At 39.2% G+C, this 55,136-nt stretch carries 77 protein-coding genes; 73 read left to right on the top strand and 4 right to left on the bottom strand.

The features are described from left to right. The 9 genes from CP352_RS03520 to pepT form a co-directional block, all read left to right on the top strand. On the top strand, window positions 1-780 hold a 780-nt coding region (locus CP352_RS03520), incomplete at its 5' end, for an IS256 family transposase (protein WP_098034852.1). Between the two features lie 110 nt (window positions 781-890). Further along, entirely contained in the window at window positions 891-1,340 is a 450-nt protein-coding gene (locus tag CP352_RS03515; RefSeq protein WP_089143511.1) for a GNAT family N-acetyltransferase, read from the top strand. A gap of 16 nt (window positions 1,341-1,356) precedes the next feature. Continuing rightward, window positions 1,357-1,971: a sugar O-acetyltransferase gene (locus tag CP352_RS03510; protein ID WP_023488828.1), complete on the top strand. Its 615-nt coding sequence runs from the start codon at window positions 1,357-1,359 to the stop codon at window positions 1,969-1,971. A 181-nt stretch (window positions 1,972-2,152) separates the two neighbouring features. Beyond that, window positions 2,153-3,223: a serine hydrolase gene (locus CP352_RS03505; protein WP_005722311.1), complete on the top strand. Its 1,071-nt coding sequence runs from the start codon at window positions 2,153-2,155 to the stop codon at window positions 3,221-3,223. 65 nt (window positions 3,224-3,288) lie between these two features. Beyond that, window positions 3,289-4,119: a pyridoxamine kinase gene (locus CP352_RS03500; RefSeq protein WP_089143512.1), complete on the top strand. Its 831-nt coding sequence runs from the start codon at window positions 3,289-3,291 to the stop codon at window positions 4,117-4,119. A 2-nt stretch (window positions 4,120-4,121) separates the two neighbouring features. Continuing rightward, on the top strand, window positions 4,122-4,688 hold the full coding sequence (locus tag CP352_RS03495) for an ECF transporter S component (protein WP_005719583.1): 567 nt from the start codon (window positions 4,122-4,124) through the stop codon (window positions 4,686-4,688). A 74-nt stretch (window positions 4,689-4,762) separates the two neighbouring features. Continuing rightward, on the top strand, window positions 4,763-5,965 hold the full coding sequence (locus CP352_RS03490; protein ID WP_089143510.1) for a L,D-transpeptidase family protein: 1,203 nt from the start codon (window positions 4,763-4,765) through the stop codon (window positions 5,963-5,965). Window positions 5,966-6,413: 448 nt separating this feature from the next. Beyond that, window positions 6,414-6,869, top strand: a complete 456-nt coding sequence (locus CP352_RS03485; protein WP_089143509.1) for a GNAT family N-acetyltransferase — start codon at window positions 6,414-6,416, stop codon at window positions 6,867-6,869. A 12-nt stretch (window positions 6,870-6,881) separates the two neighbouring features. After that, a complete protein-coding gene (pepT, locus tag CP352_RS03480; protein WP_005723045.1) occupies window positions 6,882-8,165 on the top strand; it encodes a peptidase T in 1,284 nt (427 codons plus the stop codon). A 211-nt stretch (window positions 8,166-8,376) separates the two neighbouring features. Here pepT and CP352_RS03475 read toward each other — a convergent pair whose 3' ends face one another. From CP352_RS03475 to CP352_RS03460, 4 genes are all read right to left on the bottom strand, one after another. Beyond that, entirely contained in the window at window positions 8,377-9,528 is a 1,152-nt protein-coding gene (locus tag CP352_RS03475; protein WP_089150456.1) for a site-specific integrase, read from the bottom strand. Window positions 9,529-9,723: 195 nt separating this feature from the next. Beyond that, complete coding sequence (locus tag CP352_RS03470) at window positions 9,724-10,290, bottom strand: SHOCT domain-containing protein (RefSeq protein ID WP_089150457.1); 567 nt, start codon at window positions 10,288-10,290, stop codon at window positions 9,724-9,726. A 47-nt stretch (window positions 10,291-10,337) separates the two neighbouring features. Then, a complete protein-coding gene (locus CP352_RS03465) occupies window positions 10,338-10,790 on the bottom strand; it encodes an ImmA/IrrE family metallo-endopeptidase (RefSeq protein WP_089150458.1) in 453 nt (150 codons plus the stop codon). A gap of 5 nt (window positions 10,791-10,795) precedes the next feature. Next, complete coding sequence (locus CP352_RS03460; protein ID WP_089150459.1) at window positions 10,796-11,134, bottom strand: helix-turn-helix domain-containing protein; 339 nt, start codon at window positions 11,132-11,134, stop codon at window positions 10,796-10,798. A 159-nt stretch (window positions 11,135-11,293) separates the two neighbouring features. Here CP352_RS03460 and CP352_RS03455 point away from each other — a divergent pair, with 159 nt between their 5' ends. The 64 genes from CP352_RS03455 to CP352_RS11265 all read left to right on the top strand — a co-directional run bounded on the left by CP352_RS03455 (window position 11,294) and on the right by CP352_RS11265 (window position 55,062). After that, a complete protein-coding gene (locus CP352_RS03455; protein ID WP_089150460.1) occupies window positions 11,294-11,497 on the top strand; it encodes an XRE family transcriptional regulator in 204 nt (67 codons plus the stop codon). Window positions 11,498-11,531: 34 nt separating this feature from the next. Next, window positions 11,532-12,269, top strand: coding sequence for a phage antirepressor KilAC domain-containing protein (locus CP352_RS03450; protein ID WP_089150461.1), 738 nt, complete (start codon window positions 11,532-11,534; stop codon window positions 12,267-12,269). 188 nt (window positions 12,270-12,457) lie between these two features. Beyond that, the gene (locus CP352_RS03445; RefSeq protein ID WP_089150462.1) at window positions 12,458-12,778 is read left to right on the top strand and encodes a hypothetical protein; all 321 of its coding nucleotides are present in this window, start codon (window positions 12,458-12,460) and stop codon (window positions 12,776-12,778) included. Then, window positions 12,778-13,005, top strand: coding sequence for a hypothetical protein (locus tag CP352_RS03440; RefSeq protein WP_089150463.1), 228 nt, complete (start codon window positions 12,778-12,780; stop codon window positions 13,003-13,005). The genes CP352_RS03445 and CP352_RS03440 overlap by 1 nt, the downstream gene beginning before the upstream one ends. 9 nt (window positions 13,006-13,014) lie before the next feature. Beyond that, entirely contained in the window at window positions 13,015-13,236 is a 222-nt protein-coding gene (locus CP352_RS03435) for a helix-turn-helix domain-containing protein (protein WP_089150464.1), read from the top strand. Between the two features lie 7 nt (window positions 13,237-13,243). Further along, window positions 13,244-13,423 carry a hypothetical protein gene (locus tag CP352_RS03430; RefSeq protein ID WP_089150465.1) on the top strand — a complete coding sequence of 60 codons (180 nt, stop codon included), beginning with the start codon at window positions 13,244-13,246 and terminating at the stop codon, window positions 13,421-13,423. 62 nt (window positions 13,424-13,485) lie between these two features. Continuing rightward, the gene (locus CP352_RS03425) at window positions 13,486-13,863 is read left to right on the top strand and encodes a hypothetical protein (protein WP_089150466.1); all 378 of its coding nucleotides are present in this window, start codon (window positions 13,486-13,488) and stop codon (window positions 13,861-13,863) included. Then, a complete protein-coding gene (locus tag CP352_RS03420) occupies window positions 13,856-14,731 on the top strand; it encodes a DUF1351 domain-containing protein (RefSeq protein WP_158227693.1) in 876 nt (291 codons plus the stop codon). The genes CP352_RS03425 and CP352_RS03420 overlap by 8 nt, the downstream gene beginning before the upstream one ends. Then, on the top strand, window positions 14,731-15,690 hold the full coding sequence (locus CP352_RS03415; protein ID WP_233186905.1) for an ERF family protein: 960 nt from the start codon (window positions 14,731-14,733) through the stop codon (window positions 15,688-15,690). Before CP352_RS03420 ends, CP352_RS03415 begins: the two co-directional genes overlap by 1 nt. A 1-nt stretch (window position 15,691) precedes the next feature. Further along, entirely contained in the window at window positions 15,692-16,441 is a 750-nt protein-coding gene (locus CP352_RS03410) for a helix-turn-helix domain-containing protein (protein ID WP_098034862.1), read from the top strand. Then, window positions 16,441-16,734 (top strand): helix-turn-helix transcriptional regulator, encoded by a 294-nt coding sequence (locus CP352_RS03405; protein WP_089150744.1) that lies wholly within the window; start codon window positions 16,441-16,443, stop codon window positions 16,732-16,734. Before CP352_RS03410 ends, CP352_RS03405 begins: the two co-directional genes overlap by 1 nt. A 214-nt stretch (window positions 16,735-16,948) precedes the next feature. Further along, on the top strand, window positions 16,949-17,731 hold the full coding sequence (locus CP352_RS03395) for a site-specific DNA-methyltransferase (RefSeq protein ID WP_021355745.1): 783 nt from the start codon (window positions 16,949-16,951) through the stop codon (window positions 17,729-17,731). A gap of 18 nt (window positions 17,732-17,749) precedes the next feature. After that, window positions 17,750-18,355 (top strand): JAB domain-containing protein, encoded by a 606-nt coding sequence (locus tag CP352_RS03390; protein ID WP_089150742.1) that lies wholly within the window; start codon window positions 17,750-17,752, stop codon window positions 18,353-18,355. Window position 18,356: 1 nt separating this feature from the next. Continuing rightward, a complete protein-coding gene (locus CP352_RS03385; protein WP_089150741.1) occupies window positions 18,357-18,665 on the top strand; it encodes a hypothetical protein in 309 nt (102 codons plus the stop codon). A 20-nt stretch (window positions 18,666-18,685) separates the two neighbouring features. Continuing rightward, window positions 18,686-19,063, top strand: a complete 378-nt coding sequence (locus CP352_RS03380; RefSeq protein ID WP_089150740.1) for a hypothetical protein — start codon at window positions 18,686-18,688, stop codon at window positions 19,061-19,063. Next, on the top strand, window positions 19,056-19,259 hold the full coding sequence (locus tag CP352_RS03375; protein ID WP_098034861.1) for a hypothetical protein: 204 nt from the start codon (window positions 19,056-19,058) through the stop codon (window positions 19,257-19,259). Before CP352_RS03380 ends, CP352_RS03375 begins: the two co-directional genes overlap by 8 nt. After that, window positions 19,240-19,677, top strand: coding sequence for a hypothetical protein (locus CP352_RS03370; RefSeq protein ID WP_233186904.1), 438 nt, complete (start codon window positions 19,240-19,242; stop codon window positions 19,675-19,677). The genes CP352_RS03375 and CP352_RS03370 overlap by 20 nt, the downstream gene beginning before the upstream one ends. A gap of 6 nt (window positions 19,678-19,683) precedes the next feature. Beyond that, window positions 19,684-19,947: a hypothetical protein gene (locus CP352_RS03365; protein WP_098034860.1), complete on the top strand. Its 264-nt coding sequence runs from the start codon at window positions 19,684-19,686 to the stop codon at window positions 19,945-19,947. Between the two features lie 11 nt (window positions 19,948-19,958). Beyond that, entirely contained in the window at window positions 19,959-20,228 is a 270-nt protein-coding gene (locus tag CP352_RS03360; protein ID WP_098034859.1) for a hypothetical protein, read from the top strand. A 227-nt stretch (window positions 20,229-20,455) separates the two neighbouring features. Continuing rightward, the gene (locus tag CP352_RS03350) at window positions 20,456-20,896 is read left to right on the top strand and encodes a hypothetical protein (RefSeq protein WP_098034857.1); all 441 of its coding nucleotides are present in this window, start codon (window positions 20,456-20,458) and stop codon (window positions 20,894-20,896) included. Between the two features lie 3 nt (window positions 20,897-20,899). Then, complete coding sequence (locus tag CP352_RS03345; RefSeq protein WP_098034856.1) at window positions 20,900-21,163, top strand: hypothetical protein; 264 nt, start codon at window positions 20,900-20,902, stop codon at window positions 21,161-21,163. Next, window positions 21,156-21,869, top strand: a complete 714-nt coding sequence (locus tag CP352_RS03340) for a Rha family transcriptional regulator (protein WP_098034855.1) — start codon at window positions 21,156-21,158, stop codon at window positions 21,867-21,869. The genes CP352_RS03345 and CP352_RS03340 overlap by 8 nt, the downstream gene beginning before the upstream one ends. A 14-nt stretch (window positions 21,870-21,883) precedes the next feature. Continuing rightward, a complete protein-coding gene (locus tag CP352_RS11115) occupies window positions 21,884-22,039 on the top strand; it encodes a hypothetical protein (RefSeq protein WP_176713877.1) in 156 nt (51 codons plus the stop codon). Window positions 22,040-22,042: 3 nt separating this feature from the next. Next, the gene (locus tag CP352_RS03335; RefSeq protein ID WP_089150482.1) at window positions 22,043-22,423 is read left to right on the top strand and encodes a VRR-NUC domain-containing protein; all 381 of its coding nucleotides are present in this window, start codon (window positions 22,043-22,045) and stop codon (window positions 22,421-22,423) included. Between the two features lie 2 nt (window positions 22,424-22,425). Continuing rightward, window positions 22,426-22,572, top strand: a complete 147-nt coding sequence (locus CP352_RS11045) for a hypothetical protein (protein WP_158227692.1) — start codon at window positions 22,426-22,428, stop codon at window positions 22,570-22,572. Between the two features lie 292 nt (window positions 22,573-22,864). Next, window positions 22,865-23,059: a helix-turn-helix domain-containing protein gene (locus tag CP352_RS03325; protein ID WP_198566936.1), complete on the top strand. Its 195-nt coding sequence runs from the start codon at window positions 22,865-22,867 to the stop codon at window positions 23,057-23,059. A gap of 57 nt (window positions 23,060-23,116) precedes the next feature. Continuing rightward, a complete protein-coding gene (locus tag CP352_RS03320) occupies window positions 23,117-23,365 on the top strand; it encodes a hypothetical protein (protein WP_089150485.1) in 249 nt (82 codons plus the stop codon). Window positions 23,366-23,412: 47 nt separating this feature from the next. After that, window positions 23,413-23,916 carry an ArpU family phage packaging/lysis transcriptional regulator gene (locus CP352_RS03315; RefSeq protein WP_005724912.1) on the top strand — a complete coding sequence of 168 codons (504 nt, stop codon included), beginning with the start codon at window positions 23,413-23,415 and terminating at the stop codon, window positions 23,914-23,916. A gap of 1,027 nt (window positions 23,917-24,943) precedes the next feature. After that, window positions 24,944-25,456, top strand: coding sequence for an N-6 DNA methylase (locus tag CP352_RS03310; protein ID WP_089150486.1), 513 nt, complete (start codon window positions 24,944-24,946; stop codon window positions 25,454-25,456). Continuing rightward, the gene (locus tag CP352_RS03305) at window positions 25,443-26,435 is read left to right on the top strand and encodes an N-6 DNA methylase (RefSeq protein WP_089150487.1); all 993 of its coding nucleotides are present in this window, start codon (window positions 25,443-25,445) and stop codon (window positions 26,433-26,435) included. The genes CP352_RS03310 and CP352_RS03305 overlap by 14 nt, the downstream gene beginning before the upstream one ends. A gap of 16 nt (window positions 26,436-26,451) precedes the next feature. After that, window positions 26,452-26,784 carry a hypothetical protein gene (locus CP352_RS03300; RefSeq protein WP_089150488.1) on the top strand — a complete coding sequence of 111 codons (333 nt, stop codon included), beginning with the start codon at window positions 26,452-26,454 and terminating at the stop codon, window positions 26,782-26,784. Further along, window positions 26,771-26,923, top strand: a complete 153-nt coding sequence (locus CP352_RS11040; RefSeq protein ID WP_158227691.1) for a hypothetical protein — start codon at window positions 26,771-26,773, stop codon at window positions 26,921-26,923. Before CP352_RS03300 ends, CP352_RS11040 begins: the two co-directional genes overlap by 14 nt. Before the next feature lie 84 nt (window positions 26,924-27,007). Further along, window positions 27,008-27,520, top strand: a complete 513-nt coding sequence (locus tag CP352_RS10975) for a phBC6A51 family helix-turn-helix protein (protein ID WP_143441347.1) — start codon at window positions 27,008-27,010, stop codon at window positions 27,518-27,520. After that, window positions 27,513-28,970 (top strand): phage terminase large subunit, encoded by a 1,458-nt coding sequence (terL, locus tag CP352_RS03290; RefSeq protein WP_180707055.1) that lies wholly within the window; start codon window positions 27,513-27,515, stop codon window positions 28,968-28,970. The genes CP352_RS10975 and terL overlap by 8 nt, the downstream gene beginning before the upstream one ends. A gap of 12 nt (window positions 28,971-28,982) precedes the next feature. Then, entirely contained in the window at window positions 28,983-30,467 is a 1,485-nt protein-coding gene (locus tag CP352_RS03285; RefSeq protein WP_089150489.1) for a DUF1073 domain-containing protein, read from the top strand. Then, the gene (locus CP352_RS03280) at window positions 30,448-31,221 is read left to right on the top strand and encodes a phage minor head protein (protein ID WP_089150490.1); all 774 of its coding nucleotides are present in this window, start codon (window positions 30,448-30,450) and stop codon (window positions 31,219-31,221) included. The genes CP352_RS03285 and CP352_RS03280 overlap by 20 nt, the downstream gene beginning before the upstream one ends. A 12-nt stretch (window positions 31,222-31,233) precedes the next feature. Next, window positions 31,234-31,623 (top strand): LysM domain-containing protein, encoded by a 390-nt coding sequence (locus tag CP352_RS03275; RefSeq protein WP_089150491.1) that lies wholly within the window; start codon window positions 31,234-31,236, stop codon window positions 31,621-31,623. 2 nt (window positions 31,624-31,625) lie between these two features. After that, window positions 31,626-32,774, top strand: coding sequence for a DUF2213 domain-containing protein (locus tag CP352_RS03270; RefSeq protein WP_089150492.1), 1,149 nt, complete (start codon window positions 31,626-31,628; stop codon window positions 32,772-32,774). Then, the gene (locus CP352_RS03265) at window positions 32,774-33,322 is read left to right on the top strand and encodes a hypothetical protein (protein ID WP_089150493.1); all 549 of its coding nucleotides are present in this window, start codon (window positions 32,774-32,776) and stop codon (window positions 33,320-33,322) included. The genes CP352_RS03270 and CP352_RS03265 overlap by 1 nt, the downstream gene beginning before the upstream one ends. Before the next feature lie 2 nt (window positions 33,323-33,324). Further along, a complete protein-coding gene (locus CP352_RS03260; protein ID WP_233186903.1) occupies window positions 33,325-34,302 on the top strand; it encodes a major capsid family protein in 978 nt (325 codons plus the stop codon). After that, window positions 34,302-34,697, top strand: coding sequence for a hypothetical protein (locus CP352_RS03255; RefSeq protein ID WP_089150495.1), 396 nt, complete (start codon window positions 34,302-34,304; stop codon window positions 34,695-34,697). The genes CP352_RS03260 and CP352_RS03255 overlap by 1 nt, the downstream gene beginning before the upstream one ends. Continuing rightward, entirely contained in the window at window positions 34,694-35,230 is a 537-nt protein-coding gene (locus tag CP352_RS03250) for a hypothetical protein (RefSeq protein WP_089150496.1), read from the top strand. Before CP352_RS03255 ends, CP352_RS03250 begins: the two co-directional genes overlap by 4 nt. Window positions 35,231-35,242: 12 nt before the next feature. Then, on the top strand, window positions 35,243-35,638 hold the full coding sequence (locus CP352_RS03245) for a hypothetical protein (RefSeq protein ID WP_089150497.1): 396 nt from the start codon (window positions 35,243-35,245) through the stop codon (window positions 35,636-35,638). Further along, a complete protein-coding gene (locus CP352_RS03240) occupies window positions 35,622-36,188 on the top strand; it encodes a hypothetical protein (protein WP_089150498.1) in 567 nt (188 codons plus the stop codon). Before CP352_RS03245 ends, CP352_RS03240 begins: the two co-directional genes overlap by 17 nt. Further along, window positions 36,188-37,444: a DUF3383 family protein gene (locus tag CP352_RS03235; protein WP_089150499.1), complete on the top strand. Its 1,257-nt coding sequence runs from the start codon at window positions 36,188-36,190 to the stop codon at window positions 37,442-37,444. Before CP352_RS03240 ends, CP352_RS03235 begins: the two co-directional genes overlap by 1 nt. A gap of 14 nt (window positions 37,445-37,458) precedes the next feature. Next, the gene (locus CP352_RS03230; protein WP_089150665.1) at window positions 37,459-37,884 is read left to right on the top strand and encodes a hypothetical protein; all 426 of its coding nucleotides are present in this window, start codon (window positions 37,459-37,461) and stop codon (window positions 37,882-37,884) included. A 48-nt stretch (window positions 37,885-37,932) separates the two neighbouring features. Beyond that, window positions 37,933-38,412, top strand: coding sequence for a hypothetical protein (locus CP352_RS03225; RefSeq protein WP_089150501.1), 480 nt, complete (start codon window positions 37,933-37,935; stop codon window positions 38,410-38,412). Next, the gene (locus tag CP352_RS03220) at window positions 38,387-38,602 is read left to right on the top strand and encodes a hypothetical protein (RefSeq protein ID WP_089150502.1); all 216 of its coding nucleotides are present in this window, start codon (window positions 38,387-38,389) and stop codon (window positions 38,600-38,602) included. The genes CP352_RS03225 and CP352_RS03220 overlap by 26 nt, the downstream gene beginning before the upstream one ends. A 79-nt stretch (window positions 38,603-38,681) precedes the next feature. Further along, entirely contained in the window at window positions 38,682-44,138 is a 5,457-nt protein-coding gene (locus CP352_RS03215) for a phage tail tape measure protein (protein ID WP_089150666.1), read from the top strand. A gap of 14 nt (window positions 44,139-44,152) precedes the next feature. After that, complete coding sequence (locus CP352_RS03210) at window positions 44,153-45,136, top strand: LysM domain-containing protein (RefSeq protein ID WP_089150504.1); 984 nt, start codon at window positions 44,153-44,155, stop codon at window positions 45,134-45,136. A 1-nt stretch (window position 45,137) separates the two neighbouring features. Beyond that, a complete protein-coding gene (locus CP352_RS03205; protein ID WP_089150505.1) occupies window positions 45,138-45,551 on the top strand; it encodes a hypothetical protein in 414 nt (137 codons plus the stop codon). Next, window positions 45,551-46,552 carry a hypothetical protein gene (locus tag CP352_RS03200; RefSeq protein WP_089150506.1) on the top strand — a complete coding sequence of 334 codons (1,002 nt, stop codon included), beginning with the start codon at window positions 45,551-45,553 and terminating at the stop codon, window positions 46,550-46,552. The genes CP352_RS03205 and CP352_RS03200 overlap by 1 nt, the downstream gene beginning before the upstream one ends. Before the next feature lie 9 nt (window positions 46,553-46,561). After that, window positions 46,562-47,071 (top strand): hypothetical protein, encoded by a 510-nt coding sequence (locus CP352_RS03195; RefSeq protein WP_089150507.1) that lies wholly within the window; start codon window positions 46,562-46,564, stop codon window positions 47,069-47,071. Beyond that, window positions 47,064-47,450, top strand: a complete 387-nt coding sequence (locus CP352_RS03190) for a DUF2634 domain-containing protein (protein ID WP_089150508.1) — start codon at window positions 47,064-47,066, stop codon at window positions 47,448-47,450. The genes CP352_RS03195 and CP352_RS03190 overlap by 8 nt, the downstream gene beginning before the upstream one ends. Further along, window positions 47,440-48,627, top strand: coding sequence for a baseplate J/gp47 family protein (locus tag CP352_RS03185; RefSeq protein ID WP_233186902.1), 1,188 nt, complete (start codon window positions 47,440-47,442; stop codon window positions 48,625-48,627). The genes CP352_RS03190 and CP352_RS03185 overlap by 11 nt, the downstream gene beginning before the upstream one ends. Further along, on the top strand, window positions 48,617-49,465 hold the full coding sequence (locus tag CP352_RS03180; RefSeq protein WP_089150509.1) for a hypothetical protein: 849 nt from the start codon (window positions 48,617-48,619) through the stop codon (window positions 49,463-49,465). Before CP352_RS03185 ends, CP352_RS03180 begins: the two co-directional genes overlap by 11 nt. A 28-nt stretch (window positions 49,466-49,493) precedes the next feature. Next, a complete protein-coding gene (locus CP352_RS03175; RefSeq protein WP_089150510.1) occupies window positions 49,494-50,537 on the top strand; it encodes a hypothetical protein in 1,044 nt (347 codons plus the stop codon). Window positions 50,538-50,550: 13 nt separating this feature from the next. Then, window positions 50,551-52,731, top strand: coding sequence for a hypothetical protein (locus CP352_RS03170; protein WP_089150667.1), 2,181 nt, complete (start codon window positions 50,551-50,553; stop codon window positions 52,729-52,731). A 17-nt stretch (window positions 52,732-52,748) separates the two neighbouring features. Further along, entirely contained in the window at window positions 52,749-53,114 is a 366-nt protein-coding gene (locus tag CP352_RS03165; protein WP_180707072.1) for a hypothetical protein, read from the top strand. Next, entirely contained in the window at window positions 53,108-53,479 is a 372-nt protein-coding gene (locus CP352_RS03160) for a hypothetical protein (protein WP_098034854.1), read from the top strand. The genes CP352_RS03165 and CP352_RS03160 overlap by 7 nt, the downstream gene beginning before the upstream one ends. Continuing rightward, window positions 53,473-53,805, top strand: a complete 333-nt coding sequence (locus tag CP352_RS03155; RefSeq protein ID WP_089150514.1) for a hypothetical protein — start codon at window positions 53,473-53,475, stop codon at window positions 53,803-53,805. Before CP352_RS03160 ends, CP352_RS03155 begins: the two co-directional genes overlap by 7 nt. Window positions 53,806-53,904: 99 nt before the next feature. After that, the gene (locus CP352_RS03150) at window positions 53,905-54,507 is read left to right on the top strand and encodes a hypothetical protein (RefSeq protein WP_089150515.1); all 603 of its coding nucleotides are present in this window, start codon (window positions 53,905-53,907) and stop codon (window positions 54,505-54,507) included. A gap of 2 nt (window positions 54,508-54,509) precedes the next feature. Continuing rightward, complete coding sequence (locus CP352_RS03145; protein WP_089150516.1) at window positions 54,510-54,698, top strand: hypothetical protein; 189 nt, start codon at window positions 54,510-54,512, stop codon at window positions 54,696-54,698. Next, on the top strand, window positions 54,652-55,062 hold the full coding sequence (locus tag CP352_RS11265; RefSeq protein WP_233186901.1) for a hypothetical protein: 411 nt from the start codon (window positions 54,652-54,654) through the stop codon (window positions 55,060-55,062). Before CP352_RS03145 ends, CP352_RS11265 begins: the two co-directional genes overlap by 47 nt. Window positions 55,063-55,136 lie beyond the last annotated feature (74 nt).

The following is a 55,136-nucleotide window of genomic DNA, read 5'->3' as shown; positions in this document are numbered from 1 at the left end:
GTATCAAATATTTCCAAGCAGATGATTCCAAAGGTTGAGGCTTACCACAAACGCAAGCTAAGCGACAAGTTTTTCTGCGTCTATTTGGATGCGACATACCTTCCTTTGCGCCGAGAAACATTTGAGCGTGAAGCAGTCTATATTGCCATTGGCATCAAGCCTAATGGGCACAAGGAGGTCATTGACTACTGCATTGCGCCTAGCGAGAACATTGAAGTCTGGACAGATATGCTTCAAAACATGAAATCCCGAGGCTTAAAGCAAGTTGAGCTTTTTCTTTCTGATGGTGTTGTTGGCATGAAAACAGCCTTGGCCAGGACTTATCCTAAAGCTCATTTTCAACGCTGTTTGGTTCATGTCATGCGCAATATCTGCGCTAAAGTACGCGTCGACGATCGTGAAAAGATCATGAACGAATTCAAACAGGTGCATCAACAGACAAACAAAGAAGAAGCCACAGCTGTCCTGCATGACTTCTATACCAAATGGGGCAAGGTTTACAGCCATGTTATCAGAAGCTTGAAAGACATAGAACCAGATCTGCTGGTCTTTTATAACTATCCCAAGCAGATCAGAGCTTCAATTTATTCGACTAACATGATTGAATCATTTAACAATGTGATCAAGCGCAAAGCTAAGCCTAAGGCAGAGTTTCCAACTGAACAGTCGCTTGATGCTTTTATTGGTATTCAGGCAATGAGCTACAATGACCGTTATTTCAATCGAATTCATAAAGGCTTTGGTCAGGTTCAGGACACCTTAGAATCCTACTTTGATTAAATAAATAATTAAAAAATCAATTTACGAGAAAGATCTATTTACACAAAAGATTTGACAGTTTCAGAATATGAGTAGAAAGAGAAAAATTTTAAATTAATTGGAAAATAATCATGGAAATTAAAGAGATAAAATCTAATAAGAAGCAGTATATAGACTTACTTTTGTTAGCTGATGAACAAGAGAGTATGATTGATCGCTATTTAGAACGTGGAATTATGTATATCTTGATTGATAAAGGAAAAGTTAGATCTGAATGTGTTATTACGGTTGAAAATGGTAATACAGTAGAAATAAAAAATATAGCCACTTATCCAAAAGATCAAGGTAAAGGGTATGCTAAACATTTGATTAATTTTATTGCTAAGAAGTATCAAAATAAATATCAAATTTTGCAAGTTGGAACGGGTGATAGCCCCTTAACTATTCCTTTTTATGAAAAATGTGGTTTTAAACGCTCAGGTAAGATCAAAGATTTTTTTGTAAAAAATTATGATCATCCGATTTTTGAAGCTGGACATCAGCTACTAGACATGATTTATTTAAGTAAGCGATTAAATTAGAAAGTAGGCTTTATCGATGGAAGAAAATACTAAAAAAATGTTGGCAGGCAAACCATATCGCCCAGATACTGAAGAACTGAAAAAGATTTCCAGTTTAGCTCATCGCTTATCACGTGATTACAACATAACTACTGATGAAGATGAGGTAGAACGGAAAGCAATTATCGATCGTCTTTTTCCGAATCATGGTCAAAATGTATATTTACAAGGACCAATTGAAGTGGATTATGGTCAATTTACACACTTAGGAGATAATTTTTATTCTAATTTCAATTTGACTATTTTGGATACTTGTCCCGTAACAATTGGAAATAATGTAATGTGTGGACCTAACGTAACATTTGCGACTCCATTGCATCCTTTGTTGCCAACTCAAAGAAATGCTCGCAAGCAATCAGACGGAAAAATAGCCGATATTGAATATGGAGCAGCTATCACTGTTGGCGATAATTGTTGGTTAGCCAGCAATGTTACTGTTTGTCCCGGCGTAAAAATTGGTAAAAATTGCGTTATTGGAGCTGGATCGGTAGTTACTAAAGATATTCCAGATAATTCATTGGCACTAGGGGTACCGGCTAAAGTAATACGTCAGATTACTGATCAAGATCATTTAAATAATTATCCATATTAGAAAAAGAAAATGTATACGTTCTCATTGATTCTTTATCAAAATTGTAACCCCAATGAAAAAAATAAATGCTAGTATTATGGGTAGAATTTACATAACATTGCTGGGGGAATTTAAAACGAAACGTATTAATTTAAAAAAAACATTAATCAAATCAACCATTTCGTTAACTATAGCTGCTTCAATGCCTGTTGGAATGGCAATTGCTAATGCCAATAGCTCGACAGTTCAGGCAGCAAGTTATAACAAAACTGAAATGCGGAGCTTTGTTAGAAATACATTAGCTAGTTATTATGCTCGTGGTACCGTAGTTATAGTAAAAGATGGACAACCACAACAAATTTCTTATGGTTACGGTTATTATGGCAAGCGATTAGGTGCGGGAAACAGTAAGGTAGTTTATCCTGTTTGTTCTTTGCAAAAAGTAATTACCGGCGCAATTATCACTCAATTAATTTCTGCAGGGAAGTTTACACAGTATACTAAGATCTCTAAGTGGTATCCTAATTTAAAAGGTGCTGATAATATTACCGTCGGCAACTTGATGACGCATACTTCTGGATTGACAGCAGCTGATACTGAAGTAAATAGAGGACGTGTTTATTCAGAAGCTGATGCAATTAATTGGGTTGTTAATAAGCTAAACTCAACTACGCAAAATCAACCTGGTAATTTTTCATACAATAATACCAACTATATTTTGTTAGCTGGAATTATACGTCAAGAAACTGGACAAAGCTACAAGCAAAATGTGCAGGAACGAATTATTAATAAGCTTGGCTTAAAGCGAACTTATTTCTTGGAAGATATTCCAGCCGGGATGACGGATGGTATCTCATATACCTGGAATCAAAAGAATTACCAATGGGCTCAATATGTTAAAAAGACTCAAGCTTCTCAATTGGTAGGTGCTGGTAATTTGTTCTCAGCTCCAATGGACTATTACCGTATTCAACTTGGTTTAACCAATGGGCAAATTTTGAGTCGAACAGACTTTGATTATATGACTCATTTAACATCACGTTCATCAAATGGTTATTCAGGTGGTTTATATATGAAGAATAATGATAACTTGAAGTTAGCATATGGTAACTTATATAACACTCACTTTGGTAACTGGATTCAGATGACTACAGATAATCAAAATGGTTTGATTATGTTCTTAAATCAAACTCAAAATGATGAAAACAGAAATAAACAAATTGGTTATCAAATTTTGAATCATATCAAGGCTAATACATTTAGCGCAAAATAAAATTTTTCCTGCTTTAAACTTCATGTTAAGCTTAAAGCAGGATTTTTTTGATTGGAGTAAAAAAGATGGTTAATGGTGGCGTATTAGTTAGCCAAGATTTATCTTGTGCTGGTCAAGTATCACTTAGTGCAGCTTTACCCGTTTTAGGAGCATGTGGCTTGAGCCCGACCGTATTGCCTACTGCAATTTTGTCTACACATACGGGTGGCTTTGGTGAGAATACTTTTTTAAGTTTGAATAATGAAATGGCTAAGATTATGGCCCATTGGCAAAAGGTTGGTTTTGATTTTTCAGCTGTATACTTAGGCTATTTGGGCAAAAGTGCATTAGATTTTTGGACAGAAAAGATTAGCTATTTTAAACAAAAAAATAAATTGATCTTGATTGATCCAGTAATGGGTGATCACGGTCAACTTTATCGTGGCATTGATGAAAACTATGTAATAAAGATGCGAAATCTAGTTAAGTCGGCTACGATTTTAACGCCGAATATGACAGAAGTAGCATTTTTATTAGGCAAAAAGGCAACTAGTAATTCATTGAAAACAGCAACAGAATTTGCGGCTGAATTATCTAGTCAATTTGGTGTCCCGAATGTCATAATTACCGGTATTTCACTTAATAAGGAAAAAATTGCGGAAGTTGGAATTACAGCCGATCATAGTTGGTCTTTAATTCAGAAAAAACTCCCAGGTAATTATTTTGGTACGGGAGATTTGTTTGCAAGTGCATTTTTTGCTGCTGTAATGCATAAAGAAAATTTAGAAAAAGCGTGTTCAATTGCGGCCGATTTTGTTGCACAAGCAATCAGGGAAACACCCAAGCAAGATTCACGTCTAGGACCAAATTATGCAGCAGCTTTATCAGATTTACTGAAGAGATGGAGTAATAATTAATAATGCAGATATTTAGAGAAAACAAGAATTCTTTACAAGCTTTAGTTTTAACGGGACTTTTTGCGGCAATTATTTATATTGGGATCTGGGTGTTAAGAATCCCCGTTCCTGCTATGGTAGGACGCCCATTTATTCATTTTGGAAATACGCTAACTGCTGTAGCAATTTTATATTTAGGTTATCGTAATGGCATGATTGCGGGAATTATTGGTCTAGGTGGTTTTGATTTGTTAAATGGCTATGCCGCAACATCATGGTTGACTATGCTTGAGGTAGTAGTAGTGGCTTCGGTTTTGACAGCAGTTTATCGAGGAATGCACTATCAAGATAGTAAAAGAAATATTATTATTTTAGGTATTATTGCAGGGGTAACTAAGATATTCACTACTTATTGCGTTTCAATTGTTGAAGCTTTAATGGTGGGGACGAGCTTTAAAGTAGCGTTAGTTGGAGCCTTTGTTAGTTTGCCTGCAACTGTAATCAATTCAATTTCTACTGCAATTTGTACACCAATTTTATATTTTGCTTTGCGGGATGCTAGTCGTCTAATTATAAAAAAGGTTAGATAAATCAATAGATTTTACACGAAATTTGCAAGGTGCTATATTAAAGATATTATTACTGGCATAAAAGGTAGGATAGTATGAACGAAGACCTAAAGAAAAAGAATAAACGAAACAATATTATTATTTTAACGATTGCAGTTTTAATTATCGTTGGGGTAATCGCGGGTTTTGGCATTCATAATCACCGTGTGGCAACACAAGCTGCAGCAGAAAAATATGCTAAAACTCACTTTAACCCTAATGTTACAATCGATGGAGTTAAAGTAGGAAAGCTAACCGTTACTAAGGCAATGGCTAAAGTTAACCAAAAAGCTAAAAATCAAGTTGAGTTAAAAAATAACGAACTGGTTTATAGCTATAACACTACAGTCCAATCATTAGATGAGTCCGAGACAAAGGCCTTTTTTAAGAAGCAACAAACTAAAACTCCATCGACTCAGACTTATAAGTTTACTACTAGTAATTTAGCTACAGCTAAAAAGAAACTAACTGACTTAAGCAAAGCAGAGATTACTTATAAAATTAATGGCAAAAATTATCAATTAAAGGCCAAAGATTTATTGAATAATGTGACTTATCGAGATAATCGCTATCAATTTGGTGATACTAGTAAATTAACGACTAAGTTAAATCAAATTGATAAAGAAGTTTCAACATTACACAAGAGCTATAAATTTACAGTGCCAAAGGGCAATAAAGTTAAAGGGAAAACCATAACGGTAAAGAATAAGACTTGGGGTTGGGGCGTTTATGTTAAAAAGACGCAACGCTTACTTCTCGAAGCATTTGCCAAAGGCCAAAAAAACTTTGATGGTGCAGATGCACTTTACGGTTTAGGCTACAGCACTTATCCTCACGGCTATGGCTATTCAAATAAAGAAATTGGTGATACTTATGCTGTTGTATCATTGAAAAAGCAAGAGGTATGGTTGATCAAAAAGGGTAAACTAGCCGTTCATCTTCGTGATGTTGTTACCGGTACTATGGAAGGTTCTAAGGGTGATCAAACTCCGCGTGGGGTGTGGTATATCCACTATAAGGAATCACCAAGTACATTGCGTGGGACCAATGATGATGGTTCAAGTTATGCTTCTCCAGTTAAGTATTGGATGCCATTTACCTTAAGTGGCAGTGGTTTTCACGATGCCTCTTGGCGGACTGATTGGAGCAAGACCGCTTATCTAAAAGGTGGTTCACATGGTTGTGTTAATGTTAAGCCAAGCGAGATTCGAAGCGTTTGGAACAATATCAAAAAGGGCGAACCTGTAATTATTTACTAATAACATGTTTAAGGGATCCATTAAGTTGGATCCTTTTTTATGAAACAATTTTTATAAGGTGAAAAGCTATTTGATTACTTGGAAAAACAGCTAAATGTAAACAATAAACGTGAAACATGGCTCTGAAGCCCGATATTATCGCGATTGTGGATAAAAATATAGGTAATTCACATCTATTACTAACTCAATTAATATTTTTTTGAAAAAGAGTAGAAAGATGAACCTTTGTTTGATATAATTTCTATGCGAACTAATGGTCTAAAAATAGAAAGATGAGATGATAATAGCTATGATGCAACAAGAGGAATTAGAATCACAGGAAGAAAAAGTTAAGTTTTTTGATGAAGACTGGTTGAATTGGAACTAAAATCTTTAAATGTATAATTCACTTCTGTATAATTAAAGAAAAATAAAAATTTATTAACTCTTTCACCTAAAGGAGTAAATTATGCAAGTAAGAACTAGATGTTTTCAAAGTTTAGATTACGAAGATTTGTGCCGGGTTCATGATGCGGCTCGTTTGCAAGAAATGAAAATAGGCGGAGTGGAGAAATATTTTATTCCGTTTAAGGAAGCACCATACTGGTATAATTTCTTTGATTCTGAGATTAGGATTGTAGAAGTTAATAATGAATTTGCTGGCTTTGCTGCGTATAAGCCACATAATTTAGCTTATTTTTATATTGATCCTCAATTTCAACGACGTGGTATTGGTGATCATTTGTTAGCTTCAGTGTTACCAAATATTAGACGGCCGATTAGGCTAGAAGTCTTTAGCGCAAATATAGCAGCTAAAGCGCTGTATGCAAAGCATGGTTTTAAAATTATCAAAACAGTTAAAGAGCCGTGGTGGTCAGACCCCAAGTCTGAGCCAGTTTCAAGTGATACGATGGAATTAGTGTAAGAGGCAATATTAATGAGTTTTTATAATTTAGATTATGAAGAAAAACGGTTTATTCAGTTAGCTAAAAAGAATACTCGCTCATATTATGAACATCATGATCAGATTCCTTCCTCACCTGGCCAAGTTGAGCTGGCCAAGGAACTAGTAAAGGAAATGAAAGAGCTTGGGCTTGATGCTTACTATAATGAAAAAACAGCTTTTGCAATTGGAAAGTTAAGTGCAAACACAGCAGAAAAGGTAACGCCTATTGGCTTCTTTGCTCACGTGGATACTGCAGACTTTAACGCAGTTAATATTAAGCCACAAATTCACGAAAATTATGATGGTCAGAAAATTATCCTAGATGAGAAAGATAATATTGTTCTTGATCCAACCGAGTTTCCAGACTTATTAAATCTAAAAGGACAAACCTTAATTACTTCTGATGGTCATACTTTGCTAGGAGTTGATGATAAGGCTGGAATCACTGGGGCATTAGCAATGCTTAAATATTTAACTGAACATCCTGAAATTGAACACGGTGATGTTTTTGTTGCTTTTGGTCCAGACGAAGAAATTGGCTGTGGTGGTCAATATTTTGATCCAGCTGATTTTCCTAATGTAGAATTCGCTTATACGTTAGACAATGGGCGGCCAGGAGATTTTGAATACGATACCTTTAATGCGTCAGAGATTACGATCCATATTAAAGGGACTGTAGTTCACCCTGGTGAAGCATATGGTCTGATGGTTAACGCAACAACTTTGATGAATGATTTTTTGTCTAATTTACCTCAGGATCAAGTGCCTGAAAAGTCACGTAATCATGATGGTTATTTCTTGGTTCTACATGCTCAAAGCAATGTTGATCATGCCGATATTAGCATGATTATTCGTGATTTTGATCAAAGTGAATATAACCGTAAAGAACAGTTTATTCGCGATCTAGTTAAAAAGATGAACAAAAAGTATGGCAATAGATTTACTGTAAATATTCGTGAGCAATATGAAAATATCTACAACTATATTAAGGACAAGCCATATATTGTAAATCTGGCTCTTGATGCTTATCGCAAGTCTGGACTAAAGCCAAATGTACAATCCTTTAGAGGTGGAACTGATGGAAACTTTATTTCGCCTAAAGGAATTCCTACACCTAACTTATTTAATGGTGGTGGCAATTATCATGGCCGATACGAATATGTGACTGTTGAGCAGATTGATAAATTAGCCGAAGTGTTGACTAATATTGTGACTGAACATTTGCGTCAAACTCGCACTGGTAGGAATGAAAAGCCACTAGAAAAATATTGGTAGATTTAATAGCCGTTTTATTTAACAAATTAATACTGTAGCATTAGGATATAAGTGGCTAGATGAAATATCCTTCCTCCTTAGAAGTGATTATAATCTATTTTCTTCATTGTAAAATCTTGCTAAAACAGCGCCGTAGAGCCATTTCTCGGCGCTGTTTTTCTTTTGCAAAATTTCAAAATAAAGTTTTCCACTGAAAAAGCACTGAATAAACCTATTTAAAGTCCAAATTATCGATAGATTTTCTCAAATTTTCTTTTTGCTTTTCGGTGATATGGGTATAAATATCCAAGGCTAATTCTGGTGTTGAGTGACCAAGTGCATACTGAACTTCACGAGGAGTAATTTTGTCGCTGCCATCATAAATCAGGGTGGCATAAGTGTGTCTTAAACCGTGGTTGGTTATCCTCCTGATATTAGGATTTGCTTGGTAGACTTCTTTCATCCAGTTACCGCCAATACCCTTAGAATAGAAAACGTCTTTTCCAGGATGATGGAATACAAAGTCAGATATACTTAAATCTGTTGTTTGCTTGTATTCGTTTAAAAGATCAACAAGACTGTCAGATAGAGCAAGTACACGATCACTGTCTTCTGTTTTAACCGGACCAATGTCTTTTTTGCCTTGCTTATTCAACGTAGCAGTTCTTTCAATGTGGACTGCCTTATTCTTAAAATTAAAGTCTGACCATTTAAGCGCAATGGCTTCACCACGTCTTAGTCCTAGATTTGCTAAAAGCATGAAATAGAGATAATACTTCAATTTAGTATTTTTTGCAGCAGCTAGGAACTGTATCAGTTCGTCTCGATTATAAAAGTTGTTGTCATTGTTTCGAGATTTCTTAGCTGACTTTTTAGGCATGATGACACGATCAAATGGATTATGTTCAACCCAGCCACGGATAATAGCAAACTTGATTAATCTATTCAGCAAACCTACGATCTTTTTATATGATACGTATTTTTTTGCTGTCTTATTAGCGAACTTCTGAACATGATCTACAGATATTTTATTGATGTATGAGTTACCAAATTCCGGCTTGATGTATTTTTCCCATCTATTTTTTGTGTCAAAGTAGGTGGTACCACGTACTTCTTCCTGGTAAATATCTTTCCAGATGTCCCATACTTCACTAACTCTTTTATCTGTGTTTTGTTGTTCGTTAACCACTTGATCAACAGTCTGAGATTTAAGATCAAACTTTGCTTGTTCAGCATCTTTGTATGTCTTAAAGCCTTGACGTGTGACGTTGTGGGCTTTACCTGTTTCTGGGTCAAGTCCGATGTAAGTTTTAAAAGCCCATCTGATCTTGCCTGATTTCTTCAATTTATAAGAATAAATCTCCTTGTCTCTTCTTCTTGGCATGTTTTTCACCTCCTTTCATAATTATATAAAACTAATGTTCTTTTTAACTGTTTATTAAAAGCCTGTTACCTGTATTGGATAGCAGGCTTTTTTGCGTTATAGATAATTAACTGATATGATCGAGCAACATTCTGCCCATAAGTTATGTGTAACACACAAATTATTATTATTCTATTGTTTTAATAAAAAGAGATTTTATTGTTTTAATAGCTCGGCTTTCTTTCTGTCGTACTCTTCTTGAGTTATAGCCTTTTCATCAAGTAATTTCTTAAACTTCATGATTTCATCTGCCGTATCTGGCTTATTGACTTTTTGAACTTGGACTTGAGGCTTGGATTCTGCTTTAGCTTTCTCCTTAGTAATTAAATCCTTCTGATCAGCGCCCCAGCGATAACCAAGGACCCACAGAACTACTATCACGATAGGCCATACGTTCTTTAAGTCACTAAAGTAATGTGGAGCTGCAGAGCCTAATATAATGAATGCTAAAATTCCGTAAACCCAGAACCAAGCCCATTCATAATCTTTGTTCTTAAAAGCACATTTGGTTTTGATGTAATAAATTCCTTGAACTAGCATTGCGGCAGCTAATAACAATCCAAAAAAACCACTTGTAGTTCCAAAGTTAGCACCATCTAATGAATAACCACCAATGACACCAATTGACTGAATGATTAGTATTGCGGATCCCACTATAAGCAATATCCCAGCAATTAAACGTCTGGTACTATTCTTAGGCTTTATTTCATTGTCTTCGTCCATTTCTTATTCCTCCATAAATAGATACAAACTATTCCTTAGGTTTATAGTCACTGGCTCTGGACTATGCGACCATCTGTAAATAGGTAATAAAGGTCATGAGGAATGCAAAAGGCTTTAGCAAACTTGTAGAAGTTACCAAAATGATAGTCGTTGTCGTCGCAATATTTATGAAGCAACTTAATAGCAAAAATATTAGCATCAGCTTCACCATGATTTACAGTTTGATCATTCAAGTTGTAATATTGCTGATCTTCATACAGGACGTGTGCAATTTCATGTGCCAACTGAAAAGGAATCTCAGTAGGATATGGCCACCGCACATTCATAATGATCAATCTGCCAACGTGGTTATAGCTAAGAGGAGGTGCAAAAGGTGGAAGACGATCAGAAAACTCAACACCTATTTTGTAATCAAACATTGCAGCATTCATTAGATATTTAATAAGGTGATCATAGTTTTCTTTATTTTCTATGCTAAGTTCATCAAGAGATTTAATCATAGTAGTTATTCCTTATTTAAATACTCAGGATGTCGTTTAAAGTAACCTTTGGCAATATCAGCATAGGTATCCTTTAATTCGTCTGGTATTTCACCACCATAGGGCATACCTAAATCAGCCCAGGTTAATTCTGAGCCGTTTAAATCCAATAGGGTATCAGCAGAAATATTAAGTGCTAACGCTATAGCTTTCAATTCATCACTAGATACTTTTCTAGTTCCCTTTTCTATCTTATTAAGTGCAGTTCGTTCAATTCCACTTTTATCAGCCAATTCGGCTTGTGTCATGTCTTGAGCTTCACGATAATTGATAATTTTTTGAGCCAAATTGTTTTGATTGTTCATTTTCTTTCACCTCTATTGCGCTTTTCGCAATAAATATATCACAAATAGCAACTATTTGTTCAAAAATTGCGAAAAAAGTATTGACATTGCGAAAATAGCAATGTAATATAATGCATGTAAGATGAATTGCGAATATCGCAACTAAAGGGAGGCGAAGATATGAAGAGAGAAATCAATTTAGCCTTGATTCGTGAGCAACGATTAAAGCATGGTTTTAGCAACGAGGATATGGCAAAGAGCTTAGGATTAGCTAGTTCGGATAAGTACTTCCGCAGAGAACACGGTGTTTACAAATTTCAAGCTTCTGAACTTCCAGCTCTTTCTAAAAAATTGGATATTCCTTTGGAAAAAATTTTTATTTAAAATAGTGCGATTTTAGCACAGCAAGGAGAAACAAATGGAAGAACTAATGAAAGTTCAAGTCAAAAACGATCGTCAACTTGTTAGTGCAAGAGACTTACATAAAGGTCTTGGACTAAAAGGAAGATTTAGCAGATGGTTCAAAACTAATTCAGAACTATTCACTGAAAATGAGGATTTTTACAAGTGTACATCAAGTACGGTTGTTAACAACGGCGCTGTTCGTGAGTTAGATGATTATTTATTAACCATTGAAATGGCTAAGCAATTAGCAATGATGGCAAGAACAGAAAAGTCAAAGCTTTATAGAGAATATTTCCTAGACCTAGAGCGTAAATGGAATAGCCCAGAAATGGTTATGCACAGAGCATTGGAATTCTCAAATGCTCGAATTGAACAACTTAAGTTGGAAAACAAAAACTTGAATATCCAACTTGAAGAATCAAATAAGAAAGCAAGTTACCTTGATCTAATTCTCGGTGATCCAACTCCAATTCTTATCACTCAAATTGCTAATGACTATGGCTATAGTGCTGTTGCTTTCAACAGACTGCTTAAAAAGCTTAAAGTCCAAAGACGTGTCAACGGTCAATGGATCTTATACAGAGCATTTATGGGTAAAGGCTATACAAGTACTAAGAGCAAGACCTACGAAGATCATCATGGAAAGTTAAGAACAAAGATTTATACAGTTTGGACTCAAAAAGGTCGCAGATTTATCTATGACATTTTGAAGAAGAACGGAATCCTTCCATTGATTGAACGTGAAGACTAGGGGTGATCACAAATGACAACCGACACAATGAAACCGATATTCGCGATGTCAACTAATGAACTTGGGAGCAGAGACCTTGACCTACTTCTCAAAAGAATGTCGTCAAGGACGACCAAAGAAGAAAAGGAAAAGTTGACCAAGCAACTAAACGAGGTTGATGCCGAACTAAAGAGACGAGGGGGAGATTGATGAATGACTTCATTGACATGACAGCCTTTGATGCACATATCCGGTCAATCGCTAGACAGGTTTATTTGGAAGAACATGCAAAGGAAGCCGGTGTATCAAAGAGCGAGTTAAAAGAAATGATCCGCATGATGGTACAGCAAAAAGCCTTTAATCGAAAAGATGCTGCTAAGTACATTGGCAAAACGCCATCATACATCAACGTCTTAGTGAATAAAGGCTTACTAAAACAAACAGTAATTGATGGATCAACTTGTTACTTAAAAGAGAGCTTAGACGAGTATCTAAGTTCAGGAATCACAACTTATAGGAGGGCAATCTAATGAGTAAGTATGGAAAGACAAAACTTGACCACGCATTGAGTTACTTCTGCATGGCATTTGAAAAGATTCTGGAATTGTGTGCAATCTTGTTCGTTCCATTCACCGTGGTAGAGCAGTTATGCATTTACGGAACATCGCACCCAGACAAGATTATCTCACTGCTATTGGTGTTGATGATCTTCCTTACACCGCTGGCAGTGCACATGGTTAAGAAACTTAGAAAGTAGGTGAAAACAATGAATGACGTTGAAAAGTTCGGCAGACGACTTAAAAGGTTTAGAAAAAACAAGCACTATACACAAGAGCGCTTAGGTAGAGAGGTTTATGTAAGTGATACAACCATTGGACGGTATGAGCGAGGTATCTCAATGCCAGACAAGAGAATGGTTTACGAACTAGCACAAGTTCTGGGAGTAACCCCTGATCGGTTGCTGGGTTTAGAAAACAAGGAGGACTAATGAAATTATGGAACAGAATAATCAACCAATTGTATCAAGTGGATCAGCCTTACAGCTTAGACCAAACCAATACAGTGTTCTTGCTAATAGTAATGCTATCAGCACTACTCACGGGTGCTTTTCTGAATTGACTAAGGACATCAAGAAGGCACTTGGCCTGGCAAAGCAAAAAGCCCTTTACTGCTAGCACAGCAAAGAGCTTAAAATCGAAAAACAATTTAAATCACTGAATAAGGAGATTATACCACAATGGAACAATTAGATTCAAAGCAGATTAAAGAAGCTAAATACATTTACGATAACGAAAGCTTGCGCGACTTAGCTGATGAAGAACCAGATGCCTTACTATTCTGGGACGGTGATGAACAAGCGTTAATCACTAAGTATGCTGGCGACTTTGACAATGCTTATGAAACCGCAATGGATTTCTTCACTTACAAGCTTGACAGTGACTTTCACGGAAATTTAAACGAATTTGCTAAAATGCTAGGTTACGGGTTAGGCGCTAAAGCCTTTTCAATGGCTGATTTCTTAGTAGATTGGAATAACTACAGTGAAGACGCTCTAAGAGAGATCATTCACGATGACTTTAATGGGGACTACTTGGAGGATATTTATAATGACTAACAATCAACTAATTCAATTTGACGGGATTGAATATCCAGTAAGCTACAAGCCAGCTGAAATCATTTTTCCAAAATACGGAGAAATGAAAGACAACATTTTAAAAGTTCACGATGAGTTTGCGGATTGGACGGTAACGCCACAAAACCTTAAATCTTCAAAAGAAGTAAGAAAGAATCTCAACAAGCTTAAAAGAACTATCAATTCGCAAAGAATCTCGATTACTAGTGGCATTCAAAAGCCAGCCAAGATGTTTAAAGCTAACATTGATGACTTGATAGCAATTATTGACGAAACAACAAAGAACATCGATTCACAGCTTAAACATTACGATGACAAGCTAAGACAAGATAAGCATGATCAACATGTCAAATTCATTAAACAAGCTTGTGAAGATGCTGGCGTAGACCCTAGCAAGATTAGGTATAACGCCAGTTGGGACAACAAAACCTATAGTAACCCTAAATTTGAAGCCGAACTGTACGAGCAAGTTGATATTTTACGCAAAAATAAACAGCAACTTGAAACAAACAAACGAATTATCATTCAAAAAGCCGATGAATTAGGAATTCCATTTGCTCACTACTTCGACCAATTGCAAAGAGAGGTCCCACTTGATGAGATTCTCAACGACATGCAAGCGGAAAAAGATGAACTGATCGCAATTGCTAAAAAGCAAAAAGAAACTAAGCAAAAAGAACAAGCCGACTTGGTTAAGCATGGCGATAAGGCGATTGACCCTCAAACGGGCGAAGTTAAAGATAAAACTTATACCTTTAGACTGGAATTTCAAAACGTTACTAAGTATCAGGTTGACCAATTAAACAGCTTCTTAAAAGACTGGGGAATTAAAGCTAGGAGAATTAAATAATGACTACAAAAAAACAAGGTTTTGATGATTTTATTGAGCCAAATCCAGAATTAATTAAAAATTTTGACATCAAAAAGTACAAAAAAACAGACAATGAGCCAAAATTAAAGATTCTTACTTATACTGATGAGCAGCAGAATCGAAAAGATAAAGCTTCATGGGCTATGCATTTAGCAATGGTCAAGATGGCTATTGTGCAGCCAAAAAAGACACACGAAGTTGAAGTAAGCGGACTAACTAAGTATAAAAAACCGTATCACTACACTTACAAGTATGCGGATTTGGCTGACGTTGATAGAGCCATTATGGATGCCGTCAAAACCACAAAAGAAGACGGGAAACCGCTATTAACCTACTACTTTGATATCGATAATGGGGCGGAAGGCGTAACTGTTGAAACGGTAATCGTCGATGCAGCTACCGGCTATAGTGAGCGGACTAATAAAGTTTGGTTCAAAAATTTATATATCGGGGATGCACAATCTACTGCAAGCTTAATTAGTTACGGTAAAAGGTATTCGCTTTCAGCCGCGTTCGGCATTGCCAGTGAAGATGATGACGACGCACAAATGCAAAAAATGAATCAATCGCAAGCGGTTGATGAAAGTGCTATAAAAATCATTTTTGAAGATTACGTTAACAATCACTCAATTAAGGCTAAAAACTGGATTAAAGGTAAGCATGATAAGGCAACAGGTGACTATATTAGACAGTTGCTTGGTGATTACGAGCTTAACCATCATCTTGACAAAGCTAAGCAAAAAGCAATTGACCGCCGAAAAGAAAAAGATCAGCAGGTTAAAGAAGCGGTCAAAAAGATAAAGAAACCTAAATCAGAAGATGAGGTAATCAAGGATATTGTAGATAAGCCTAAAAAAGATCCATTTTCTGATAAAAAAGAAGACACCCCGATGAGTGATGGACAACAGAGTTTATTTGATGACATTCTAGGTGATTAGCATGACCGCTAAAAAAAGAAAAACAAGCGAAAACAATCGCAAGTTCAAAGGTGTTTGGATTCCTGCTGAATATTGGCTTGATGAAAATTTAACGATTATGGAAGTAGTCATCTTAACTGAAATTGACAGTCTTGATGGTGAGAACGGTTGCTTTGCAAGTAATAAACATTTTGCCAGTTTTATAGGGATGACACCGGCTTATGTGTCAAAAATAATCAAGCACCTAAAGGAAAAGGGCTACATAAGTGTTAAGTACAAAACCGAAAATCGGGTTACCACAAGATCAATCAAAATAATTAGAGGTATTAACTCTAGTAAAAGGGGTATTAACAATAGTTTAGGGGGTATTAACTCTAGTAAAAGGGGTATTAACAATAGTTTAGACCCCATTAACTATAGTGTACCAAGTAATACATCTAGTAATACATCTAATAGTAATACAATTAGTAATTCTTCTTCTGGGCGAAGAAGAGAAGAAGACCCAGAACGTGAACAAATTTATAAACAATTTTTCCAAATTGCAAGAATGAACGACGGTATGAAAGACAAAACTACTACTCCAACATACGACGAGATTAAGCAACTAAGAAGTTTACTTTATCGAATTAACATTGACACTCTAAACGCCGTTGTCCGCAAGTTTGACATGAAAATGCAATGGAACATGGTTAATGATCCATTCGCCTATCTGCTAAAAATGCTCCGTGATGGGTTAGCAATTGACAAAGATTCTGAAAGCTGGGGTAAGTGATGAACAGGTTAAAAAAATTAAGGCTAAAACGTGGGTTAACTTTAAAACAATTGAGCGGCTGTCTAAATGATGAAGGGTTTTATATAGCCCCTGATACATTAGCAAAGTATGAACGTGGAGATAGAAACCCAAAAATAGAAAAATGGCAAAAGTTAGCCGACTTCTATGGCGTATCTGTCCCTTACTTACAAGGTAGATACGACCACTTAACTAAAAAAGAAGCCTTACAGGTGATTCATGAGGTTATGGCTGTTTGCGGCATTAGCAAAGAAGAGTTAAAGGATAGGCTGTAAAAAATGATTTTTGATTTAAAAATTGGTTGCGTAGTAACTCCACGCCAATTATCTGATGTCTTCCAATACGCCTTTATGAGATGGAAGCTTGGTTTTGACTACATTCCCAATAGTCGCCTTTATGCGATTGATACGCGGAATAACGGAAAAATTCAAGTTACGGGTGATCGGAAAATCGTTTACTTAGGATTAGGGACGTGGAAAGTGAAGTAGTATGAGCAAATTAAATAGAGAGCCGAAGTGTGAATTATTCAACGATAACTTTGAAAATTTTAAGCGGTATGGATTGCCAAAAGCGCAATTAATTATTGCTGATATTCCCTATAACATTGGTGCTAATGCTTATGGCAGTAACCCCGTTTGGTACAAAGGCGGTGATAACAAAAACGGTGAAAGCGATAAGGCAAAAGCCAGTTTCTTTAACCGAGATGGCTATTTCAACGTCATCAATTTCATGGATTTTGCTAGAAAAATGATGATTAAAGAGCCAAAAAAGCCGGGTTTAGCGCCGGCAATGATTGTGTTTTGTGCATGGCAACAAATACCGATGCTAATAGCTGAGGGCAAAAAGGAAGGGTTAAAGCACGCTTTCCCAATTACTTTTAATAAGCCTACTAGCGCGCAAGTATTAAAAGCTAACATGCGAATTGTTGGAGCTACTGAATACGCGCTTGTCTTTTATCGTGACAAACTGCCTAAATTTAGAAACAACGGGCATATGATACTTGATCACTTCCCGTGGGTAACGGACAACTCTTATCCTAAATTGCATCCTACACAGAAGCCCGTGCCGGTATTGCAAAGATTAATTGAAATTTTTACAGATCCGGGAGATGTGGTAATTGATCCAACAGCGGGGAGTGGAAGCACATTAAGAGCTGCTGTTGAGTTAGGGCGTGACGCCTATGGCTTTGAAGTTGAACGTGATATTTACAACAAGGCTAAAAAATACATGCTTAGCAGTTACCAGACAAGCTTAGATTTATTTGCAAGATAAAAAAAGGGACTAAGAACAATGACAAAAAGAGATTACAAAGAAAAGAACGTTCAAGAAATGAACATGGAAGATTTAATCAATACGGTAAGCGACGACTTAAAAAGATATGACAAGCTTAAAACGCTTGAAGGCGTTAAAAAAGAAATGTCGGTCGGTTTGTTTAGCAATAACTTATCTGAAAGAGGGCTAAAGGCTTATATCAGATTGCTAGAACTTGAATTGCAATTAGCAACCACAAGGGAGCCAATCTTTCATGATTCACGTGGCTTTGGCGATTACCTAGCCGGCAAATATGCGGAACTTGATCACGAAGAAATGCACTTGATTAGTTTGAGCAACCAAGGGCAAATTATTTCAGATGACGTAGTAGGTTCAGGGACAGTAGAGAAATCCGCCGTTTCAATACCTTTAATCATTAAGACTTTATGCCTTAATGGGGCAGCTAACTTTATTGTGGTACACAATCACCCAAGTGGCTCGATGAAGCCCTCAAAAGCTGATTTAACGATGACGGAATCAATTTACGGCTTGTCTAAGCTGATTAAAGTTAACATGCTAGATCATTTCATTATTGGCAACGGAAATTATTTCTCATTTGCTGAGCATGGTTTACTGGGAAATTAACATGAAATTTTACTTAACAAGTCAAAAGTACGCAAACAGCAATCCTAATTTAACTGCTGATGAAATTGATCAGATTAGTAAGGCTTACTTGGGGAAGCTTAGTACCGTTTGCACAGTTGAGGTTTGGCTACCGTCTAAGATTAAAAAGAAAAAATGTGCGGGGGCTGGTATCTGCCGCGGTGGATCAATCGTTATTAACGTTGCAGATGTACCCACTTTGCAATCTTTTAGAAAAATGCTTGGTAAATACTCCCTTATGGTTGTTTTCATGCAGCCAGACTATCCAAAACTAGTAATTAAGGATTTATAGAAAACAAAGGAAAAACAAAAATGAACACAAAATACAATTTTAACAATCGTAAGTTTAAAGCAAGTAAATTTAGTGAATTGGATACCAACCCAAGCCACTACAAGGATGATGGCTTTACGCATAGCCGCTCAAAGAGTTTAAGCAGCTACACCAAGGGCGTAGCAATTACTTACGTAAACGGTCAAACTTTTAAAACTAAAGATGTGACTGTAGAAAATATTTACGAAGCCTTAGCAGAAGATAACAACTGGCTACGGCTAAAAAACGGGGGGTGCATTAATTTGAACCACGTGACGCACTTTGAACCGTATAAGTTTTTTGACCACCCTAGGGATGAAATGCCAGCACCATGGTCGGTAGGACACGCACCAAAAGTGGGAAGCGATCACAATGCCTAATATTCTGTTTCGAGTAAAAAGTCTTGACGGCGATCCGCTTATCAAGGTTGTTCTTAACGAAAAAGAAAAGTACGAGTTGTACTGGCTATATCCTTTCAAAAAATGTGCTTTAGGTGAATTTGATAATTTCGCTGAAGCAGAGGTTGTGTTAGGTCAGTATTACGGATTTGAAAATATTGAAGAGGTTAGATGCTAAAACGCGTAAGTTTGTAGCTATTGAGGTTGGGCCACGGTCCAGCATGGAGTTAGACGTTGAAGGTCGTTGGCTAGTACGGTGGGGCGTTCCTATCACGATTAGGGGATTCAAATTTTTCTTTGTACCGACAAGCAATTCTAAAAATGTCAAAATTGAAGCTTACTCGCTAGATAGTTTGAAGCTCTTTGATGATTTTAGCGTGTCTAAAAAAGCAGCATTAGAGCAGTGTGCCACGGAAGAAGGATTCGTTTTCACAGTTATGCCACTTATAGCCCAAATTGATATTAATTTGCGCAAATTAAGTGATGACAAGTGGAGAAGCATTTTAAAAAGTGAGCGCGTTACAGCAATTGCAGAATGTGGTGCTAGAACTGAAAAAGAAGCCAAGTTACTAGATGATTTTAAGAAACGGAAATAGCAACGAATGACTAGGCAAGAATTTATTGACATGCTAAGCCCCTATAAAGGCGTTGAAGTTCAATTCATCGAATCAAATAAGTATGTTTTCATCACACTTACGAAATACATAGATTATTGGGGCGGCGCTTCACCAGAAGTTGGCTTTTATTGGGGTGAACAAGGTGTTTATGTTAGCCATACAGATGGATTAGAACCGGAAGCACTTCTTCAATTGTCATACGTTTTGAAGCTAGTGTATGAGTACTTACAGAAAGGAACATGGAAATGATGGTGTAGCAAATGAAAGAAATGAAGATTAGAAAGCGCTTTTCAGATGAACTAGTTGAGCATTTGTATGTCATCGTAGCCGATGGTGACTATTTTAGACCGGGATATCACATCGTAAAGACCGGCGTTCGTAATGGCTTGTGCATTTATGAGGAACTATCATCCGCTAAACGTAGCTATACGTATTTTAAGGGGCGATATCCTTCAGTTAAGTTAGTTCAATTCGATGTTAGTGGAACAACCGTTTTGGAAGAAAGTGAAGACAATAATGGGAACGTCTAGACAGATCACATCAGCAGATCAGTTGGTTGACGGGAAAAAGTACTGGTTGCAATCCGAGTTTTCTCTTACAAGGTACGAGTCCACATTTTGGGAAGCTGATAAGCATACAGCATGGTTCACTACCTATATGCCGCATGCTAGAGTTATCGGCTGGACCCGCCACGGTGTTACTTTTACAAATCGACAAGAATTGTTTGATTTGCTGGCAGAGATGAGGGTGAAGATTTATGAAAAGTAAAGAAGAAAAGCTAAGAGAAGCACTTAATGAGTATTTTGGCAGGGATGTCGGAGATGTCAAAGGTTGTTTCATTGACCCTGCAAGTCCGACTGATTACGTCCCTGAATGTCCAGTAGATCATACAAAGCAAATCACGATTTTAACGAAGCAACATGTACCAACCTTTGCAGAAAAGCGCAAAGAGCTAGTTGACCAGCTAGACAATGACCTGAAAGAAATTGATGCGGACTTAAACGCAAAAGCATTGGGCGAAAATAATATACGAATTTACGATGAGGGCATCGGCGCTGTCATTTGTGACTTTCATGAACTAACTGACGCATGCAACTTTCATTTGTTTGATTGTTACTTATCAGTTACAGAAATGATCAAAATCATGGACGCTGTTTCGGTCTTTATACAAGAATTGAAGCGTTTAAAGGAGCAATAAAAAATGACTAGTGAACCAGTGACTTACTTAAAAAACATCTTGTCGTACCAAAATCTTGATGGCTTAATTACCGCTGATGGTTACGACATGATCGAAAAAGAAAAGATCGTAACCAACCATAACCAAGCTAAAGTTTTAGCTAGATTAGTTAAAGAAGTTGGTACAGCTAATTATAACGGCGGCTATGCTAATGGCAGAGCTGAACAAGCATTTGAAGATGGTAAAAAGATGGCTGAGTTTATGAAAGGAGCGTCACAAGGTGAATGACTTAGTAATCATGAAAAGTCAGAAGGCTTTGACAACTAGCTTGAAAGTGGCTGAAACCTTTGGCAAAAATCATAGAAACGTACTTAGATCAATTAAAAATCTCACTGCTCAAAATTGCGCAGTGAAAAAGATGTTTGCTGAAAGTACTTATGTTAATGATCGGGGACAAGAACAGCCAATGTACTATATGAACCGTGACGGGTTCACTTTGCTTGCAATGGGTTTCACTGGTAGGGATGCAATGAGGTTCAAGCTAGAGTATATTGAAGCTTTTAACCGCATGGACGAATTAATCAGGAATGAAAGTAGCTTGCCACAAACACCAGAGGAAAAATTGCAACTCACAATGGTTGTTACTAATCGGCTGGTTAAGCGTGTTGGAAAAGTTGAAGCCCGTGTTGACCATATTGAGAAAACAAGTGAATTAAGTGAAATTCAACGCTACCAGCTGCTTCAAGCGAGAAAAAAGAGAGTAATTGAAGCCGTGGGCGGTGTAGATAGCAATTACTACAAAGACACTAAGGCTAGAAAAGTATTTAGTGCGTTTGGTAAAGACTTCAAAAAAGAGTTTCAAATTCCACGTTATGACAGCTTGGAAAAACAATATTTTGAAAAGGCTATGGAATTTACACGTAATTGGTACCCTGATTTTGTCCTTCAACGTGAAATTCAAAATGCTAACGCACAAACTAGCTTAAAAATTTGATTGGTGGTGGATTGATGCTAGATATCGGAGTTGGAGAAACAATTACAGATGGCTTTAAAACTTATGTGATGGGACATGACTTAAATTTGCATTTTGTCAGCTATGGCAACCATGCAACCCATCACGTAAGCGAGGATGCTTTAAAAATCATTTTGAAATCACAGGAGTAAAGAATGCAACGAGTTAGAAGAGTAAGACGGGGACCAGGTCCCGAACACAGAATTCAAAATGCAATCATCGCCACATTAAACTGGCGGCGTTGTGCTGTCATTAGACTAAACGCTGGTGCTATTCCAACTAAGAATGGCGGTCTGTTCAGGGGCGTTAAGCCCGGTACGCCAGATTTAATCGGGTACCGTTTAAAAGATAAGCAAGTATTTTTTATTGAAGTTAAGGCACCAAAAGGGAGAATCAGCCAAGCTCAACAGCTGTATCATCTCGATTTAATGCACAAGCATGTAATTCATGGTATAGCTAGATCGGTTGAGGACGCTGTAAAGATAGTCAATGAAGGCTTAGTCGGCTACGGCTATCCAGATTACAAAGGGGCTTAGCGATGAAGATAAAAGAAGAAATAAAAGGCTTTTTTGAGTTTTTGTCGCTGTTGCTCGGCAGCGCGTTAATAGCTTTTGTGTTTATTGTCGTTGGAGCAGCTGGGTTTAAATTACTTTTTATATATTTGCATTGGCTGTTTGGACTTTAAAGGTGAAAATTATGTATTTTCAATTAATTATGATAGTGGTTGCTGTTTACATATGTGGGTTGACATTATTCACCCTTTATCAAGTTTTGGCAGATAAGAGAAAAACTTGGGGTTTGAGGCTTGCTCAATCATTTGGAATTATCTGTTTTGGTGTTATTAGCAACCTATTTATTCTATGGATGCCGCATTGTAACTGGTTTAATGCGTTTCTTGGAATAGTATTTATAATCTTGCCAGTTCTAGTATGTTGGTCAATATTGGTATTAGATCCAGACTTACGGGAAGACTGGTAATGGCGTTTTTAAAGATTAAAGAAGCTTGTGCTGCTAAAAATATTACTTTAAAGGATTTATCTAAGTTAAGTGGTATTAGTGAGAGATCACTTGAATGGTACGTCAAGCAACAACGGGAGCCGTCTCTTAGTCGAGTAGAAAAGTTAGCAAAAGTATTAGAAGTTTCACCAGCGTGGCTGGTTTCATGGGAGTGAAGGTTGTGAGTTTAGCAGACTTGAAATTGCTCTTAGAGATTCATAGTGAGGATAAAAATGAAACCAATTGATCAATTAAAGTCAGTCTTAGCTGAGAGTGGTTATGATGTCATCAACGAAGACGGCTATAAAATGCTAGAGAATGCAAAAGCTATTACCACCGTTGAACAAGCCAAGGTCATTGCACAATTGGTTAAGGACATTGCCGAAGCCAATTACAATGCCGGTTATTATAAAGGTGGTACTGATCAAGCGTTTGAAGATGGGAAGAAATTAGGAGGAATACTCAATAAGCAAAATAAATAATGATGTGATGTAGATTTTAAAGTTTGAAGAGATACAGGAGTGGAACAGTGTTTTTATTTGATTTACCAGACGAAGTTTTAACAGCAGAAAATGTAGATGATTTTCTCAGCAGCCAGATTAACAGAATGGAACGGCTCAGTGGGGTTAGTTTATCTAGTCCCCAGCTATCACTTGCTCCCGCTCACTCAAATGGCGTTAATAGCCAAGAAAAGATGATGGAAAGAAGGTTGGCAGCATTTGATGTTTTGAAAGCAATCAAATATGCCATTGATCATACATCAGGTGTATCTCCTCAGATACTATTTGAATTTTACGTCTTGCATAAGAAAGTATGGGAAATCAATCGTGACTGTAATATGAATCATAATCAGTTCGGTGATTTCAAGAATGTTGCATTGAATCAATTTGCTGAGTGTTGGATCTCGGCACAAGACAAGTATTTTCCTGATGAAGCTGATCGTTTTGATTTGCAGATTTATCCTGGTGAAACTCTAGCAGATGCTGGTTGGAGAGCAGATCAAACTACGCGAAAACGAAAAAACGGGATGTAACTGGGATGAAAGTGGGATCACACCGGGATCTGAAAGGGATTTAATCGGGATTAAGTTGGGATCGCCCGATGATGAAAAAAGCAGATAATTGTTATTGTCGAGAAAGTAGATAGGAGATCTACCTCGACCGATGCGACGGAAATTTACTTTTACCAATGGATGTCCTCCTTGAAATAGGTGACAGCATTGCATACTATGTGGCTTGCAAGTTACCTGGTTCGAATCCAGATGCTGTCATAGCCTCAGAAATACTGAGGCTGAATCAATCTTGTTGTTTTTTATTGAATTTGAACCCAAAGATTCAACAAATGCTTGAGACAAGATAAATCATGTTTCCCGACGTGTCGCAGTGGAATACCTGCCTCACGTCTTAGCTCTGCGATGACCGTAAGCGAGCGGAGCATTGATATAAAAAAGGACTATTGAGTCCGTGTTCTGATAACAAGGTTTTCTTAACCTAACCGCTTGAAAAGGCGGCCCTTTGATCTAAGTTCGGCAACGTACATGTTTTTTAAATTGTGGAGGTGAAAATCTCCCCTTGATCATGTTGCTCTGCATGCACTGAAGGTCGGCACTTCATTAGATCTTAGCCAGTAGCAATACTGGTTGTGCTGATAATCAATTTAAGCATTAAAAAAATCTCTCACATTCGGTAGTGGTTATGCTGCTACCATCTTGGGCAGACTCGTGTCTGTCCGTCGGTAAGCTTATTAATGGAGTCACTTATAAATACCTCTGTTTTATTTAATTAACTGGCGGACAGTTAGGGTTCGATTCCTTAACTGCTCATTACGTGGTTCTGCTAATTAGTAATCAAGAACAAAACACATTATGTATGTTTAGGATCACGTGTTAAGGTGCTGGTTAATTCCAGTGCCTTTTTTCGTGTGAAAGGAATTAGCAATGTATCGCACTAAAAGATTTGGTCTCGTATCGTGCAAGGAAGAAAATCAAATCCTTGCTGAACTTGAAAGAGATGTCGAGCACAAAAAGAAACACAAACATAAAAAAAGAGGGAAACAACATCATGGAACTAAAGGAACTAACAACTAGAACTTTGAAGTTATTTAATTCAAAAAATACAAAAGAATTAATAAACAAGCTTCCGAGCTATTGGAATGACGAACAAGCCAAACAAAAATTTTGTGATTTAGTATGTGATTTAAATGTTGACTGGCTTCAAAAAATTTTTCAGTACTACGAAGCAGATAGAAAAGACAAAAAGCAAGATTATACGCCTACAACATTAGCAAAATTGATGGCAAATATTGCTTTAAGAGACAATGAAAACAGCATTACAGATATGTGCGCTGGAAGTGGTGCTTTAACAATTCAATGTTGGAACTTAAAGCATAATATTCATGCTGAATGCCTAGAATTTGATGAAAATGTAATGCCAATATTGATCTTTAACTTAGCGGTTAGAAATATAGATGCAAGTGTTTATCAAATGGATGTTTTGCAAAATGAAGTTAAACATTCTTGGAAAGTAGTTCCTGGTAATAAATTTGGAGAGGTGGTAGCAAATGACAACGATTAGTAACCCACCATACAACATGAAATGGAAGCATCCATTCTTCGCAATGTCTCAATCAAGATTTGCCTTTGGTCTTCCACCAGAAAATAATGCGAATTATGCGTTTATCCAAACAGCTTTGGATAAAAATGATAAAGCTGTCTTTTTATTGCCAAATGGTGTTTTAACCACGAGTGACAAGGAAGAAAGTGCAATTAGACAGGCTTTAGTTGAAAATAATTACCTTGAAGCTGTTATTCAACTACCGGATAAAATGTTTGAAAGTACTAGTATTCCGACTTCCCTTTTGATTTTTAACAAACATAAAGCAACAGCAAATGTAGTGATGGTAGATGCTATACCATTAGCAAAGCAAGTTGAAAGAGAACAACGAGGGCAAGTTGGTAGTAGCGCCCATACTAAAAGAGTTTATAAAAAGCAAATTAACATTTTAGATAATGATGCCATTGAACAAATCATGAGTTTGCTTGATAACCCTGAGGATAAAGAAGGTATGTCTAAAGTCGTGTCTATTGACCAGATTAAAAACAATGACTTTATTATTCAGCCAACAAGATATATCAGCATTAAGCAAGAAAAGACTGACAGTTCTAGCAATTTAAAACTTATTTGCGAAGATTTGCAGAGAATTAGTCAAGAAAAGGCTGTAATAAAGCTAACTATCAACAAGAAAATGGCACAAGATTTAGGTATTTTAGGTTTATGTGAATTGCTGAATATGTCTGCTGATGCTAATAAAGAAATTAATGAAGCTTACAAAAATGTTCCTGATGTAAATATTGATCTTAATACTGAGCATGTAGTTACTTTAACAAATAATAAGGTTTTCAAAATTGAAGTTAAAAAATGGGATAAATTGCCAGATATTATACATGCCTTTGCAATTATGTGGGCACAAATGTCTAAACAATACAATGACCGAGAAAATGTGGCACTAATGAGATTAAAAGCAATTATGTTAGATAATTATTTTAATAATTAGCAAAGGATGGAATGAAATGAAGAGAATTAACAAAGATGAAATGAGTCAGATTGATCAAGCTATCAAAGAAGGCTTGTCAGATGATGATCATAGCACTAAGCCAGTTGAAGAAGATCACGCAGGTGTTCAAAGTAAAAAAGGTGTTTTGATCAGAATTAAGATGGAACATGATGAATTAAAGGATAAGATCCTAAAGATCGATGATGTACTAATTAATCACATTAATGTGTCACCATCGCAATATGATTATTTAAAAATTCAACGTGATGCAATGATGACTGTATACCACATTTTGGAATTAAGAATTACAGATTTAGCTAATGAGGTAAGCCAGTATGAAATACATTAAGTATGGTCATAGTAAATGGGTACCTGAAGGATGGAAAGTTAATTTTTTCACTAAAGGGTTAAATAATGTTGCGGCATTGTTAGAAAAAGCAATTGAAAAGGCTTTATCAGATTCAGTTAATGAAGATGATCTTTACTAGCGATGCAATTAAGTTAATCAAGCAATCGAACAAATTCGGTTGTTTTTTATTTTGCTGAAATTTGAGGAGGTGTGACTAAAAGCTTTGGTAAAACTTGGTAAAAATACTGAATTTGATAAGTTGAGTTGGAAACGGCAAAAGGCAGTAATTCAGCTTTTCCAAGGTAAGACTCTAAAAGAGATATCACAGGACGTTGGTGTTCACCTAAATACCGTTGAAAACTGGAAAAAAGACGAGAAGTTTCAAAAGGCAAGAACTGAATACAGCGTTTATGCTTTTAGTCATTTGCTCCCCAAAGTAGTATCCAACTTAAATCGAATTTTAAATGAGGGTGAAGATAAAAACGTCCTCAAGGCAATTCAAATAATTTTAAGTAACAGTGACTTGCTTAACAGTCAAAGCAGTCAGAAGCTCTTAAAAGCACGAATTAGAAAAGAGACTGCAGAAGCAGCTAAGGCAGAAGCCGAGGCTGAAGTAGCAAAGGCACAAGTTGAACAGCTTCATACCGTTGCTGACAAGACTAGAGAAAAGATGGACAAGTTAAGTATTGAAGATTTGCGTAATTTAGCAAAGATGGCAGGTGAAGATAGTGATTAAGTTAAGTGCTGATGAGAAGAACGGAATTGCATTAGCTGCTAGGCATGCATTAGCAAGGAAAAGCTATGCCGATTATTTCCTATTGGCTAATCCTGGCATGAAGCTTTATCCGCATACCAAGCTGATTACTGATAAGTTACAGAAGATTGTTAATGGGGAACAGCATTTTTATATTGTGGAGATGCCACCTCAACACGGCAAGAGCTTAACTATTACATCAACATTTCCTGCATATTACCTAATGAAGCATCCCGACAAGAAAGTGATGATTGCTACTTACTCAAAAGGTCTGTACTCACAGTTTGCTAATACTAATCGTCAAGACTTCAACGAATGGGGACCAAGCTTGTTCGGACTTAGAACTTATATAAATACTGCAGATAAATTCACCATTGCCAAACACAAAGGTGAATTTTTTGCTACTTCGATTTTAGGTGCTGCTACTGGTCACTCAGCTGACCTTTTAATAGTCGATGACCCAGTGAAAGATGCCGAAGAAGCCAATTCACCAACAATTCAAAAGAAAGTATGGGAAGAATGGACTAAAACATTCTCCACTCGTCTGCAAGATAACAGTTCGGTAGTGGTGATTATGACCAGATGGAGGACCGATGATTTAGCAGGAAGATTATTGGATTCGATGTCTCGTAATTGGGAAGAAATTAAGCTACCAGCAATTGCTACTGATCTTAAGCCAGGTGGAACTGATGTAATTGGTCGTCATAATGGCGAGGCCTTATGTCCTGAATTGCATAGCCTAAAAGATTTACTCATTCAGAAAAAAGAAATGGGATCACAGGGCTTTGCAGCTCTTTATCAGCAAAGTCCAAGCATAGAAGACGGTAATATTTTCAAACGCAAATGGGTTCGGTTTTATGTGCCTGATCGTCAAACGCTTGCAAGACTTCACTTAACCGATAAAGACGTGAAGATATTGCCACGACACTTGCAAGAAACTGTTCAAGGTTGGGATGCAACGTTTAAGAGTAAGGAAAACGACGACTTTGTAGCAGGTCAAGTTTGGAGCAGACGTGATGGTGACTTTTATTTACGTCCAGGCTGGTGTCACAAGCGTTTAAGCTTTACGGAAACACTTGATGCAATTAGAACCATGACTCGGTTTTATCCACAGTCAACGGCAAAGCTGGTCGAGGATAAAGCAAATGGTCCAGCCATCATAGATACCTTGAAACATGAAATTCCAGGTGTCATCGCTGTTTCACCTGGTGCTGATTCTAAGGAAGCTCGTGCAGCATCTGTCAGCCCGTTGTGGGAGTCAGGAAATGTCTATGTTCCGCATCCCAAATGGAAGCCTGAAGTCGAAGACTGGTTGGAAGAAATATTCTCATTCCCGAATGCACCGCATGACGATAATGTCGATAGTATGGTCTACTGTTTGCAACGCTTGCACAAGGCCAAGCGCAGACCTATTGGAATTATCAAGTTTTAGAAAGGAGATTACATGGGTTTATTTAATCGAAAAAAGCCTAGCAATAAGCGCAGACCGGCTACAGCTACCAGAATGGACGGCTATCGTGAAGATTTTATGGACTATGAATCTCAATTCACTGGTCAACCTCAAAGATTTGGTGATACACGTCCGGTTTATACGCCACTCATGGCTGATCAAGACTATGAATTGATCGACAACATCATTCATAAGAATGGTATTGCTCACAAAGTAGTCACTAAGCCTGCTCAGGACGCCACGAGGAACGGATGGCGAATCATCTATCCTAACGATCCTAAAAAGCAGGAACAATATCAAAAAGCTCTTGATGCATTAGGCCTTAAAAGATCACTGTGTCAGGAGCTTATTTACTACTACGCTCATGGGGATGCATACGGAACAATTGGTATTTATTCTCCTATGCTTGATAACAATACAGCTAAGCCATTTGATCCAAAGAAACAATCAATCTCTAATATTGCGTTCTTCCACGTATTTGGCCAGAATCACGTTCAAAAGATTGAAGTAAATGATAATCCAACTGATATCAATTACATGAAAGAAGCTGCAGTGGTTATCAATCAAACCAAATCTGGCGACACAGTTGATGCTAACGGCACTATTAAGCCAGGCATCCCGAAAACAAAGCAGATTGTCATTGATAAATCACGTTACTTCCACATCTCACTAGACAAGTTCGAAGACGATGACACTGGTAACTCAATCATTACTAGGTGTTGGGATCAGATTCATGTGCTAGACACAGCGTTGTATTCAGTAGGTAAGTTGCTATATGCGTATGACATCAACGTATTAACTGATGATGGCGCTGGTTATGATCCAGATGATCCAGTTAGCAAGGCAGAATTTGATCAGCAAAATAAAATCTTGTCTCAAAACATGGGAACTGATTCGATTTTGAATTTGCATAATGGTCAAACATTCCAGCGCTTTTCAAACAACGTTTCCGGTATTGAAAATCTGCTGACGTTTGCTTGGCAACAATTAGCAGCTGCATCAAATATTCCTAAGTCGGTTTTGTTGGGAGAACAAGCTGGTACTTTGGCTGGTGCGACTACTGATGTTGCAAATTACTACGATGGCGTTAAATCTTTGCAAGAAGAACTGCTGAGACCGCAATTAGAACGCATTATTGAACTACTTATGTGGTCAACTGATGTTGCAGGCGGTTCAGAAGACCCTGACAGCGTTGATTGGAAGCTTGTTTTTAATCCACTTTGGAGCGCTGACGACAAAACTCAGTCAGAAACATTCCAAAATACAGCAAATGCTGTGGCCACATTGGTTAACTCAGGTATTAAAGATCCTGATGAAGCTAACCAAATGGTTGATGGTCAAAACAACAATGCCGTTCAAGGGATGCAGACTCAAACTAAAGGTGACTCTATTGATCAAGGCGTAACGATGGAACAAGCAAAGCGATTGATGACTGAACTGAAGAAAGTGATCCACGACAATGAGAAGAGTTCCGACTAGATACCCAATGAAACTTGAACATCAATACGCTCGTGATCTCAAAAAGATTGTTTCTGATTGGGATCGAGGGGCTAAAGCCTATGCTCAGTTTTATTTAAAACAGTACGTCAATGGTGGTACTCAATTGAAACTTGATGATGCTACCGATGATCCTAATTGGACCGACAAGCTTAATCAGCAAATTGAGTTAATGGGCTTCGGAATGCAACAAGCGAAAAAGGCTCATGACGAAAATGCAATTGCTACCAAGTTTGTTAGATCCATCAATGCATTCAGCTACAACAACGTGAAAGCACAAGCTGCGATTGTTGGCCTTGATCCTATCAGCGACAACAATGTTTTGCGTAATTACGTTAAAGGCAAGATTCGTGAGAACGTCTCACTGATTGATGACAGATATGCTTGGTATTGGCACTCACTTGAAAAGGACATCTACCGGTCAATTACATCCGGTGGCGGTATTACAAGCATCACTGATGCAATTACTAATCGAACCGGAATGGCAAAAAGACATGCTGATCTAATCGCAAACGACCAAACAGGTACAATCATCAGTCAGCTTAATGCCTACCGTGCCAAGTCAGTAGGTGCTGAAAAGTATCTGTGGCGGTCAATGGAAGACAGGCGTGTAAGGCCTAAACATCGTGAGTTAGATGGAAAGATTTTTAAATACGGTGATCCAAATGGTGGCGACAATGGTGAGTTACCTGGCGAGCCGATTCGATGCAGGTGCCTCGCTGAGCCGATTTTTTAAAGGAGTGATTTTATGACAGAAGAAATTAAGAACACAAATGAAACTAAGCCAGCTGGTTTAACAGAAGTTGTTAAGCCTGCATTTAAAGCAGATGCTGACGCTGGTTTAAGCAAGTTAACTGAAAAGTTGGCAGAACCAACCAAGCCGGTGGCTCCTAAGCCTGAACCGGTAAAGGAGGTGAAACCAGTGGTCAAAGATCCAAAAGGAATGTTCGATTACTCGAACTGTAAGCAATATGTAGTTCAACAAGGCGATACTTTGCTTGATGTTGCTCAAAAGTTTGTCGTAGCACTTCAACAATTGCGCTACTTCAACCATTTGGACAAGGAAGATCCAGTTATCAGACCAGGCAAGACGCTCTATATTCCTGATAAGCCAATTAATGTGCCATACGGTGAATAACAATGCCGTCCGTACAAAGATATGACTCTGTGCCGATCCGTGATTATCACTTCGATGATCAGACCGGCTTTTTGTATGTCTACAGAGTGCCAATTGCTGGTGCAATGGTGCAAAAGTACGTTAAATCTGACGGATCCGAAGAAATGGAAGCCAAGCTTCCTGAGGAAATACTTTCAGATGCAACGGTTTCAAGCGCTAACTCTAAGCCGGTCACAGACGGACACCATGGGTTAGTAACCAAAGACAACTCTCATGACTTGCTGAAAGGCTTTACTGCCTCGAATGGTCATGTTGAAGGCAACATGCTCTACAACGACATTACTATTACTGATCCTAATTTGATTTCTCAGATTAAGAGCGGTGACAAGAGAGAATTGTCTATTGGCTTTGAAACTCAAATGGATCCAACTAGTGGTACTTACAACGGCACAAAGTACGATGCAGTTCAAAGAAATATCAGGATCAACCACGTTGCAGTTGTACCGAAAGGTCGAGCCGGTCATGAAGTTCGATTGATTGGTGACAGTGCAGAAGCGGTTGAACAAGTAGAACCTTCTGAAGAGAAAGGAAACCAAATGGAAACAAGAGTAGTTCGTGCAGACGGTCAAAACATTACCGTGGCTGCAGATGATGTTGAAAAAATTACAAAGCTTGATGCTGACAATTCAGCAAAGGCAAAACAAATTGCTGATTTAGATGCTCAAATTAAGAAGTTACAAGCTGAAAAGGCTCAACTTCAAGGGGATGCAGATGCATCAGCAAAGAAAGCCGATGAAGCTCAAGCCAAGGCTGATTCACTTGAAGCCGATAACAAGAAGCTCCAAGAAGAATTTGATAAGTACAAGGATGATGGCGTTGAAAAGAAGCTTGAATTGATCGACAAGGTCAAGAGTTTTGTTGGTGATGAATACGATTATCACGGCAAATCAGATCGTGATATGAAGATTGACGCTGTTAAGGCTATCAAGGGTGATTCAGTTGACTTCACTGATAAGTCAGACACCTATGTTCAAGCTGCATTTGACATGTTGGAAAAGCCTAAGAAGGTTTCAGGCTATGCAGGCCCTGAACCAGAAGCCAAAGGTGACTCAGCTGATCCAATTGCCAAGGCTTATTACGATTTAAACCACATGTACAAGGGGGTTAAATAATGCCAATTCCAGTAGGAACCTATTATCAAAAGAAAGAATTAGGTAACGGTACGGTAGCAACCATTGAAAACAATGTTGTAGACACTGTTACCGCAGGTGAAGAAATTAATTTTGGCGTTGCCGTAAATATTAAGGACGGTAAGGCCGTAACTGCTACATCAGCTCCAATCATGGGTATTGCAATTAAGCGTAACCGCATTGACGGTGATGACTACAATGCTTTGCCAGATGACAAGTTCAAGGCTGGAGAATTGATTGGCGTATTGCGTAAAGGCGGTATCTCAGTTCCAATTACTACTGATGTTTCTCGCTATGATTTCGCGACTGTAAACTCAGACGGCACTTTCAAGACTGCGGGGGCTGGTGATAGCGTTGTAGGTCGTTTCAAGACTGATGGCTATGCAGGTAAGAATGCCATCGTTCAAGTTGAATTAACTGATATGGTCATTACAGCTCCTGCTTCAGATAATTCCGGCTCAAATAATAATCAACCAACAACTAAGCAAGACACTCAACCAACCACTACGGATAAGGGAGGTAAACAATAATAATGGCAGGATTTAATACTGGTGTTCTTACCAGAAAGATGTTTGAGTACATTGATCCACGTGTTATTACCCCAGCTAGAGGTGCACGTCTTGGACGTACTCTTTTTCAGATTGATGACAAGCCCAAAACTTGGGATGACACTTACAAGTACTACTGGAAGGAACGTATGGGCCAAGCATCTGATGTTGTAGATCGTGCTACCGACCTTACAACAGTAGATGTTACTTACCATGAAGAATTAGGCTTTATTACTCAAAAAGGTTCAGCACTTGAATACTCTGACGAAGAAATCGAAAGAGCACAACAAGGTGATTTGGACATTTTGGGTGATAAGACTCAAGCCGCAAACGATGCACTTGCTGATTGGGAAGATCGCTTAATTTTTAATGGTAATGATGACTCACAAAAGCCAATCTATGGTTTGACTTCTGATCCAGATAAGGCGGGCTTCCAAGTTGCTGATGATGCACCTGTTACTTTTGATAAGATTGTTGACCCATCAAACACTGACCCTTACAACGATGCTAACAAGTTGATCAATTGGTTTATTGATGCTGGTAACATGATCAAGTTCTTGCCTGGCAAGAGTAATGCTCAATTAGTTCTTGCACTTCCGCAAAGGGAATACTCGTTATTGACTAGACCTTACAACAAGTACAGCACTAGTGACACTATTTTGAGCATGGTACAAGATACCAAGCACAATGGTGCTAATGCTGTATTCAGCAAGATTGTTCCAGTTCCTGAATTATCAGCAGAATTTTGGAACACTCAAAAGGGAGCAGCAGGCAAGAAGGACTGTGGCATGATCTTTATTAACGATCAAGACACTGCAGATATCAAGGTCGCTATGAATCCAGCTCGTTTTGGTAGAGTCGAATACACTGACGGCAAGACCAAGATCAAGTACATGGAAAGAACCGGTGGCCTTTGCATTAAGTTCCCAGCAGGCTTTGTAAGATTAAACGGTATTAACTAATGAATACCGCAGATGAAGTTACTCCAGATGTTCTTAGAACCATCGGTGATTCACTAATTAGCAAAAAGATGTCTGATGAAACGCTCACTGCATTAATTGATCAAGCAACTTTAATTGCCGAATCAGATGGGATGCCCGAACAAGTTAAGGTCAGAGATAAAACTATTCCGGTTTTGAGAATGGCAACGATCGACATGGCCTTGCATCTAGTGACGGTCATTGGAAAATCTGGTCAAGGTGTCCTTTCAGAAAAGGTTGATGTTTTGGAGCGTCACTATGCTGACATAAGCGACCGTGGCTGGCTTAATTCTTCTAAGTGGGGCCAACTATACATGTGGCTCTATAGAAGATACGGAGAAGGCAGTACACCACGAATTGCGGTGATCCCACATTGACAGTTAGAACTGAAGGACATCATCCAGACTTCATGAAGATGGCCAAGGAGCTAGATAAACTCAACCACTGGGAAGTGGCAGTTGGTTTCTTCGGCGAAAATGATGCTAAGTTGCTGACGATTGTTCGAGCTAACGAATATGGAGCAACGATCAAACCTAAGCCTGGCAATAAGTTTGGTGGCTATTTGATGGTTCCCTACAAAGATGAGAATGGTAAGCAACGCTTTTACAAGTTGAAAGAAGTTGTTATTCCACCACGTCCATTTATCAAAAATGCATGGGAAGCTAATAAAGGCAAGTACAAGCAAATGGTATTTGATGGGCTAAAGGATATCTGTAATGGTGATACGACTGCAATAAAATTCCTTAATAAGCTGGGAGTTACCTGTGTTAAGGATATTCAAGAAGAAGCGGTCAAACTTAAGAATCCACCAAACGCACCATTGACTATTGAGAACAAAAACTCTTCTAATCCGTTGGTTGATACTGGCGAGATGATTAGAAAAGTAACTTATAAGATTATTCCGGATTAGGAGGGATGCAGAATGGCTTTTTACATGGACGCATCAGATATGATTGCTGATTTCGGTGAAACCAGTGAAATTAAAGTATGGAAGCCAGACGACAGTTCAAATCAAGCTTACATTGGTGGTCCTACTGATGAAATTGATTTGTCTGATGATAAGGCAGAAGCCCGTCATGAGCCAGTTTTGCCGATTAATCCTAATTCTAGTCTAGGGAGAAAAATAATTGCCGGAGGCGGACAGCTAGAAGGCAAATTGGTGTGGTACTCAACTGACAAATATCCATCGGGAACGATTGTAAAAGTACCTGCGCAGTTGGGATACTACAAGGTAACTACATACGGTATTTGGAATCCATATTCCGAGTTTTACGAGTATGTACTAGAAGGAGATGGCCAACATGGCATTGAAGAATAATTATCGACCAGAGATGAAAGACAGCTATCTGGTCGTTTTTGTTTTGGCCAAGGTGGTTGATCATCTTTTTAATTGCAAGCTCGTACCGTTCAATAATCCAGGTAATGCACCGGATTATCCTTATGTTACCTACCATCCAATTATTCCGCTCGACTACACGACTGCAGATCATCGTACGGATCAATACTACGAGCAGTTACAAATTGATTGTCATGCTACTGATCCTAATATGGCTCAGCAAATGGCTACCGATCTGCTTAATGGGTTGGTTCACGACACAAATTATGAGCGATGGTTTGATCAAGTTAATGTAGTTCCTGCAGCATTACCAAATCAAGGTACAAAAATACAAGACCATACATCAACGTTGTTGGGTCCTAACTATGACAATATGTATGGTTTTTATTTTAACTTTTTAATTAGTAAAGCAGGTACTGTCTATCAAGCAGACAAGTTGAAGTTTGAAATCGAAGACTACACTATCGATTCAATTCGGACAAACAGCAAGATTGATGGAGATCACATTGATGCTAAGAAGGAGGAAAATTAATGCCTAATAAAATTGGCTCAAATGTCGTTGCACCTTTCGAACGTGTAAAAGATGTCAACGTTATTATGACGATCTTGCATCCTCAACCACTTGTTGGCTTAGGTAATCTACTTTTGATTAACAAGGTAGATAAGCCAGCCACTTTAAAGAAGACTGCAGCTCCTGCAGTTACTCCTGCCGGTGCTGGTACTGGTATTAGTGGCGGCACTACGCCTAAGGATGCTCAAGACAATAAAGATAAGACTGATCAAGGCTCTAGCACTACTGGTGATAGAGCCTTTTCTAATGAATTGAGTAACGACGACAGAATGAACGGCTTGTTGAAGCGCAAGGTCGATACAGCCACTGGTGCCGTTTACCGTGAATACAAGAACTTAGATGCCGTTGCTGTTGACTATCCAGAAAATTCACCTGTTTGGTTCAAGGCAAACTCATACTTTGCACAAGCTAACCACTCAGACAGAATTGCCATTCTGGATTATGTGGACGGTAAGTTGCTCGATACATTGAAGGACTTCTGGTATTACAACTGGACTTTCATGGCATTTGTCGACAACACAATCAATGACGATGTTATTTTGGCTTCTAACATTTGTGAATCCAACCAAGATCACTTCCTTGTACTTCAAAGCAATGACTTGGCTCAATTCACACAATTCTATGGTCAAAATTACACTATCGGCTTAAAGCATGACATTTCAGAAGCTATGGACACTGCTCTTGTTGGTGCTGTGGCTACGAAGACTGTTGGTTCATGTACTTGGAAGTTTAAGGAACTTGCAGGCATTACTCCTGAAGACCTTACTACTCAAGAAAGAGCCGGTATCGAAAATTCTCACTGTATTGCATACATCCAAGTCGATGGCCGTAATGAAACCGCTGAAGGCTTCTCAATGTCAGGTGAATACATCGACCTTCTTCACGGAGAAATCTGGGTAAAGGTCAATGTCGGTAACGAATTGCAAAGACTTTTGCAAGACAACGACAAGGTTCCATATGACGCAACTGGTATCAGCATGGTTTCAGCAAGAATTAGTTATGTTCTTGATCTCGCATGGAAGCAAGGCATCATCCAAACCAATGACGACACTAGCAAGGGTATGTACGAAGTTACAACCACTCCTCGTAGTGCACAATCTCGTGATGATTTGTCTAAGCGTCACTATAGCGGTGCCTCATTTACCTACCATGCAAGCTCTGCGATCCATAGCTTGACAATCCACGGGACAGTTAATTCAGACACGATTATGCAATAAAAGGAGAATGAAATATGGCTAATATTAACTCACCAATGACTGGCTTTATGGCCAAGTACAATGCCAACGACTGTGTCCTCCAAATTGGTGGCAAAGTCATCTCTGGGTTTGGTGAAGACACCATGATTACTGTTTCTCGTGATCAAGACCGTGCCACTATCACTCAAGACCCACAAGGTACTGGTATTTTGTCAGTTAGCAACAAAGATTTGACTACTATCACTGTTAACATCAGTGAAGTATCACCAGATGCTAAATACCTCAGTGATTTGTGCGAAAACTTGAACGAATTTGCGCTTGATTTACGTACAACTACTTTCCACTACTGGGGTTCTTACTGCTTGGTTATCAAGGATCCAGATTACTCAGTTGGTGCACAAGCTTCCAACTTACCTTTTCAAATCAAGGCAGTTAACTTAAACAAGGAATCTGTTCGTTAGAACAGTTTCATCGAGATTCGTATGCGATTTTAGATAGGAGAATTTAATATGTCAGAAGAAATTAAGAATCAAGAAAACCAAAAAGAAACTGAAGCTACTGAAACTAATCAAGAGGCTTCAACCCAACCAACTCAAGAAGAAATGGCTGCTAACACTAAGAAGATCATGGACGATCGTCAAATGATCCTCAAGTTGGCAGAATCAAGTAAGATTGCTGATACCTTTGGCAAGAAGAAGATCGTCTTTATCGATAAGGATCGAGCAACTAAGTACGCTCTTGAATTAACTTATCCTGGTTCAATTCGTGCTTCTGATATCATCCAACAAAGCTACATGAGCAATGGTCAATATAGCTTTAGAACTTTGATGAACGAAGCAATCAAGGATGTAATTACTTTGCCACACATTAAGGATGTTGCTGACTTCTGGGATCACCATACGAATTTTGGTGAAGCTGCTGTAGCAGTATTTAATTTTCTTAACGACGTATCTGAGGGCACAGATGACGTCGCAGGAGATCAAGAATAGAGCTAACCAATTAGAACGCTCTGTCCGGTTGGTGATGCATGGTGTTCCTGAAGAATGGGTAGACCGTGCAACTGAAGACCAACTGGAAATCCTGTGGGAAATTTACGTCCGAGATCAGAAAGACAAGTTTGAAATCACATCAAATGCTAATGCCAACGGTATTGGTATTGCCTTTGGTGGCAAGAAATAGGGAAGGTGAGGCTTATCGATTTAATCGATGGCTTTTTTATTTTGTCTTAAAGCCAAAAACTAGATAGGAAGGATATAAGATGGCAGCAGATCATGAAGGTTGGTATCTTAAAGCGAATGTTGATATTTCAAGTTTGCTTCAAGCCAACAAAGCTACTGATGAGCTCTTTAAGAGCATAAAGAAAGTTGATGCTGGTTTTTCAGGACTGCATGGCAATGATGCCTTAGCAAAAAGCATCAAATCTGCTGATATTGAAACTGCTTCTTATATTGATCGTCTTAAAAGCGAAGGCAAAACCTACGAAGCCAATCAGCAAAAGGTAAATCTGTATTCAAGTCAGATTACTCGGCTTAAGAATCGTCAATCCGGACTAGTTTCCGAGCTTGATAAGATTGCTGCAAAATCTGGTAAGAACAGCGATGCATTCAACATCCAAAAAGCCAGAATCAATGAAACTGCAGCATCTATTAACAAGTTGAATGATGAAGTTAACAAATTGCATCCAACTGGATTTGATCGCTTAACTTCAAGCATCAACAAAGCTGAAAGAGCCAGTGGCAAAATCAAAGACACTTTACGAAGTGGCTGGGACAATATCAAAGGCGGTGCTTATAGTGCCGCTGCTGGTATTACTGCCATTGGTGCCGCTGCCGTAAGTGGTGCTAAAAAAGCCGGTAACTTGCAACAGACCTACAAGGAAGTCAACAACTTGGCTGTCCTTGGTGGTGAACATCAAAGAAACGTAACCAAAGCAATTGCTGAAATGCAACGTCAAGGCCGAGATATGGCCCTCAGGTACGGTAAATCTCAGCAAGAGATTGCTGAAGGTTATGAAGATTTGGTTAAAAGAGGTTATACGACCACCCAGGCATTAGGTGCATTAAGAACTGAAATGCAAGCCTCAGTTGCATCAGGTGATAAATTTAGCGACGTAACCACTGTTTCATCTCAAGTAATAGAAGCATTTGGCATGAGAGTCAAGACTGCTAAAGGTATGATCGAAAATACCAACAAAGCAGTAAACATGTTGGCCTACAGTGCGGATGCTACTTCTACTGGTTTTCACTCATTAGGTGATTCAGTTCATTACTTTGGTGCCGCTGCAAAAGCGGAGCATGTCTCATTGGCTGAGTCAGCTTCTGCGGTAGGTGTATTGAGCAACAATGGTATTGAAGGCTCAATGGGTGGTACTGCCATGCGTGACATCATCGAACGTATTGGTAGTCAGGTAAACGGCATAGGTAAAAAGAACAGTGTCTTTACCAAATTAGGCATTACTGCTAAGGATATTGAAAATAGCAAAGGTCACTTGAAGAGTTTAGCTGATGCTATGGACGTGATTTGGAGTCACATCAAGCAACACAGTGAAAACTCAATCCAAGAACAAGGCTTCATGAAGTCAATCTTTGGTTCAACTGCACAAAACGCAGCAACCATTTTGGCTCAGAACACCGGTGAACTTAGGAAACTAACTGAGGAAACTCAAAAAGTCGGTGATAAGAGTACCTATGTATCTAAGTTAGCTGCTAAAAACTCTGATACTGCAAAGATGCAAGTGGCTAGAGCTAAGCAGGCCATGAATGACTTTGAAATTAACTTAGGTGCAAAATTGTTGCCTGCCATAAACGACGCAGGTGAGGCTCTTGCCAAGTTCCTAACGTCAAGCGATGGTAAGAAGTTTGAAAATGACACAGAAAATGTGATCAAGAACTTTGCTAACACCTTGATCGGCTTGGCTAGATTTGTTACTCAGCATCCAACCGCCATGAAGATTATTGGTGGTAGTTTCTTAGCCGGTTACAGTGCTACTAAAATTGCTCAAACAATTAGCTTCCTTGGTGAACTGAAGAGTAACTTCAAGGAACTGGCCGAAACTAGTCCCAAGATTGCCAATTTAGGCAAGGCAACGTCCCAGCTAACTAAGCCTACTAAAATTTCAAAGATGAATGGTACTGCTAAGCTAACAACAACTGTGGCGGTAGCATTCGATGCTTACCAGATTGGTAGTGATTTCTACCAGGCCATTAACTCCAAGAGTGCCAATGTAAAATATGCCAAATACGGTGCTGGAATTGGCGGCTTAGTTGGTGGCGCTATTGGTGCATCATTAGGTGGTGTTGCTGGCGCACAAATTGGTCTTAAACTTGGTCAAGCAATGGGACCGGCAGCTGCAGCAAGCTTTATGAAGGGATTCAATGCAGGAGTTGATCCTAAAAATGCAATCAAGCAAAAAGTAAAGCTAAAAAATGGTAAAACAGTCACTCTCCCAAGGGATTCTAATTCTAAATGGGTTAATGACCATGGAACTATTCGACGAGTCGACATACGTAATGCAGGAGAAAGAAAATCTCATTCTGATCACTCAGCGTACAACGTAGAGAGCCACTTCTTGCATCCTACAGATCTCGGTGACTTTTTAGGTGCATCATACAAGGGCCTTTGGAATGATATTACACATATCGGTGATCTTGACTACTTTAAGAGAGACAGAGGTGCTCGCCGTCAGCAAGCACGAGGATCTTGGCTAGGAAATGTTGTTAAATACGTTAGATCCAATCAGATGCTCAGTCCACACGGTAAGCCTAGTGATGGAATGGATGGAACTAGAAGCCTATTCCGTGATATAGGCAAGTGGGCAGGTAAGCAAAACTGGGACTGGGGCGACTTTGACCCTCAGAAAAATGGATTTAATCACTGGCTTGCTGGTTTCACGCCTCAAGTTCATGGTAAAAAACCGAAAAATAGTCAACTTAAGCTTGAAGCATCAGGTATTTTACCTAAAGTAAATGCCAAAAAATGGGCTACTGGAATTATTGATGATGCTAAAAAAGGCATGAAAGGTTTTCCTATATGGACCAAGAATTTAGGGCATAGGTCTAGCAAGTGGTTCAAATCTAAATGGCGAGGCATGGAAGCCTGGGGCGGTAGGACTAAGAAAAACGCTCAAAGCGGGCTTCACGGCTTCGAAACTTGGTCTGGTCAAATGAGTGGACGGGCCAACAAGTGGTTCAAGAATAAATGGAATGGGATGCAGCACTGGGCTGGTGGCATCAAGAAAGATGTCAACTCAGGTTGGACTGGCTTTGAAACTGGCTTAGGTCGAATGGCTGGTCGAGCAGTAGCATTCTTCAAGAAACCATTTGAGGGCTTGGCATCTTGGTTCCATGACCATATTCAAAAGCCCCTTGGTGCCTTTGGTGGTAACGTGGATAAGTTCGTTCATGGCAAGCTAAAAGTTGGTAATCTGCACTTAGCTACTGGTACTAATTGGAAATCTAAATATGGAATTCCTGCTGTACTTAACGACGGCTTTGATAGCCCGCAAACCGGCAACCGTGAAAGCATAATTCACAGAAATGGTCAAATTGAGTTATTGCCTAACAAGCGTAACTTGAAGAGAACACTTTTACCTGGCGAAGATGTCATCAATGCTAAAGACACAGCTCGATTAGCTAACAGATTGCATTTTGCTTCTGGAACGATTGGCTTAGCTAATAATACTAAGGCTGCAAGCACCGACTATAAGAAGTTGACTGCTAATGCTACTAAGTCACTAACTCAGCTTGATAAAACCAGCAGAACAAAGTGGCGTGGCATTACTACTAACACAACTAAGCAAAGCACAAAAACTAGAAAGGGCGTAGTCACTGATTACACTAAAATGCGTAGTTCTGTTAATAAACAGATGACTAATATGCACAGCGGTGTAATCAAAACAGCAGCAAGTACTTCCAAAGGCTTTGGCAAGGCAATGGATAAGATGTCCGGTTATGCCAAAGATGCAATGGGAGATACCATCGATCAACTTAACCGTGGTATTCACGGTATTGACAAAGTTATCGGTGAATTTGGCGGTGATGCATCAGCAATTAAACCGGTTCACTTTGCTACTGGTTCAAATGGTGCATTACCTCACAACACGTTAGCAATGGTTAATGATGCTACTACTGGCCCACGTCAGGAATCGATCGTCCGTGGTAATAATTTGATTATTCCATCCGGTAAGGATCGAATTTTACCACTGCAAAAAGGTGATAAGGTTCTGAACGGTCATCAAACACAAGAGATGGCCAAATCAATGGGACTGCCTCACTTTGCTAAAGGTTCTGGCGTTGGTCATGCTGAATTAAAGCAACTTTACAATATTGCCAAGCAAAACTGGAAACAGCCTGAAAAGACTGGTCGGGCAATGTTTAAGCCGGTCAGTGGTTTACAAGCTGGTGCAAAGGTTTTAGCTGATTCAGCAAATAAAACCGGTGCAGATCAAGGTGTAAAGTACTGGTCATCACTTTGGGGCTTAGCTCAAAAGAAAGTTGATGACAGTGGCGGTGAAACTGGTCCTGCTAGTGGCTTGCTTAAGGCGGTTGAACGTTACGGTGAAGGCCATAAGTATGTTTGGGGTGCGACAGGTCCTAGTGCATTTGACTGTAGTGGACTTGTTATGTATGCCCTCAAGCACGCTTATGGAATCGATTATCCACACTTCAGTGGTGCTCAATATGCTAGAACTCAGCATATCAGCAAAGGTCAAGCTCGTATGGGTGACCTGGTATTCTGGGGAAGTTCAGGTAGTGAGCACGTGGGTGTCTATGCTGGCGGTAACAAGTACTTTAGTGCTGAATCTCCAGCTCAAGGCATCCACATGAACACTTTATCGAGTGTTGTCGGTAAGGGCGCTCCACTGTTTGGCCGTGTTAAAGGTGCCAACACTCAAGGATCATTAAGTAAGGGCAAGGTTAGCGTAAAAACTAACAGTACACTTGATAGATTCGTTAAGAACTCAGTAGGCCCAGGCTTCTGGAAGACAATGCAGAAGATCGGTGATGAGTTTGGCGAAGGTGGTGGCTATGGTAACCCCGCTGGTGATGGCGTTGCTAGATGGCGTAAGTACATCGTAAGAGCAGCACATCAAATGCACGCTAGTGTAAGTCCTGGCGATATCTCTAAGATCATGTCGATGATTTCCGCTGAATCTAGTGGTAATCCAACCATTACTCAGCAAATCCAAGACGTGAACAGTGCAGCTGGTGATCCAGCTCAAGGTTTGCTTCAATTTATCCCACCAACCTTTAATGCCTATGCTGTTAAAGGCCATAGAAAAATTAAAAACGGCTATGACCAACTGTTAGCCTTATTTAACGACCGTAACTGGAGATCAGATATTCACTACGGTGGTGGATGGGGACCAACAGGTGGTCGAAGATTTGCCAAAGGAGGAACGCATCACGGAAGTGGTGCGTTTTTAGTTGGCGAAGAAGGTCCGGAAATCTTAAACGTCCCTGGTGACGTAAAGATTGATGACCACCAAACTACCAGACGCAAACTGCGTAGCTTAGCTAAGGACTTTACTCCTGCTAAGCCTGGTCGTTTACCTAATGGCAAGCCTATCATCACAATCAATATTAACTTCAATGGTAATGTTGGTAACTCCAAGCAAGATGCTGACCAAGTGGCCAACATGATTGAAGTAAAAATTGCTGCAGTTCTTGAAAAGTACTTTGGTCATGAATTTGGTTCTGACCCATCGCTTTACTAAGAGGAGGCGAGTTAATGATAAAAAAGAAACAGCCTACCGCTTATGAGAAGACCAAGAAGGCTTATGATGCTTATCACAAAAAAGAGAAGCAAGCCAATAGGGATATGGTCAAGACTCAAACCAAGGCAATTTACTATGAGCAGGAATCTTATGGCAAACCTAAAAAGGAAAAAGAAAAGTTAATTAAGCTGCGTAACAAATGGCTTAAGTCCTATGATGCAGCTAATAAGCGACATAAACGATATAAAAGAGCAGCTGATGCAGCTAAGGATAAGTTAGGCAAGTTACAAACTGCCAAGACTAATCGTGCTGAAGTTGCTGATAAAATTACAAATCATAATAAAGAACACAATAACGAAGGTCATTGTGCGATTTACAGAAGTGACGGTCAATCATCGACCGTCATTTTTATTTCTCCGACTGACACTGAATCTGAAACATCTAGTGTGAATATCACTTCATGGCCAGTTGATAAAGGCTCACCAAGATACAGTCATGCTCGTACAGCTAGCGAATCTAAGTCCATTGCCGGTCTGATCACTGGTAAAGACAGAGCAGAAGCTAACTCTAAATACAAGCAACTTGAGTACTGGCGAGATCATCATACGGAATTAACGTATGAGGGTGATTTTAAGAAGTCACATCTGCTTATCTCTGAATTAGGTCAAAGTTTCTCAGATTTACGTGATAACCTCAAGGTCACTATTACGTTCAGTTACGTTAGAGCTGCCGATGTGACATCTTCAACTGGCAATAAATCTCATGTTAAGAAATCAAAGTCAACTAAGACCACAGCAGGTAGTAGAAACAAACGCTACACAGCAATTACGATCAAGCCTGGCGATACGTTGTTGGGCTTATCTCGTAAATATGGTCAGTCAGTTGCTTGGCTTCAAAAAGTCAATAAGATCAAAAATCCTAACTTGATTTATGCCGGTAGAACTCTTTATTTGAGTAAAAAAGAAAGAGACATCAAGAAGAAAGCTCGGGTGAAGTAAATTGCGTAGATACATTCCAATCGATGTCGATGATTTGCCTGACATTTTTGATATAAGTCTTGCAGGTGGTGTCTACACATTTCGAATTGACTATAACGAGATAGCTGATTACTATACCGTGACTATTTGGGATGCAGACAGCAACCTGCTGTTAACTCAAGAGCCTTTGATTTTAGGTGAACTTGTTGGATATGACTTACCTGATAAGCGATTACCTCGAATTGATTTGCGTGTAATGGATGAAACAAATCAAGCAAATGATGCTGGTAAAGGTAATTTCGGCTATACCGTTCAAATTTATTTGGATGTTGTAGATCCGCTTGGATCTGAGACAGGTGATCCTACTATTAAGCCATTAGGCTACGATCCTGATGAATCGGTAGACAACTACACGGATGAAGAGGTGTCAAGCTGATGGCTATTGTTACTAAAGATTTTCATGTTTGGTTCGAAGTTATCAATAAAAAAGGTCAAAAGCTGACTTTTTTCAACAATGAAACTCCAGAACACAACTTTCCAATAGCGTTTGAAGTAAATTTCAGCGATTCTCCGACTCCTTCAGTTAATACGGTTACGCTGTATAACTTGTCCAAGAGTCATTCCGATTTCTTCGAAAAAGACGAAAAAGTTTACTTATATGCTAATTGGGGACCACACAAAAAGTTGATTTCTGAAGGCTTCATCACAAAATTTGATGTCGCTCAGCATGATGGAACTACTGATTCCAAAGTGATTAATTTTACCGAGGGTACTGACTACAACAATGTGAAAGCTAATAGCTTGAAGGTTGAGAAGAAAAAAGAAGTCAAAAGATCTAAGTTGGTCGAAGCTACCAAACCTGGCCACTATGAAAATAAGATTGTTAATCATCATAGAAAACAGGTTTGGGTACCTGCTAAAAAGGTTAGTCATCGTGTTAAAACACGAGAAACCAAAGTAATTAGATCTAATAAGGTCTACCGAAAAGGCACAAGTTATGAAGCCGTGATCAAGGGGATAGCTGCACAATGTGGTATTAAGATTTCTAAGCTTCAATTACACAAAAATCCTGTATTGAAGCATGCATATACTGCAAAAGGCAAGCCACTTACTTTGATCAAGCAACTAGTTGTTCACACAGAATCATCTTTTACTTATGTTAAAGGAAGATTAGAAATTGTTGATCCAAAATCTGAAAAAAGGACTTGGATTGATATTGATGATCAGGACTTAGTACAGCCACCATCAACTAATTCGGCTGACAGTACGAAGAAAAAGACTTGGGAAATTACGCTTCCTTTTGTGCCTGAAATGGTTATCAATACTGGTATCAACATGAAGTCTCACTACTTAAAAGGCAGATTTTATGTGAAGTCTGGTCAGCATACATCAGATGGAGAAAATCCACAAACTCAATGTTCTTTATTACCAATGTAGGAGGATAACATGGCAAAAAATAATTCTAGTTCTCAAAATGAACTACAAAACGCTGCTTATAATGCAGTGCGAAACTTTAGAGATGGAATGTTTACTGATATGGAATGCTGCTACATTGCAAGACTGGTGAAGTATGATAAGGAAAGCCATTTGGCGGATATACAGCCCTTAACCAAGATGTCTGAAGGTATGGACTCTGCACAATATCTTGATATTCCAGTGACTGAAAATTGTTACATGATGGACGAAATGTTAGATGAACTTAAGTCAGAGTTCAGCAAAGTTGATACAAATACCAGCCTTCCTGAACATGAATCAACATCATTTGTAAGCAAATTTCCTAAAAAGCGACTTTTACGTGTTGGTGTTCCGGTTGTTTGCGCTGTTCTTGATCGTGATAACGATAACTGGAAAGGTGGCCGTGATGCTACGACTTTTATGCCAAATACCAATAGAACTCATGACGCTAACGACTCCGTCGTGATTGGTGTGCTAGGTGGTGATTGGGTCAATGGCTAAAGATTTTAAATCCACGGACTATGGTGATCTTTATGTTGATCCTGAAACACATGACTTTGTTTTGATCGATGGCTTGGAAGAAATCGCTCAAAGAATTAAAGCAACTCTGGAGACCAACTATCGGGAAATGGATGTATTGGATCCAGAGCAAGGCTTGGATTATACGAATTTTCTAGGTAAGCGATTCAACAAAGAACTTGCATCTGATGAACTGCGAGACACAATTCGAAGGCAAGTGCCTGAGGTTGACTCAGTTGAAGATATTGAATTTAAGTTTCAGCCTAATCGTAAATTAACAATTAATTTCAAGGTGATGGCTACTCCAACGGATAGCGAGTTGTCACAAGAAATTGAAGGAGGTGTTGATATTGCCGTCTAATTCTCAATGGGGACTGACGAGTACCGGCTTCTATGTCCCACAATTTCAAGAAATTTTAAGTGCATGGCAAAATGGTATGATTTCTGCAATTGATCCTGATCTAGTAATGACAACTAATTCTAATGCAGGGGCTTTATGTCATATGTTTGCTAGGCGTGAAAAGGCAATGTGGGAACAGATGCAACTCGAATATTATTCATCGTTTATTTCTAAAGCCACTGGTGTAAGTTTGGATTACATTGGCGGTAATTTAGGCTTAAAACGTAAGGTTGATATGCCGTCTTTTGCTCAAATTAAAATTACAACGCAGGAAGAATATCTAATTCAGGCTGGAGAACAATATGAGACCGAAAATGGTTATCAGTTTACTCTCCTGAAAGATGTTTTGACCAAACAAGGTGATGATGGTACCTGGAGCGGAATTGGCTGGGTGCAGTGTGAAGACACAGGCGAAGAGACCAATGTGCCTGCTAACTCAATCACAGTTGAATCTAATCCAGATGATGAAATTATCAGTGTTACTAATCCTGAAGCAGCAGGTGGCGGTCAAGACTATGAAGACGATGACACCTACCGTGAACGACTCAGAATGGAAAATGCTGCTAGACCTGGATCAACTGCAGCCGGAATTAGATCAGCATTAATGAATTTGTCTGGCGTTCGTGAAGTTAACATCGTGCAGAATCCATTTGCAGAAGCTGATAAATATGGCAATCCTCCTTACAGTGTCCATGTTTACTGTTTAGGCGGTAACAAGGAAGACATAGCTGAGTGCCTAGCTGATTACATTGCAGCCGGAATCACTATGGTTGGTAGTCAAGAAATGATGGTCAAGGATGCCACTGGTAATCCTTTGAAGACCAATTTTGACTTTGCTACTGAAAAACAGGTATACGTTAAGGTGCAAATCAACACCAGTGATGCTTGGAATATCGATCAAGGTGCAGATGACGTTAAAACCTCAGTTGCAGTTTATATCAATGATTTAGAGATGGGTAATCCACTTTATATCACTAGATTGTATGGGCCGGTTTATGCCATTGAAGGTGTTGATGATGCGATCCTACAAATTGGACTTGCACCTGATCAGTTAGCAGAAAACGACATCAAGCAGAAAGACTTCGAAGTTGCTAGATGTGATCCTAACAATGTCGAGGTGATCGTAAATGGCTTATGAGACAACTGATCAGCTGATTGACCTGCTATCTCACCACTGGTACAAACGCCACGATGGTAACCTTTATAAATTACTTGATATTTATAACAGCAACCTGGAACAAATCAGTGATAGTGGCGAAAAAGTTGCTGAATGGCGTGCAATCAAAAATGCTGAAGGAACCACATTAGATTTATTTGGTAAAGATATTGAGACTTACAGACCGACTAAGGATGATCCTCCTTATCGGTTTTTAATTTACCTCAAAACTTTACTGGCTAGAGCGCAGGGGACAAGACCGTCAATCGTTAAGATTACCAGTGCTGCCATTGGGACTGATCAAGGTCTCAAGATTTGGAATACTGGTATTCCTAGACATGTGGGTATTCAAATTCCTTGGGATTATGTAAGTCAGTGGCCAATTGAAAAGTTTTTACTAAAAAATCTGCAACACATGCTGGATCTTGGTTACTGGCTTGATGTGATCGTTTTTAAGACCACAACGCATTTACCGCTTTACATAGCTGCAGGCGGTCAGGACAGAACCCATATAATCACCAGAACTCAACTCAAATGGTGGACCGGTTGGAAAACTAAAAATGATGCAAAGCTGTATGTTGGAATGCACACTTCTTATAAAGATGTGTGGCGTGAACACCAGAAACTTAAATGGTGGACTGGCTGGAAGACCAAAAATGATTCAAATTTATACATCGCTGTCACTGGTCGAATAATCAAGACATCAGTATGGCATGCAAAGACAAAGTGGTGGACTAGCACAGAAGCGCAGCTTCACGCTGGTCTCACTATTGGAAACAAAACAATCACTCAAACTACTCAATCAATAAGGACTGAGTAGTTTTTTATTTACAAGAAAGGAGTAGCAAATGGCAGAAGGCTATAAAGAAAAGTTGAATCAACCTTTGCTTACTGATGCCGGACGACAGATCTTTCTTCAAGTCGGCAACGGTGATGGCAAGTTGGTTTACACTAGAGCAACTTTATCGAGCCAAAAACCGGTAGATTCAACTGGTAAAGCACTTGATGATGAAGCTATACGTCAGATTACGTCACTGCCGGACGATCTCAAGGAAGGCCAGTTGCAACTAACACCGGTTCAGAATGATCACTTTGACGTAATCGCTGATTTTAATAACCGAAATCAAGCTGCAGATATCGTCTTTAGCTGTGTTGGTTGGTTTGCCAGAGTTGATACTGATAAGGCACAAGGCCCAGAAACTCTTATCGCTATTGGTTTTACGAAGAATGATCAAGAAACCTTGGCTGCTGGCTCACCTGATGGACTTTCAACAGAAGTCATTTCAGCAGAACTTGATGTGACAATTAGTGATGCTGCGAATATCGATATGCACGTCAACGAGATTGGCTATGTTACTAGAGCAGAGTTAAATACTTGGCAAACTAAGATTCAAAGTGACATCAACACCGAGTTTGACACTCAATCTAAGGTGTTAACAGTTACCTTAAACGGTAAAGATCCAACCAAGGCCGATGACAACCACGTAATTAATTTGCCTACTTACGACAAGACCACAATCGATCAGATGGTGGCTGGTGCAGGCAAGGGTGCCGGTATTAATACTGTTCAAGGTGTAGCACCTAACTCAACCGGTAACGTTGATCTTACAAGCGTCTTTTACTTAAAGACCGATGTTGACAATCTTGTAAAAGCACAAAACGAACAGATTAAGACTCTGCAGAATGCCAGTGGCACAAAGGACACTGAAATTACAGGCCTGAACAATCAAATCACTGGCTTAAACAACCAAATCAATGACCTAGTCAACCGTGTAAAGTTCCTAGAACAAAACGCAATGTTAGGCAAGCGATTTACTAAGGCACAAGAAGCTGACGCTACCGCATGGGAAAACAACAATCCTAACTATATTGCGATCGTTACTGATAACTAGGGGGGGTGATTGAGTGAGTTTAATTAGAGATCCGGCAACTATCACCAAGGTAGGTCGTCAAATGATGACGGCAGGCGGTGATATTACTTACACCAAGGCTACACTGTACGGTCAAGATATTAGTCACCTTACAAAGGATCAACTAGAAAGCTTAACTTCAATCGGTAGTCCTTTGATGACTGTTCCGGTAGGTATCAGTGATAAGAGCGTTAATGGGAGTGCCACGACAATAGTACTTGAAGTAACATTTCAGAATAGTAATTTAAAAGCTGACTTGCCTTACACGGCAGTTGGCTTTTTTGCTAAGAAGGGCGACGATGAAAAGCTTGTCCTTGTTGGCGTTGCTGATCCAGGTGCTTACTTAGTCGCTACTCCTCCAGACGGTATCGCCACCGATGCACTTGATATTAAAGTTGCAATTTCAATCGGTGACGCTGCTTCTGTCACTGCTGTGGTTGACCCGGCTGGATCAGTTACGCCAGCAACGCTTAATGGAGCAATCAACAAAGCTACACACGACCTGACAGCACAAATTGATACTAAGGCTGATAAAACGACCGTAGAGCAGGAATTAGCTATTAAGGCTAACTTTACTGACGTTGATAAAAAACTCGATACGAAGGCTAATTCTAGCGATGTGTACACCAAAAAGCAGGTTGATGATGCTTTTGCTAATCGTGATGCCACAATTGCCACCAAGGCAGACAAAGCCGTGGTTGATGCTGAGATTGCAAAAATCGACTTTACCCCGTATGCCAAAACAGTAGACGTTGACACCAAGATCAAGGATGTTAGCGATGTGGTAGCCACCAAGGTTGGCACAGATTACAGTTACAGCAAGGCAGAGCTTGATAAAAAGCTGCTTGCTATCTCTACTGATACGGACGGCAAAGTTGACGCTAGTCAAGTAGCCGACATGATTACCAACAAGGCTGACAAGGCAGACGTTGACAAGTCAATCAAGGCAGTCAATGACACGCTAGCAACCAAGGCGGACCAAGCAACGACTTATAGCAAAACCGATGTTGATAAGCTGCTAAGCGCCAAGGATGACGTGACTGACGTTGATGCCAAAATTAAGACTGTGACCGATCTAGCCAACACAAAGGCTAGTCAGGACGGCTTAAACAAACTGAGCCAAGCCGTTGATACCAAGGCTGACAAGGCTACGGTAGACGCACAAATTGCTGGAATTGATTTCTCAAAGATTAAATTCCGCAAACAGTACTTAGACAGCCAAGGACAAACGCAAGATCACACCTGGAAAGCAACCAAGAATACCGATGGTACTTACACCATTGATCTTTACAATGATGACTGGACGGCTTCAAAGGTGCACGACTTGCTAGCTCAATTGCCTACTAAGGCTGACCAGTCAAACGTTAACTCACTGGTACAGGACGCTAAAAATACGGCTACGTCAAGGGCAGATAATTTGCAGAATCAAATTAATAGTAAGCTTAATTACTATTACGTTGGTGACGGGTATGATGTGCTTAGCTCAGATGGTAAATGGGGCATTTTGGAATCAAACAATGCTCAAAACCTAAAGAATCTCCCTGCAATGGGTAATACAACTTGGGCCCACATGCTTAAATTGGAAAGAGACGGCTGGGGCGTCGTTATTGTCTATTCACAGGACAACACAATCTGGCAAAACGTCAAAAATGGCGATACTTGGACTGGTTGGTCACGATTAGCGAATGCACTAGACGTTAATAACCTGCAAAAGAATATTGACGGGGCTAATGCCAACGCTAATGGCCGTTTGCCTTATAGCGGCGGTAACATGTCCCTGCGGTCAACGATCAATTGGAATGGTGGCGGAATCAACGACAGAACGGGCAACCTCGGTGGCTTGCACTGGGAAGGCGGTACTGACAGGGTTGACTTATTTGCTGACCAAGATGGCAACGATAACCTAGACCTTGTAATCCAGTTGGGTGACGATAATTCCAACTCCGTGGTTATCCGCAACGCTAGCGGCGCACAGGTGGCAAGAATCGATGCTGGTGGTAATATCACTAGTCCAACGATTACCACATTACAAAACCAAGTTAACGACTTGATTAATCAAATCAACTACATTAAGGATAACTACATTGAAGGCCGCCGCTTCCCAGCTAGTCAAGAAGCACAAGCCCAAGCTTGGGAAAACGAAAAGCCTACTAGAATTGCAATGATTGAAAAATAATAGAAGGGAGCGGAAACATGCTAGATCATATGCTGTTTAATAGATTAAAATGGTTCAACATTGACAACAATTCCCAGCAGATCACAGCAAACGGTAAGAAATGGGGAGCTTATCCAACTAGCGTGAAATTGAATGGAACAGGAGAGCTTTTCTCTAACTTAGGTTTTGGTAATGTTATCGGAACCCCAGACTGTGAATGCTACGCTAAAATTGTTAATGGGTTTGGAACTTTCTATGTTGTAAATTACAAAGGGTCAATGGCATTCATTCGAGGTGACCAAGTTTCATCCGAAAATTGGGGGGGGGTAGAAGCCTCACTATCCGCTTGTATCAACAATTTAGGTCACTTGTTTACCTACGTAGGGAGGTGGCTTAGATGTTAGATCATTTAATTTTAAACAAGCTTAAATGGTGGGATTCCACTGATAGACCATTGATTGGAAAAAGAATCACAGCTTCGCTTGATACTTATCACACGGTAAAAGCCGGGTTTAACTTTACTGCTGAGGATTACAGCAATACGCCAGCTAAAACCAGGGTAGAAAATGCCCTAATTGTAGCAGCTTACAAATTTAATGGCTTAGCTGGTAATGCACCAAGTGGCACGTATATTTTGACTGATCAGGACAACGCCAAATGGCTAAGACTTTACGGCTCCGAAAATATTTTCGGGGGGGGTAAATCCCTACTAAGCCACTTATATCAATGGTTTAGAAACCTTTACAGAATGGTGGTGATCGCATGTTAGATCACTTGCTATTCAACAGATCCAAGTTTTATCCAATAGATGATAATACTGACTTAATTACTGCTGATAGTCAAAAATTTGTTAAAAGCTATATCGGTAAGAAAGTAACAGTAGGGGCACCAGTCTCTTGCTACAACACACAAAATGATATGGAATACTGGGATCAATACAATCAATTTAATGTCGGAGACACTGTAACAAACCAAGTTATTGATAAAAACAATGAAATCTGGTTAAGCGTTGATAATGCTAAGTTCCTCGACTCACATCCAAGACCATTTTTCAAATTAAGTGAATTTCTCTCAAACGGCGGTAAATTATCATAAAAATTAAGGACAACACTCGCAAGAGTGCTTTTTTTATGCAAAAACAACCTAGCTCACAGGGCGTACCCGTGAGCTTTTTTTAATAGAAAGGAGCCAATTATGGCTGACGAAACACAAAACGCACCAGTAGCGGGCGCAGAAACAAACGCTACACAAGAACAACCTACTAAGGTTGCACCTTTTATCTATTACTACAGTGACCCTGATGAAGCAGAGACACTGTTACACCACTTGCCAATTCCAAGTTTTATTGACTTGTCTCAACAAATTGCGGCAGGCAAGTTATGGCACATCTATAACATCTCTGCTCCAAGCAAGGACATGGAAGATCCTATTGTTGACGTAAGAACCAACTCATGGGTAGAAAACAGCAAGAACGCTCAAACCAAAGTCTTAGCAGAAACTACACAAGCTATTGATGCTTTGAAAGCAAAAGGTGAAGAACTTGACCAAGCCAACGACAAGGTAGATGCCGCAATCAAGGCAATGCAACAAAGCCAACAAATGCAAACTCAACAGTCATTAGCCTTGACCCAAGGCTTGCAAAAGGTTGTAGAAGGCCAACAACAAACTGCCAAGGTCATGGCATCAATGCAACAAATCTTGGTCGGCATGAAGGCAGATCAAGCCAAGGCAGACGGTATACCAGCTACCAATCAACCAACTGAAAACGATAAGAAGCAAGAAAACGGAGGTAACTAATTATGACTGATTTAAATTCTTTATTTTTGCAAATGTGGGTACTCGACTTTCAAATGGGACTTTTTAAAGAGCCTTACTTTCAAGGCTTAGTACGACAGGGCTTGTTGACTACTGCAGGTTACAAGGAAGTCACAGGTGAGGATTATGTTGCACCACAAGCACAACCAAGCCAACCAGCTGCACAAGCTTAATCGGTTCAATTTCATCAAAACAGGCTTGTTGATCGTAGGATTAGCAGTCTGCTTCATGATTGATCGTACTTATTTCTTCTATCCGCCATCACTAGCACCAGCATGGAATAATCTGTGGGTCGATGTTATCGGCTTGCTGTCGGGAGTAATTCTCATTCTGTGCGGTGTTTGTGACCTTCATATAGATTTTATCGTTAAGGCGGGGCTAGGCATCTCAGCAGCTTTTCTAACCGTTTTAGTAGTAGCGGAATCCTTCCATGTTATTGGAATTGGCTATTTTAGATTTCATCCAGCAATCTTGTTTGAGATCTACTCAATCGTTAATCTCTTACAAATTGCTTACGAATACGAACCACGGTACTAGGAAAGGGGCTGATACACGTGCAAAGTCTCAAGGACATACTTAGTGTACTAGCTCCCATAGCGGTAACGCTTTTA

It is taken from the genome of Lactobacillus sp. UMNPBX1 (assembly GCF_002554085.1).
Taxonomy (GTDB): domain Bacteria; phylum Bacillota; class Bacilli; order Lactobacillales; family Lactobacillaceae; genus Lactobacillus; species Lactobacillus crispatus.
This window is presented reverse-complemented; position numbering and strand designations above follow the sequence as displayed.

Bases quoted from the DNA above. Each gene is read 5' to 3' on its own strand.
- CP352_RS03515 (WP_089143511.1), top strand. From the start codon at position 891: ATGGAAATTAAAGAGATAAAATCTAATAAGAAGCAGTATATAGACTTA.
- CP352_RS03470 (WP_089150457.1), bottom strand. From the start codon at position 10,290: ATGGACGAAGACAATGAAATAAAGCCTAAGAATAGTACCAGACGTTTA.
- CP352_RS11045 (WP_158227692.1), top strand. From the start codon at position 22,426: ATGAAGATAAAAGAAGAAATAAAAGGCTTTTTTGAGTTTTTGTCGCTG.
- CP352_RS03305 (WP_089150487.1), top strand. From the start codon at position 25,443: ATGACAACGATTAGTAACCCACCATACAACATGAAATGGAAGCATCCA.
- CP352_RS03310 (WP_089150486.1), top strand. From the start codon at position 24,944: ATGGAACTAAAGGAACTAACAACTAGAACTTTGAAGTTATTTAATTCA.
- CP352_RS03375 (WP_098034861.1), top strand. From the start codon at position 19,056: ATGCCTAATATTCTGTTTCGAGTAAAAAGTCTTGACGGCGATCCGCTT.
- CP352_RS03490 (WP_089143510.1), top strand. From the start codon at position 4,763: ATGAACGAAGACCTAAAGAAAAAGAATAAACGAAACAATATTATTATT.
- CP352_RS03320 (WP_089150485.1), top strand. From the start codon at position 23,117: ATGAAACCAATTGATCAATTAAAGTCAGTCTTAGCTGAGAGTGGTTAT.
- CP352_RS03455 (WP_089150460.1), top strand. From the start codon at position 11,294: ATGAAGAGAGAAATCAATTTAGCCTTGATTCGTGAGCAACGATTAAAG.
- CP352_RS03255 (WP_089150495.1), top strand. From the start codon at position 34,302: ATGAATACCGCAGATGAAGTTACTCCAGATGTTCTTAGAACCATCGGT.
- CP352_RS03505 (WP_005722311.1), top strand. From the start codon at position 2,153: ATGCCTGTTGGAATGGCAATTGCTAATGCCAATAGCTCGACAGTTCAG.
- CP352_RS03425 (WP_089150466.1), top strand. From the start codon at position 13,486: ATGGAACAATTAGATTCAAAGCAGATTAAAGAAGCTAAATACATTTAC.
- CP352_RS03160 (WP_098034854.1), top strand. From the start codon at position 53,108: ATGTTAGATCATTTAATTTTAAACAAGCTTAAATGGTGGGATTCCACT.
- CP352_RS03275 (WP_089150491.1), top strand. From the start codon at position 31,234: ATGACAGAAGAAATTAAGAACACAAATGAAACTAAGCCAGCTGGTTTA.
- CP352_RS03335 (WP_089150482.1), top strand. From the start codon at position 22,043: ATGCAACGAGTTAGAAGAGTAAGACGGGGACCAGGTCCCGAACACAGA.
- CP352_RS03345 (WP_098034856.1), top strand. From the start codon at position 20,900: ATGACTAGTGAACCAGTGACTTACTTAAAAAACATCTTGTCGTACCAA.
- CP352_RS03475 (WP_089150456.1), bottom strand. From the start codon at position 9,528: ATGCCAAGAAGAAGAGACAAGGAGATTTATTCTTATAAATTGAAGAAA.
- CP352_RS03405 (WP_089150744.1), top strand. From the start codon at position 16,441: ATGAACAGGTTAAAAAAATTAAGGCTAAAACGTGGGTTAACTTTAAAA.
- CP352_RS03260 (WP_233186903.1), top strand. From the start codon at position 33,325: ATGGCAGGATTTAATACTGGTGTTCTTACCAGAAAGATGTTTGAGTAC.
- CP352_RS03410 (WP_098034862.1), top strand. From the start codon at position 15,692: ATGACCGCTAAAAAAAGAAAAACAAGCGAAAACAATCGCAAGTTCAAA.
- CP352_RS03210 (WP_089150504.1), top strand. From the start codon at position 44,153: ATGATAAAAAAGAAACAGCCTACCGCTTATGAGAAGACCAAGAAGGCT.
- CP352_RS03270 (WP_089150492.1), top strand. From the start codon at position 31,626: ATGCCGTCCGTACAAAGATATGACTCTGTGCCGATCCGTGATTATCAC.
- CP352_RS03245 (WP_089150497.1), top strand. From the start codon at position 35,243: ATGGCTTTTTACATGGACGCATCAGATATGATTGCTGATTTCGGTGAA.
- CP352_RS03155 (WP_089150514.1), top strand. From the start codon at position 53,473: ATGTTAGATCACTTGCTATTCAACAGATCCAAGTTTTATCCAATAGAT.
- CP352_RS03460 (WP_089150459.1), bottom strand. From the start codon at position 11,134: ATGAACAATCAAAACAATTTGGCTCAAAAAATTATCAATTATCGTGAA.
- CP352_RS11115 (WP_176713877.1), top strand. From the start codon at position 21,884: ATGCTAGATATCGGAGTTGGAGAAACAATTACAGATGGCTTTAAAACT.
- CP352_RS03280 (WP_089150490.1), top strand. From the start codon at position 30,448: ATGAGAAGAGTTCCGACTAGATACCCAATGAAACTTGAACATCAATAC.
- CP352_RS03430 (WP_089150465.1), top strand. From the start codon at position 13,244: ATGGAACAGAATAATCAACCAATTGTATCAAGTGGATCAGCCTTACAG.
- CP352_RS03240 (WP_089150498.1), top strand. From the start codon at position 35,622: ATGGCATTGAAGAATAATTATCGACCAGAGATGAAAGACAGCTATCTG.
- CP352_RS03265 (WP_089150493.1), top strand. From the start codon at position 32,774: ATGCCAATTCCAGTAGGAACCTATTATCAAAAGAAAGAATTAGGTAAC.
- CP352_RS03350 (WP_098034857.1), top strand. From the start codon at position 20,456: ATGAAAAGTAAAGAAGAAAAGCTAAGAGAAGCACTTAATGAGTATTTT.
- CP352_RS03360 (WP_098034859.1), top strand. From the start codon at position 19,959: ATGAAAGAAATGAAGATTAGAAAGCGCTTTTCAGATGAACTAGTTGAG.
- CP352_RS03390 (WP_089150742.1), top strand. From the start codon at position 17,750: ATGACAAAAAGAGATTACAAAGAAAAGAACGTTCAAGAAATGAACATG.
- CP352_RS03285 (WP_089150489.1), top strand. From the start codon at position 28,983: ATGGGTTTATTTAATCGAAAAAAGCCTAGCAATAAGCGCAGACCGGCT.
- CP352_RS03450 (WP_089150461.1), top strand. From the start codon at position 11,532: ATGGAAGAACTAATGAAAGTTCAAGTCAAAAACGATCGTCAACTTGTT.
- CP352_RS03440 (WP_089150463.1), top strand. From the start codon at position 12,778: ATGAGTAAGTATGGAAAGACAAAACTTGACCACGCATTGAGTTACTTC.
- CP352_RS03230 (WP_089150665.1), top strand. From the start codon at position 37,459: ATGGCTAATATTAACTCACCAATGACTGGCTTTATGGCCAAGTACAAT.
- CP352_RS03445 (WP_089150462.1), top strand. From the start codon at position 12,458: ATGAATGACTTCATTGACATGACAGCCTTTGATGCACATATCCGGTCA.
- CP352_RS03220 (WP_089150502.1), top strand. From the start codon at position 38,387: ATGACGTCGCAGGAGATCAAGAATAGAGCTAACCAATTAGAACGCTCT.
- CP352_RS03495 (WP_005719583.1), top strand. From the start codon at position 4,122: ATGCAGATATTTAGAGAAAACAAGAATTCTTTACAAGCTTTAGTTTTA.
- CP352_RS03225 (WP_089150501.1), top strand. From the start codon at position 37,933: ATGTCAGAAGAAATTAAGAATCAAGAAAACCAAAAAGAAACTGAAGCT.
- CP352_RS11040 (WP_158227691.1), top strand. From the start codon at position 26,771: ATGAAATACATTAAGTATGGTCATAGTAAATGGGTACCTGAAGGATGG.
- CP352_RS03435 (WP_089150464.1), top strand. From the start codon at position 13,015: ATGAATGACGTTGAAAAGTTCGGCAGACGACTTAAAAGGTTTAGAAAA.
- CP352_RS03175 (WP_089150510.1), top strand. From the start codon at position 49,494: ATGGCAGAAGGCTATAAAGAAAAGTTGAATCAACCTTTGCTTACTGAT.
- CP352_RS03395 (WP_021355745.1), top strand. From the start codon at position 16,949: ATGAGCAAATTAAATAGAGAGCCGAAGTGTGAATTATTCAACGATAAC.
- CP352_RS03380 (WP_089150740.1), top strand. From the start codon at position 18,686: ATGAACACAAAATACAATTTTAACAATCGTAAGTTTAAAGCAAGTAAA.
- CP352_RS03415 (WP_233186905.1), top strand. From the start codon at position 14,731: ATGACTACAAAAAAACAAGGTTTTGATGATTTTATTGAGCCAAATCCA.
- CP352_RS03465 (WP_089150458.1), bottom strand. From the start codon at position 10,790: ATGATTAAATCTCTTGATGAACTTAGCATAGAAAATAAAGAAAACTAT.
- CP352_RS03300 (WP_089150488.1), top strand. From the start codon at position 26,452: ATGAAGAGAATTAACAAAGATGAAATGAGTCAGATTGATCAAGCTATC.
- CP352_RS03145 (WP_089150516.1), top strand. From the start codon at position 54,510: ATGACTGATTTAAATTCTTTATTTTTGCAAATGTGGGTACTCGACTTT.
- CP352_RS03325 (WP_198566936.1), top strand. From the start codon at position 22,865: ATGGCGTTTTTAAAGATTAAAGAAGCTTGTGCTGCTAAAAATATTACT.
- CP352_RS03485 (WP_089143509.1), top strand. From the start codon at position 6,414: ATGCAAGTAAGAACTAGATGTTTTCAAAGTTTAGATTACGAAGATTTG.
- CP352_RS03165 (WP_180707072.1), top strand. From the start codon at position 52,749: ATGCTAGATCATATGCTGTTTAATAGATTAAAATGGTTCAACATTGAC.
- CP352_RS03385 (WP_089150741.1), top strand. From the start codon at position 18,357: ATGAAATTTTACTTAACAAGTCAAAAGTACGCAAACAGCAATCCTAAT.
- CP352_RS03365 (WP_098034860.1), top strand. From the start codon at position 19,684: ATGACTAGGCAAGAATTTATTGACATGCTAAGCCCCTATAAAGGCGTT.
- CP352_RS03150 (WP_089150515.1), top strand. From the start codon at position 53,905: ATGGCTGACGAAACACAAAACGCACCAGTAGCGGGCGCAGAAACAAAC.
- pepT (WP_005723045.1), top strand. From the start codon at position 6,882: ATGAGTTTTTATAATTTAGATTATGAAGAAAAACGGTTTATTCAGTTA.
- CP352_RS03235 (WP_089150499.1), top strand. From the start codon at position 36,188: ATGCCTAATAAAATTGGCTCAAATGTCGTTGCACCTTTCGAACGTGTA.
- CP352_RS03180 (WP_089150509.1), top strand. From the start codon at position 48,617: ATGGCTTATGAGACAACTGATCAGCTGATTGACCTGCTATCTCACCAC.
- CP352_RS03190 (WP_089150508.1), top strand. From the start codon at position 47,064: ATGGCTAAAGATTTTAAATCCACGGACTATGGTGATCTTTATGTTGAT.
- CP352_RS11265 (WP_233186901.1), top strand. From the start codon at position 54,652: ATGTTGCACCACAAGCACAACCAAGCCAACCAGCTGCACAAGCTTAAT.
- CP352_RS03215 (WP_089150666.1), top strand. From the start codon at position 38,682: ATGGCAGCAGATCATGAAGGTTGGTATCTTAAAGCGAATGTTGATATT.
- CP352_RS03510 (WP_023488828.1), top strand. From the start codon at position 1,357: ATGGAAGAAAATACTAAAAAAATGTTGGCAGGCAAACCATATCGCCCA.
- CP352_RS03195 (WP_089150507.1), top strand. From the start codon at position 46,562: ATGGCAAAAAATAATTCTAGTTCTCAAAATGAACTACAAAACGCTGCT.
- CP352_RS03500 (WP_089143512.1), top strand. From the start codon at position 3,289: ATGGTTAATGGTGGCGTATTAGTTAGCCAAGATTTATCTTGTGCTGGT.
- CP352_RS03200 (WP_089150506.1), top strand. From the start codon at position 45,551: ATGGCTATTGTTACTAAAGATTTTCATGTTTGGTTCGAAGTTATCAAT.
- CP352_RS03420 (WP_158227693.1), top strand. From the start codon at position 13,856: ATGACTAACAATCAACTAATTCAATTTGACGGGATTGAATATCCAGTA.